General features: G+C 74.5%; 43 protein-coding genes and 1 riboswitch. Of the genes, 13 read left to right on the forward strand and 30 right to left on the reverse strand.

The annotated features are described in order from the left end of the window. Positions 1-62: 62 nt before the first annotated feature. The 3 genes from E4U92_RS34375 to E4U92_RS34385 all read right to left on the reverse strand — a co-directional run bounded on the left by E4U92_RS34375 (position 63) and on the right by E4U92_RS34385 (position 2103). Positions 63-470 (reverse strand): ATP-binding protein, encoded by a 408-nt coding sequence (locus E4U92_RS34375; protein ID WP_137304379.1) that lies wholly within the window; start codon positions 468-470, stop codon positions 63-65. A 111-nt stretch (positions 471-581) separates the two neighbouring features. Continuing rightward, on the reverse strand, positions 582-1838 hold the full coding sequence (locus E4U92_RS34380; protein ID WP_137304380.1) for a metallophosphoesterase: 1257 nt from the start codon (positions 1836-1838) through the stop codon (positions 582-584). A 25-nt stretch (positions 1839-1863) separates the two neighbouring features. Next, positions 1864-2103: an SCO4848 family membrane protein gene (locus E4U92_RS34385; RefSeq protein ID WP_137304381.1), complete on the reverse strand. Its 240-nt coding sequence runs from the start codon at positions 2101-2103 to the stop codon at positions 1864-1866. 91 nt (positions 2104-2194) lie between these two features. Between E4U92_RS34385 and E4U92_RS34390 the strand changes: the two genes are divergently transcribed. Then, a complete protein-coding gene (locus tag E4U92_RS34390) occupies positions 2195-3541 on the forward strand; it encodes a D-alanyl-D-alanine carboxypeptidase family protein (RefSeq protein WP_338326464.1) in 1347 nt (448 codons plus the stop codon). Here the strand turns inward: E4U92_RS34390 and E4U92_RS34395 are convergent. Genes E4U92_RS34395 through E4U92_RS34410 form a run of 4 tightly spaced genes read right to left on the reverse strand, consistent with a single transcriptional unit; the run spans position 3495 to position 6373 of the window. Continuing rightward, positions 3495-4400: a YihY/virulence factor BrkB family protein gene (locus E4U92_RS34395; protein ID WP_137304383.1), complete on the reverse strand. Its 906-nt coding sequence runs from the start codon at positions 4398-4400 to the stop codon at positions 3495-3497. The genes E4U92_RS34390 and E4U92_RS34395 overlap by 47 nt on opposite strands. Beyond that, complete coding sequence (locus tag E4U92_RS34400) at positions 4388-4831, reverse strand: GtrA family protein (RefSeq protein ID WP_229863273.1); 444 nt, start codon at positions 4829-4831, stop codon at positions 4388-4390. Before E4U92_RS34400 ends, E4U92_RS34395 begins: the two co-directional genes overlap by 13 nt. Continuing rightward, complete coding sequence (locus tag E4U92_RS34405) at positions 4828-5811, reverse strand: decaprenyl-phosphate phosphoribosyltransferase (RefSeq protein WP_137304384.1); 984 nt, start codon at positions 5809-5811, stop codon at positions 4828-4830. The genes E4U92_RS34400 and E4U92_RS34405 overlap by 4 nt, the downstream gene beginning before the upstream one ends. Further along, positions 5804-6373, reverse strand: coding sequence for a phosphatase PAP2 family protein (locus E4U92_RS34410; protein ID WP_168725265.1), 570 nt, complete (start codon positions 6371-6373; stop codon positions 5804-5806). Before E4U92_RS34410 ends, E4U92_RS34405 begins: the two co-directional genes overlap by 8 nt. Before the next feature lie 132 nt (positions 6374-6505). Here E4U92_RS34410 and E4U92_RS34415 point away from each other — a divergent pair, with 132 nt between their 5' ends. Both E4U92_RS34415 and E4U92_RS34420 read left to right on the forward strand, forming a co-directional pair. After that, complete coding sequence (locus E4U92_RS34415; RefSeq protein ID WP_137304385.1) at positions 6506-7861, forward strand: decaprenylphosphoryl-beta-D-ribose oxidase; 1356 nt, start codon at positions 6506-6508, stop codon at positions 7859-7861. A 54-nt stretch (positions 7862-7915) separates the two neighbouring features. Further along, positions 7916-8671: a decaprenylphospho-beta-D-erythro-pentofuranosid-2-ulose 2-reductase gene (locus tag E4U92_RS34420; protein WP_137304386.1), complete on the forward strand. Its 756-nt coding sequence runs from the start codon at positions 7916-7918 to the stop codon at positions 8669-8671. A 25-nt stretch (positions 8672-8696) separates the two neighbouring features. Here E4U92_RS34420 and E4U92_RS34425 read toward each other — a convergent pair whose 3' ends face one another. The 5 genes from E4U92_RS34425 to E4U92_RS34445 all read right to left on the reverse strand — a co-directional run bounded on the left by E4U92_RS34425 (position 8697) and on the right by E4U92_RS34445 (position 13811). Further along, a complete protein-coding gene (locus E4U92_RS34425) occupies positions 8697-9281 on the reverse strand; it encodes a 2'-5' RNA ligase family protein (RefSeq protein WP_137304387.1) in 585 nt (194 codons plus the stop codon). Positions 9282-9420: 139 nt separating this feature from the next. Beyond that, positions 9421-10437, reverse strand: coding sequence for a tryptophan--tRNA ligase (gene trpS, locus E4U92_RS34430; RefSeq protein WP_137304388.1), 1017 nt, complete (start codon positions 10435-10437; stop codon positions 9421-9423). A gap of 118 nt (positions 10438-10555) precedes the next feature. Further along, positions 10556-12004, reverse strand: coding sequence for a glycine hydroxymethyltransferase (locus E4U92_RS34435; RefSeq protein WP_137304389.1), 1449 nt, complete (start codon positions 12002-12004; stop codon positions 10556-10558). Between the two features lie 33 nt (positions 12005-12037). After that, a riboswitch (ZMP/ZTP riboswitch) is annotated at positions 12038-12125 on the reverse strand. A 72-nt stretch (positions 12126-12197) separates the two neighbouring features. After that, the gene (locus E4U92_RS34440; RefSeq protein WP_137304390.1) at positions 12198-13388 is read right to left on the reverse strand and encodes a glutathionylspermidine synthase family protein; all 1191 of its coding nucleotides are present in this window, start codon (positions 13386-13388) and stop codon (positions 12198-12200) included. 81 nt (positions 13389-13469) lie between these two features. Then, positions 13470-13811, reverse strand: a complete 342-nt coding sequence (locus E4U92_RS34445) for a hypothetical protein (protein WP_137304391.1) — start codon at positions 13809-13811, stop codon at positions 13470-13472. A gap of 136 nt (positions 13812-13947) precedes the next feature. Here E4U92_RS34445 and E4U92_RS34450 point away from each other — a divergent pair, with 136 nt between their 5' ends. Further along, entirely contained in the window at positions 13948-14808 is an 861-nt protein-coding gene (locus tag E4U92_RS34450) for a DMT family transporter (protein WP_137304416.1), read from the forward strand. Positions 14809-14908: 100 nt separating this feature from the next. Here the strand turns inward: E4U92_RS34450 and pdxR are convergent, their stop codons facing one another. Further along, positions 14909-16291, reverse strand: coding sequence for a MocR-like pyridoxine biosynthesis transcription factor PdxR (gene pdxR / locus E4U92_RS34455; RefSeq protein WP_137304392.1), 1383 nt, complete (start codon positions 16289-16291; stop codon positions 14909-14911). Between the two features lie 47 nt (positions 16292-16338). Between pdxR and E4U92_RS34460 the strand changes: the two genes are divergently transcribed. The 3 genes from E4U92_RS34460 to E4U92_RS34470 are packed head-to-tail and all read left to right on the forward strand — an operon-like array spanning position 16339 to position 18106. Then, positions 16339-16896, forward strand: coding sequence for a carboxymuconolactone decarboxylase family protein (locus E4U92_RS34460; protein ID WP_229863271.1), 558 nt, complete (start codon positions 16339-16341; stop codon positions 16894-16896). After that, complete coding sequence (locus E4U92_RS34465) at positions 16893-17339, forward strand: carboxymuconolactone decarboxylase family protein (RefSeq protein ID WP_137304393.1); 447 nt, start codon at positions 16893-16895, stop codon at positions 17337-17339. The genes E4U92_RS34460 and E4U92_RS34465 overlap by 4 nt, the downstream gene beginning before the upstream one ends. Positions 17340-17344: 5 nt before the next feature. After that, positions 17345-18106 (forward strand): isocitrate lyase/PEP mutase family protein, encoded by a 762-nt coding sequence (locus E4U92_RS34470; protein WP_137304418.1) that lies wholly within the window; start codon positions 17345-17347, stop codon positions 18104-18106. A 10-nt stretch (positions 18107-18116) separates the two neighbouring features. Here E4U92_RS34470 and E4U92_RS34475 read toward each other — a convergent pair whose 3' ends face one another. Next, a complete protein-coding gene (locus E4U92_RS34475; protein WP_137304394.1) occupies positions 18117-19049 on the reverse strand; it encodes a LysR family transcriptional regulator in 933 nt (310 codons plus the stop codon). A 93-nt stretch (positions 19050-19142) separates the two neighbouring features. Here E4U92_RS34475 and E4U92_RS34480 point away from each other — a divergent pair, with 93 nt between their 5' ends. Continuing rightward, positions 19143-20546 carry an MFS transporter gene (locus E4U92_RS34480; RefSeq protein WP_137304395.1) on the forward strand — a complete coding sequence of 468 codons (1404 nt, stop codon included), beginning with the start codon at positions 19143-19145 and terminating at the stop codon, positions 20544-20546. 249 nt (positions 20547-20795) lie between these two features. On the opposite strand, the gene E4U92_RS34485 is transcribed toward E4U92_RS34480, so the two are convergent. The 3 genes from E4U92_RS34485 to E4U92_RS34495 form a co-directional block, all read right to left on the reverse strand. Further along, the gene (locus tag E4U92_RS34485; RefSeq protein WP_137304396.1) at positions 20796-21785 is read right to left on the reverse strand and encodes a malate dehydrogenase; all 990 of its coding nucleotides are present in this window, start codon (positions 21783-21785) and stop codon (positions 20796-20798) included. 507 nt (positions 21786-22292) lie between these two features. Continuing rightward, positions 22293-22763, reverse strand: coding sequence for a DUF3017 domain-containing protein (locus tag E4U92_RS34490; RefSeq protein ID WP_137304419.1), 471 nt, complete (start codon positions 22761-22763; stop codon positions 22293-22295). A 250-nt stretch (positions 22764-23013) separates the two neighbouring features. Next, the gene (locus tag E4U92_RS34495; RefSeq protein WP_137304397.1) at positions 23014-23868 is read right to left on the reverse strand and encodes a bifunctional methylenetetrahydrofolate dehydrogenase/methenyltetrahydrofolate cyclohydrolase; all 855 of its coding nucleotides are present in this window, start codon (positions 23866-23868) and stop codon (positions 23014-23016) included. Positions 23869-24121: 253 nt separating this feature from the next. Here E4U92_RS34495 and E4U92_RS34500 point away from each other — a divergent pair, with 253 nt between their 5' ends. Beyond that, on the forward strand, positions 24122-24724 hold the full coding sequence (locus E4U92_RS34500) for an RDD family protein (protein ID WP_137304398.1): 603 nt from the start codon (positions 24122-24124) through the stop codon (positions 24722-24724). A 112-nt stretch (positions 24725-24836) separates the two neighbouring features. Here E4U92_RS34500 and purH read toward each other — a convergent pair whose 3' ends face one another. Continuing rightward, on the reverse strand, positions 24837-26399 hold the full coding sequence (purH, locus tag E4U92_RS34505; protein ID WP_137304399.1) for a bifunctional phosphoribosylaminoimidazolecarboxamide formyltransferase/IMP cyclohydrolase: 1563 nt from the start codon (positions 26397-26399) through the stop codon (positions 24837-24839). Then, a complete protein-coding gene (purN, locus tag E4U92_RS34510; RefSeq protein ID WP_137304400.1) occupies positions 26396-27025 on the reverse strand; it encodes a phosphoribosylglycinamide formyltransferase in 630 nt (209 codons plus the stop codon). Before purN ends, purH begins: the two co-directional genes overlap by 4 nt. A 297-nt stretch (positions 27026-27322) precedes the next feature. Here purN and E4U92_RS34515 point away from each other — a divergent pair, with 297 nt between their 5' ends. After that, positions 27323-28132, forward strand: coding sequence for a hypothetical protein (locus tag E4U92_RS34515; RefSeq protein ID WP_137304401.1), 810 nt, complete (start codon positions 27323-27325; stop codon positions 28130-28132). 20 nt (positions 28133-28152) lie between these two features. On the opposite strand, the gene E4U92_RS34520 is transcribed toward E4U92_RS34515, so the two are convergent. The 4 genes from E4U92_RS34520 to E4U92_RS36945 form a co-directional block, all read right to left on the reverse strand. Beyond that, positions 28153-28947 carry an SDR family NAD(P)-dependent oxidoreductase gene (locus E4U92_RS34520; RefSeq protein WP_137304402.1) on the reverse strand — a complete coding sequence of 265 codons (795 nt, stop codon included), beginning with the start codon at positions 28945-28947 and terminating at the stop codon, positions 28153-28155. 79 nt (positions 28948-29026) lie between these two features. Then, the gene (gene tkt, locus E4U92_RS34525; RefSeq protein WP_137304403.1) at positions 29027-31264 is read right to left on the reverse strand and encodes a transketolase; all 2238 of its coding nucleotides are present in this window, start codon (positions 31262-31264) and stop codon (positions 29027-29029) included. Between the two features lie 96 nt (positions 31265-31360). Continuing rightward, positions 31361-32026, reverse strand: coding sequence for an HAD family hydrolase (locus E4U92_RS34530; protein ID WP_137304404.1), 666 nt, complete (start codon positions 32024-32026; stop codon positions 31361-31363). Between the two features lie 94 nt (positions 32027-32120). After that, positions 32121-34055, reverse strand: coding sequence for a cell division protein PerM (locus tag E4U92_RS36945; RefSeq protein WP_229863262.1), 1935 nt, complete (start codon positions 34053-34055; stop codon positions 32121-32123). Between the two features lie 96 nt (positions 34056-34151). On the opposite strand from E4U92_RS36945, the gene E4U92_RS34540 reads away from it, so the two are divergent. Further along, on the forward strand, positions 34152-35015 hold the full coding sequence (locus tag E4U92_RS34540) for an RNA polymerase sigma factor (protein ID WP_229863249.1): 864 nt from the start codon (positions 34152-34154) through the stop codon (positions 35013-35015). A 106-nt stretch (positions 35016-35121) separates the two neighbouring features. Here the strand turns inward: E4U92_RS34540 and sucD are convergent, their stop codons facing one another. The 7 genes from sucD to E4U92_RS34575 all read right to left on the reverse strand — a co-directional run bounded on the left by sucD (position 35122) and on the right by E4U92_RS34575 (position 44247). After that, positions 35122-36006 (reverse strand): succinate--CoA ligase subunit alpha, encoded by an 885-nt coding sequence (sucD, locus tag E4U92_RS34545; RefSeq protein WP_137304406.1) that lies wholly within the window; start codon positions 36004-36006, stop codon positions 35122-35124. Between the two features lie 26 nt (positions 36007-36032). Continuing rightward, a complete protein-coding gene (sucC, locus tag E4U92_RS34550; protein ID WP_137304407.1) occupies positions 36033-37211 on the reverse strand; it encodes an ADP-forming succinate--CoA ligase subunit beta in 1179 nt (392 codons plus the stop codon). A 594-nt stretch (positions 37212-37805) separates the two neighbouring features. Beyond that, on the reverse strand, positions 37806-38111 hold the full coding sequence (locus E4U92_RS34555; RefSeq protein WP_168725266.1) for a hypothetical protein: 306 nt from the start codon (positions 38109-38111) through the stop codon (positions 37806-37808). 108 nt (positions 38112-38219) lie between these two features. After that, on the reverse strand, positions 38220-39161 hold the full coding sequence (locus E4U92_RS34560; RefSeq protein ID WP_137304409.1) for a hypothetical protein: 942 nt from the start codon (positions 39159-39161) through the stop codon (positions 38220-38222). Positions 39162-39476: 315 nt separating this feature from the next. Continuing rightward, complete coding sequence (locus E4U92_RS34565) at positions 39477-40673, reverse strand: VWA domain-containing protein (RefSeq protein ID WP_137304410.1); 1197 nt, start codon at positions 40671-40673, stop codon at positions 39477-39479. Then, entirely contained in the window at positions 40670-43096 is a 2427-nt protein-coding gene (locus tag E4U92_RS34570) for a DUF5682 family protein (RefSeq protein ID WP_168725267.1), read from the reverse strand. The genes E4U92_RS34565 and E4U92_RS34570 overlap by 4 nt, the downstream gene beginning before the upstream one ends. Further along, positions 43093-44247: an ATP-binding protein gene (locus tag E4U92_RS34575; RefSeq protein WP_137304412.1), complete on the reverse strand. Its 1155-nt coding sequence runs from the start codon at positions 44245-44247 to the stop codon at positions 43093-43095. The genes E4U92_RS34570 and E4U92_RS34575 overlap by 4 nt, the downstream gene beginning before the upstream one ends. Positions 44248-44406: 159 nt before the next feature. Here E4U92_RS34575 and E4U92_RS34580 point away from each other — a divergent pair, with 159 nt between their 5' ends. Further along, entirely contained in the window at positions 44407-45765 is a 1359-nt protein-coding gene (locus E4U92_RS34580; RefSeq protein ID WP_137304413.1) for an SWIM zinc finger family protein, read from the forward strand. A gap of 124 nt (positions 45766-45889) precedes the next feature. Continuing rightward, positions 45890-46159, forward strand: a 270-nt coding sequence (locus E4U92_RS34585) for a DUF5691 domain-containing protein (protein ID WP_479681752.1), incomplete at its 3' end; no start/stop codon positions are given.

Consider the following 46159-nt stretch of genomic DNA (forward strand, 5'->3'; position numbering starts at 1 on the left):
ACCAACCTCTCCGAACAGCACAGCTAGGCCGTGTCGTCCGGGGGCTTGCGGGGTCTTCCGGGTCAGCGGGGCGGGTCGGCGTGGACCAGGGCCCAGACCGTCTTGCCGTCGTGGCCGCGGCTCCACACGCCCCACGCGGCGGCGAGGTGCTCCACCAGGTGCAGGCCGCGGCCGTGCTCGGCGGACTCGCCGACCCGTCGCGGGCGGGGTGCGCGCAGGCCCCCGTCGGACACCTCGACGAGGCAGGAGCCGTCGGCGAGCGCGGTGACCGCCACCTCGAAGTCCCGCTCGGCGCGCGGCCCGTGCCGTACGACGTTGGTGGCCAGCTCGGACACGAGCAGGACCGCGTCGGCGAGCGCCCGGTCGTCGGCGCCGTGGCCCCAGGCCGCCAGGTGGTCGCGCACCCGGCGCCGGGCGAGCGCGACGGACTCCGGGTGCCGGGGCAGCCGGAAGGAGTGGCGTCTCAGCACATCGGCTCCTCACCCCGTACCCGCCCCCGTCACAACGCGCCCGTGGGGTGACTGCCCGTCAGCGGGCGAACGCATGCACGAACCGCCCGCGGGACGCGGCCCGGTGGCCGGTCAGGCGCGGGTCGAGGCCAGTTCGATCACCGTGATGTCCGAGGGCGCCCCGACCCGGGTCGGCGGGCCCCAGGCGCCCGCTCCGCGGGAGACGTAGAGCTGGGTGTCGCCGTAGCGGTCCAGGCCGGCCAGCGTCGGGTTCGCCGCGGCGGCGACGAAGTTGCCGGGCCAGAGCTGGCCGCCGTGGGTGTGGCCGGAGAGCTGGAGGTCGACGCCGTGCCGTACGGCCTCGTGGATCTGGACGGGCTGGTGGGCGAGCAGCACGCACACGCGGGCGGTGTCGCGGTCGCCGAGGGCCTCGGCGTAGTCGGGGCCGTGGCCCTCGCGCTCGCCGGTCACGTCGTTGACGCCGGCCAGGTCGAACCAGGGCAGTTCCGCGCGGGCATTCTCCAGCGGGCGCAGCCCGAGCCGCCGTACCTCCGCGACCCACTGCTCGGCGCCCGAGAAGTACTCGTGGTTGCCGGTGACGAACCAGCTCCCGTGCCGTGCCTCCAGCTGCGCGAGGGGGGCCGCGGCCGGGCCGAGGTCCTTCACGCTGCCGTCGACCAGGTCGCCGACCACCGCGATCAGGTCGGGCCGGGTGGAGTTGACCGTGTCGACGACCGTCTGCGCGAACCCGCGGCCCAGGACCGGGCCCAGGTGGATGTCGCTGACCACCGCGATGCGGTACCCGTGGGCCGCGCGCGGCAGCTTGGCCAGCGGCACGGTGACCCGCTTCACCCGCGGGCCGCGCAGGACGCCGTACGTGCCGTAGCCGACGGTCCCCACGGCCGCGGCGGCCGCGGCACCGGCGACGACCCGGGAGACGAGGAGCCGGCGGGAGGGGGTGGGCGGCGCGGGCGCGGCCGGTTCGGCCGGGGGCGCGGGCTCGGGCTCGGGCTCGGCCGACGGTGCGGGTTCGGCCGGGGACGGCGGCACGGTGTCCGGCCGCGGGGCCCGGCGTTCCAGGACGCGCCGCAGCAGCGGGCGCACCGCCTCGCCGGCCAGGACCGCGAGCAGCAGGTAGACCGACAGGGCCAGCCACAGGAACCCCGGCCAGGCGAGGACCCGCTGGAGCCAGAACGGGGCGCCGGCGCGCTCGGCCACCAGGGCGCCGACCGCCAGGATCCAGCCACCCGCGATCACGACGACGCCGGTGCGGCGCGCCCGGCCGGGGCCGGCGGTCGTGTCCCGGAACAGGCGCCGCCACAGGTACCAGTTGGCCGCGACCAGCACGACCAGGACCGCCAGGGCGAGCAGCACGTAGACGATCACCATGCGTCGTGTCCCCCGTCCCCGTGCCCTATGACGTCCGACGCAGTGCGCGCAGGCCGCGCAACCCGATGCCCCCGATGACCGTCCCCAGTACGAAGGAGACGACGGCCAGCGTCAGGTGCACCCAGAAGAACGCGGTCGGCTGCCCGTCGTCGAACGCCTGCCCGCTGCTGTCCTTGATCAAATTCTTGACGAAAGTTACCCAAATGACCCAACTCCACACCCCGAAGGCGAGCAGGAACCAGGAGAGGGGGCGGCTGAGCTTCATGGGTTCAGTATCGCCGTCCCGTGGCCGGTTCCGGGACCGGGGTGGGGAGGGCGGCGGGACTTCCCGTCGCGCGCCCGGTACGTTCTGCCTCGTGCCCGCACCGAAGATGCCGGCCGGCAGGCGGTCCCTGCTGGTCACCTCCGCCACCCTCGTGTCCCTCGCCTCGTCCCTGGCCCTCGCCGCGCCGGCCGCCGTCGCCGCGCCGACGCCGACACCCGGCCCCTCCGCCCGTGCCTCGGCCCGTCCGTCGGCGACTCCCCCGGCGGTCATGTCGACCGTCGGCGGGACGCGCCTCGGGCAGCCCGGCACGCAGGTGCAGCTCGCCAACGGCGCCCCCGTGCTGCCGAAGGACCTCACCGCCCGCTCGTGGATCGTCGCGGACGCCGAGTCGGGCCAGGTGCTGGCCGCGCACAACGCGCACTGGCGGCTGCCCCCGGCGAGCACGCTGAAGATGCTGTTCGCGGACACCGTGCTGCCCCGCTTCCCCCGGACGCAGACGCACCAGGTGACCGTGCAGGACCTGGCCGGCGTCGGCTCGGGCTCCAGCATGGTCGGCATAAAGGAGGGCGAGACGTACACCGTCCACGACCTGTGGCTCGGGGTGTTCCTGCGCTCCGGCAACGACGCGGTGCACGTGCTGTCGGCCATGAACGGCGGTGTCCCCGCCACCGTGCAGGAGATGAACGCGCACGCCGGGGAGCTGCAGGCCCTCGACACGCACGTCGTCACCCCCGACGGCTACGACGCGCCCGGCCAGGTCTCGTCGGCGTACGACCTGACGCTGTTCGCCCGCTCGGGGCTGCAGAAGAAGGACTTCCGGGAGTACTGCTCGACGGTACGGGCGAAGTTCCCGGGGGAGACCACGACGAAGAAGGGCAGGTCGACCCGCTCGTCGTTCGAGATCCAGAACACCAACCGGTTGCTTGCGGGCGACTACGACATCTCCCAGTACCCGGGCATCGCGGGCGTGAAGAACGGCAACACCACCAACGCGGGCGCCACCTTCACCGGTGTCGCCGAGCGGGGCGGGCGGGTGCTGCTGGTCACCGTGATGAACCCGGAGAAGCCGGACCACAACGAGGTCTACAAGGAGTCGGCGGCGCTGCTCGACTGGGGCTTCCAGGCGGCCGGCAAGGTGACCCCGGTGGGCGAGCTGGTCCCGCCCCGGGGCGGCGCGCGGGCCAGTGCGCAGCCCGGCGCCGGCGACTCGGCGGGCGAGTCCGGCCAGGCGGGCGGCGGATCGGGCGCCTCCGGCGGGGCGGGTGCCTCGGCGAACCCCTCCGGCAGCCCGGTCGCGGCCGCCACGGGTTCCGGCCACTCGACCGGGGTGGGCACGGCGATGGCGATCGCCGCGGGCCTGATGCTGCTGCTGGGCGGCGGGGCGTTCCTCGTCAACCGTCGCTGGCCGTTGCCGGACCTGGTGCGCCGCCGACGGTGACGCCCTCCTCCGCCTTGCTGCCGGTCGCCGTCCACGCGGCGCAGTACAGGACCAGCTTCGCCGTGAAGTTGATCCACAGCAGCAGGGCGACCGGCACGCCGAACGCGCCGTACATGCTCTTCGTGGCGACGCCCTGCATGTAGCCGCTGAGCAGCAGCTTCAGCAGTTCGAAGCCGACCGCGCCGACGAGCGCGGCGACGAAGAGCCGGTGGCGCGAGGGTTCGACGCCGGGCAGCAGGGTGAGGGCGTACAGCAGGACCAGGAAGTCGGCGAGCACGGCGACGGCGAAGGCCAGCACCCGCAGCAGGACGGTGCCCCAGCCGTGCTCGTCGAGGCCGAGCTGGCGTGACGTCCAGCCGATGGCGGCCGAGGCGACCGCGGACGCGGCGAAGGTCAGCAGGACGGCGCCGCCGAGGCCCAGCAGGACGCCCGCGTCCTTGGCCTTGAGCAGCAGGGGGTTCTGCTCGCTGTCGGGCAGCTCCCACACGGCGCGCAGGCAGTCGCGCACCTGGCCGACCCAGTTGATGCCGGTGAACAGCAGCACGGCACCGGCGATGAGTCCGACGGTGCCCGCGTTCTGCACGAGCGAGCCGATGTTCAACTGCTCGGAGATGCCCGGGACCTGGTCGGCGATCTTGCCCTCCAGGGTCTTCTGCCGGTCCTCGCCGAGGGTGGCCGCGGCGATCGCGGCGACCACCGTGAGCAGCGGGAACAGCGAGACGAAGCTGATGAAGGTCATCGCGGCGGCGAGCCGCGTCCACTTCACCCGGTCCAGCCGCTCGTACGACCGCCACGCGTGCGTGGTCATCAGCCGGGCGATGTACGGCCCGACGCCGGGGAGCTTCTTCAGCCAGTCCATGGTCCGACTCTGCCCTCGTCCCCGCGGAACACCCATGTGCGGGTGCCCCAGAAGCGCAGGGCCGTGGCCAGGACCATGCCGACCCCGGCCCAGGAGAGCGTGTCCGCCCGCTGGGAGGTGAGGCCGAGGGCGTAGTGGCTGACGAGGAGGCAGAGGAACTGCACCAGGGCGCCCCCCGCGTTCACCGCGAGGAACACGGCGCCCGAGCGCAGGGTGCGGGCGGCCCGGTGGCGGTAGGTGCCGAGCGCGTTGCCCGCGTAGGCCACCGCGCAGCCGGCCAGGAACGACAGGGCCTTCGCGGTGAGCGGGTCGGCGCCGCCCGGTCCGCGCAGGCCGGTGAAGACGGCGAGGTCGGCGGCGTAGGCGAGCAGGCCCACGGCGGCGAACCCGGCCAGTTCCCGGCCGCGCACCGGCCCGGCGTGCGAGGTCACCAGTCGGCCACCGCCAGCCCGTACATGGCGAGCCAGGCCAGGCCGATCAGCGCGAGGGCCCGGTCGCCGAGGACGACCTCCTCGGGTTCGCCGGCGGTGCCGCGGTCGGCGAAGACGGCGTAGCGCAGCACGGCCAGGATGAAGGGCACCATGGAGAGCTGGCGCCAGGGCAGCACGCCGGTGTGCGGGACGCCGCCCTCCTCCAGCGCCCACAGGCAGTAGGCGAGGACGGCGACGCCGGCGGCGAGCTGCCAGACGAAGCGGAGGTAGCCGGTGGTGTACTCGGACAGCAGGGCGCGGGTGGCGCCGGCCGCGCCGGCCATCTGCACGGCCTCGGAGTAGCGCTTGGCGGACACCATGAACAGCGCGCCGAAGCCGGTGGTGATCAGGAACCAGCGGGACAGCGGGATGCCGAGGGCGAGTCCGCCGATCATCGCCCGCATCAGGAACCCGGTGGTGACCACCGCGAGGTCGACGACCAGCACGTGCTTGAGGCTGACGCAGTACGCGAGCTGCATCCCGAGGTAGGCGGCCAGCAGCGCGGCGACGGCGGGGGCGGTGAAGCGGACGGCGAGCGCCGGGGCGAGGACGGCGAGGGCGCAGCCGACGCCGTAGGCGACGGGGACGGGCACCTGTCCCGCGGCGACCGGGCGGTGGCGCTTGGTGGGGTGGGCCCGGTCGGCGTCGGCGTCGCGGGCGTCGTTGATCAGGTAGACGGCGGCGGCGCAGGCGGTGAACAGGGCGAAGACCAGGGCCAGTCGGCCGGCCGCGGCCCAGGAGAACAGCCGTCCGGCGGCGGCCGGGGCGGCGACCACCAGCACGTTCTTGATCCACTGCTTGGGGCGGGTGGTCCGCAGGAGGCCGCCGAGGAGGGTGCCGGGGCGGCGGCTCGGGGGCGGGGGGCTCGGGCGCCGGGTGCGCTGTTCGAGGAGGGCGCCCGCCGGGAGCGCGGTGTCGGCGAGGGGGGCGGCCTCAGTCATGTGCTCCCCCTCGCACGCCGTGGGTGCCGGCCGGCGAGCCGGGCAGGCCCGCGCGCATCCAGCGGGCCCCGAGGCGCGCGGTGAGGGCGCCGAGGGCGGCGCCGGCGGCCACGTCGGACGGGTAGTGGACGCCGACGACCAGGCGGGACAGGCACACCGCCGCGGCGAGGGGCGTGACGGCGTGGGCGGCGCGGACGCCGAGCGCGGTGAAGGCGACCGCGGCGGCCGCCGAGGAGGTGGCGTGGGAGCTGGGGAAGGAGTGCCGGCCGGCGGTGCGCACCAGGGGATCGACGTGGGCGGGGCGGGGGCGGCGCACCAGGCGCTTCACCCCCATGCTGGCGGCGTGCGCCCCCGCGGTGAGCGCGGTCGCGCGCAGCCAGGCGCCGCGCCGGCCGCCGTCCACGGCGGCCGCGGTGAGGCCCGCCGCGAGCCACAGCGCCCCGTGTTCCCCGGCCCAGGACAGGGCGCGCGCGGCCCGCGCGACGCGCGGGTCGGCGCCGTGGGCGCGCAGCGCGGAAAGGAGCCGGTGGTCGATTCCGTGTCTCTTCTCCATCTGGTCCATGTGGACTCACTGTTCACGCCCGCGGCGCCGGACCTCTGGCAATATCGGGCGACATACCATTAATCACCCATTTCGGGTAGGCCGGTATGTTTCCCGGCTGATCGCCCGGACGTCGGCGATACGGTCACCGACATGCCTGCCGAGACCGCTTCCGTCACCGGGTGGGGCCGCACCGCCCCCTCCGTCGCCCGCCTGATCCGTCCGAGGACGTACGAGGAGGCCGTGGCCGCCGTCCGCGAGTGCGGCGCGCGCGGCGGCATCCCGCGGGGGCTGGGACGGGCGTACGGGGACGCCGCGCAGAACGCGGGCGGTGCCGTGTTCGACATGACCGGCCTGGACCGCGTCCACGCGATCGACGCCGACGGCGGCACCGTGCTGTGCGGCGCCGGGGTCTCCCTGCACCGGCTGATGGAGGTCCTGCTGCCGCTCGGCTGGTTCGTGCCGGTGACCCCCGGCACCCGCTACGTCACGGTCGGCGGTGCGATCGGCGCGGACATCCACGGCAAGAACCACCACGGCTCCGGTTCCTTCTCCCGCCACGTGCTGGCGCTGGAGCTGCTCACCGCCGACGGCACCGTGCAGACCGTGCGCCCCGGCACCGACCTGTTCGACGCCACGGCCGGCGGCATGGGCCTGACCGGCGTCATCCTCACCGCGACCCTGCAACTGCAGCCGGTGCAGACGTCGCTGATGAGCGTGGACACCGAACGCGCCGCTGACCTCGACGACCTGATGGCCCGGCTGACCGCCGGCGACGACCGCTACCGCTACTCGGTCGCCTGGATCGACCTGCTCGCGCGCGGCGCCGCCACCGGCCGGGCGGTCCTCACCCGCGGCGACCACGCCCCCCTGGACGCGCTGCCCGCCGGCTCGCGCGCCCGGCGCGACCCGCTCGCCTTCCGCCCCGGCCGCCTCCCCGCGGCCCCCCGCCACCTGCCCGGGGGCCTGCTCACCCGCCGCAGCGTCGGCGCCTTCAACGAGCTGTGGTACCGCAGGGCCCCCCGGCTGCGCCGCGACGAGCTGCAGAGCATCGCCGCGTTCTTCCACCCCCTCGACGGCGTCCCGCACTGGAACCGGATCTACGGCCGCGGCGGCTTCGTGCAGTACCAGTTCGTCGTCGAGTACGGCCAGGAGGACGCCCTGCGCCGGATCGTGGACCGCATCGCCGCCCGGCGATGCCCGTCCTTCCTCGCCGTCCTCAAGCGGTTCGGTGACGCCGACCCCGGCTGGCTGTCCTTCCCGCGCCCCGGCTGGACCCTCGCCCTGGACGTCCCCGCCGCGCTGCCGGGCCTCGGCGCTTTCCTCGACGAGCTGGACGAGCGGGTCGCCGCGGCCGGCGGGCGCGTCTACCTCGCCAAGGACTCCCGGCTGCGCCCGGAGCTGCTCGCCGCCATGTACCCCCGGCTGGACGACTTCCGCGCGCTGCGCGCCGAGCTGGACCCGCGCGGCGTGTTCGTCTCCGACCTCGCCCGCCGGCTGTCGCTCTAGACACCCCCGGGACCCGCTCACGTAGTCCCCCCACGTTCCCTAGGAGCTGCTGTCGTGAAGGACGCCTTCGGTCTTCCCCAGTCCCTGCTGGTCCTCGGCGGCACGTCCGAGATCGCGCTGGCCACGGCCCGCCGGCTGGTCGCCCGCCGCACCCGCACCGTGTGGCTCGCCGGCCGCCCCTCCCCCGCCCTGGACGAGGCCGCCCGGGAGCTGCGGGCGCACGGCGCGGACGTGCGCACCGTCGCGTTCGACGCGCTGGACCCCGACACCCACGAGGAGGTCCTCGGCAAGGTGTTCGCCGAGGGCGACATCGACCTGGTGCTGCTGGCCTTCGGCGTCCTCGGCGACCAGGCCCACGACGAGCGCGAGCCGTCCGCCGCGGTGCGCGTCGCCCGCACCAACTACATCGGCGCCGTCTCCGCCGGCTTGGTCGCCGCCCGCGCCCTGCAGACCCAGGGCCACGGCTCGCTGGTGGTGCTGTCCTCGGTCGCCGGGGAACGCGCCCGGCGCGCCAACTTCATCTACGGCTCCAGCAAGGCCGGCCTCGACGCGTTCGCGCAGGGCCTCGGCGACGCCCTCCAGGGCACCGGCGTGCACGTGATGGTCGTGCGCCCGGGCTTCGTGCGCACCCGGATGACGGCCGGGCTGCCCGAGGCGCCGCTGGCCACCACCCCCGAGGCGGTCGCCACGGCGATCGAGCTGGGCCTGCGGCGGCGGTCGGAGACGGTGTGGGTGCCCGGCGTGCTCCGGCTGGTGATGTCGGCCCTGCGGCACGTGCCGCGCGGGGTGTTCCGCCGGCTGCCCGTGTAGGCGGCGGGGGCGGGCGGCCCGGGGCTCAGTGGGCCGGCAGGGTGCCCTGTTCCAGCGGGGCGGACGCCTGCGTCGGGACGACCGGGCCGCCGCCGAAGGCGTAGTCGCGCAGCTTGCGCCACACCCCGTCGGGGCCCTGCTCGTACAGGGCGAAGCCGGTGCAGGACCACAGGGCCTCGTAGTCGGCGAGTTCCGCGAAGGCGCGGTCCATCGCCGCGTCCTCGATGCCGTGCGCCACCGTGACGTGCGGGTGGTAGGGGAACTGCAGCTCGCGGGCCACCGGCCCGGAGGCGTCGCGGACCTGCTGCTGGAGCCGCGTGCAGGCGTCCGCGCCCTCGGCGACGCGCACGTACACGACCGGGGACAGCGGCCGGAAGGTGCCGGTGCCCGACAGCCGCATCCGGAACGGCCGCCCGGCCGCGGCCACCCCGCTCAGGTGCGCCTCGACGGCCGGCAGCGCCGCCGCCTCGACCTCGGTCGGCGGCAGCAGGGTGACGTGGGTGGGGATGCCGTGAGCCGCGGCGTCGCCGAAGCCCGCGCGCCGCTCCTGGAGCAGGCTGCCGTGGGGCTCCGGGACCGCGATCGACACGCCGATCGTTACGGTCCCCACGAGGTCTCCTGTCATCGTGTGGTCCCGGGCGGCGGGTGCCCGCCCGGGCAGCTCTCAGCTATCGACTGTACGACCGCCGCCGCCGTGTTGGACGGCCGCGGCGGTGTGCTCTACGGCTCAGTGCCCGCGAAGGCCGGCTTCAGTGCTTCGCCGGGAGGAAGCCGATCCGGTCGTACGCCTGGGACAGCGTCTCGGCGGCGACGGTCCGGGCCTTCTCGGCGCCCTTGGCGAGGACCGAGTCGAGCGTCTCCGGGTCGTCGAGGTACTGGTGGGTCCGCTCGCGGAACGGCGTGACGAACTCCACCATGGCCTCGGCGAGGTCGGTCTTGAGCGCGCCGTACATCTTGCCCTCGTACGCCTGCTCCAGCTCGGCGATGGTGCGGCCGGTGAGCGTGGAGTAGATGGTGAGCAGGTTGGACACGCCCGGCTTGTGCTCCGCGTCGTAGCGGATCACGGTGTCGGTGTCGGTGACGGCGCTCTTGACCTTCTTCGCGGTGGTCTTCGGGTCGTCGAGCAGGTTGACCAGGCCCTTCGGCGTGGACGCCGACTTGCTCATCTTGATCGACGGGTCCTGCAGGTCGTAGATCTTCGCCGTCTCCTTCAGGATGTACGGCGACGGGATCGTGAACGTCTCGCCGAAGCGGCCGTTGAAGCGCTCGGCGAGGTCGCGGGTCAGCTCGATGTGCTGGCGCTGGTCCTCGCCGACCGGGACCTGGTGGGCCTGGTACAGCAGGATGTCGGCGACCTGGAGGATCGGGTACGTGAACAGGCCGACGCTCGCGCGGTCGGCGCCCTGCTTGGCGGACTTGTCCTTGAACTGGGTCATGCGGCTGGCCTCGCCGAAGCCGGTGAGGCAGTTCATCACCCAGGCGAGCTGCGCGTGTTCCGGGACGTGGCTCTGCACGAACAGGGTGCAGCGGTCCGGGTCCAGGCCGGCGGCGAGGAGCTGCGCGGCGGCGAGGCGGGTGTTGGCGCGCAGGTCCGCGGGGTCCTGCGGGACCGTGATCGCGTGCAGGTCGACGACCATGTAGAACGCGTCGTGGCTCTCCTGCAGGGCCACCCACTGGCGGACGGCGCCGAGGTAGTTGCCGAGGTGGAACGAACCGGCGGTGGGCTGGATGCCGGAGAGCACGCGGGGGCGATCTGCAGTGGCCATGGGGCCCATTCTCGCAGAGGCTCAGGGGTGGGACGGGCCCGAGAGGGGGGTGGGCCGGTGCGTGGGGGCCGCGGGCCGGTCCTGGCCGGTCCGCGGCCCCCACGCACCGTCGTACGGCTCAGCCCAGGTCGACTTCCGGGTACAGCGGGAAGCCCGCGACCAGGTCCGTGGCCCGCTGGGAGATCTCGTCGGCCACCTTCGGGTCCAGGACGTGCGCCGCCTTGGACGGCGCGCCCGACTTGGTGGTGCCCGCCTCGGTGGTGGTCAGGACGCGGTCGATCAGGCCCGCCACCTCGTCCATCTCGGCCGTGCCGAGGCCCCGGGTGGTGAGCGCGGGGGTGCCGACGCGGATGCCGGAGGTGTACCAGGCGCCGTTGGGGTCGGCCGGGATGGCGTTGCGGTTGGTGACGATGCCGGACTCCAGCAGCGCCGCCTCGGCCTGGCGGCCGGTGAGGCCGTAGGAGGAGGCCACGTCGATGAGGTTGAGGTGGTTGTCCGTGCCGCCGGTGACCAGGGTCGCGCCGCGGCGCGTGAGGCCCTCGGCCAGGGCGCGGGAGTTGTCCACGATCCGCCGGGCGTAGTCCTGGAACGACGGCTGGCGGGCCTCGGCGAGGGCGACCGCCTTGGCCGCCATGACGTGCGGGAGCGGGCCGCCGAGGACCATCGGGCAGCCGCGGTCCACCTGGTCCTTGAGGGAGTCGTCGCACAGCACCATGCCGCCGCGCGGGCCGCGCAGGGACTTGTGGGTGGTGGTCGTCACGATCTGGGCGTGCGGCACCGGGTCGAAGTCGCCGGTGAGGACCTTGCCCGCGACCAGGCCGGCGAAGTGCGCCATGTCGACCATGAGCGTCGCGCCGACCTCGTCGGCGATCTCCCGCATGATCCGGAAGTTCACCAGCCGGGGGTAGGCGGAGTAGCCGGCGACGATGATCAGCGGCTTGAACTCGCGGGCCTGCGCGCGCAGGGCGTCGTAGTCGATGAGGCCGGTCGCCGGGTCGGTGCCGTAGGAGCGCTGGTCGAACATCTTGCCGGAGATGTTCGGGCGGAAGCCGTGGGTGAGGTGGCCGCCCGCGTCCAGGGACATGCCCAGCATGCGCTGGTTGCCGAACGCCTGGCGCAGCTCGGCCCAGTCGGCCTCGGTCAGGTCGTTGATCTGCCGGACGCCGGTCCTCTCCAGGAAGGGCGCCTCGACGCGGTCGGCGAGCACCGCCCAGAAGGCCACCAGGTTGGCGTCGATGCCGGAGTGCGGCTGGACGTAGGCGTGGCGGGCGCCGAACAGCTCGCGGGCGTGCTCGGCGGCCAGCGACTCCACGGTGTCGACGTTGCGGCAGCCGGCGTAGAAGCGGCGGCCGATGGTGCCCTCGGCGTACTTGTCGCTGAACCAGTTGCCCATCGCGAGCAGGGTCGCCGGGGAGGCGTAGTTCTCGGAGGCGATCAGCTTGAGCATCTCGCGCTGGTCGTGCACCTCCTGGCCGATGGCGTCGGCGACGCGGGGCTCGACGGCGCGGATCACGTCGAGGGCGGCACGGAAGGCGGTGGACTCGGTGGACAGCGGCTCGGCTGGCATGGGGACCTCCGGACGTCGGCGTTCAGCGTTCACGGGTACGGCCCAGGCGCACGGCACTGTGTCGAACGGGCCGCTCCCCGATGGTCGGTCCCATCCCAGCGCGCCAGTCACGGCCCACCGCCAGCCTACCGGGCCGGACGGCGGGTGCCGCGGGGCCGTCCACCATCCGGGCCGGCCGGGGCGGCGGACACCGTCAGAGGATCACGTGCGGCAGGAAGCGGGCGTACCCGTCGGTGACCAGGCCGGACGACTCGCGGATGCCGAGGCCGGCCGCCTCGCCCTCGACGACCCAGGTGCCCAGCACGACGTGGTTGCCGTCGAAGGCGGGCAGCGGGGCGAGCTGCTGGTAGCAGCAGGGTTCGTCGCGCGGGGCGGGCGCGCTGCCCGCCTCGTGGATCGTGACGCCGTCGCCCTCGCGGCCCAGGAGCGGCTTGGCGACCCAGCCGGGGCCGTCGGCGTCGGCCAGCTCGCGGGGGCCGTCGAGGTAGGCCGGGAGCAGGTTGGGGTGGCCGGGGTACAGCTCCCACAGGACCGCCAGCAGGGCCTTGTTGCTGAGCAGCATCTTCCAGGCGGGCTCGATCCACAGGGTGGAGCCGGTGCCGCCGCCGTTGTCGAGGGTGTCGAGGACGTGGCCGGCGAACCGGTCGGTGGTCAGCCACTCCCAGGGGTAGAGCTTGAAGCAGCTCCGGATGAAGCGGAGCCGGTTGTCGACGAACCGGCCGGACAGCGGGTCCCAGCCGATCTCCTCCACGGAGATCCAGTCGGTGTCCAGGCCGGCCTGCTCGGCGGTCTCCTTGAGGTAGGCGACCGTCATCAGGTCCTCGCCGAGCTCGTCGTCGGAGGAGTGCGCGAAATACAGCGGGCCGCCCGGCGGCAGCAGCTTCCCCTGGGTGCGCCAGGCGGCGACGAGCCGTTCGTGCAGGGAGTTCCACTGGTCGGCGCCGGGGAAGCGCTCCTCCATCCAGAACCACTGCGGGGAGGCGGCCTCCACCAGCGAGGTCGGGGTGTCGGCGTTGTACTCCAGCAGCTTCGCCGGGCCGGTGCCGTCGTAGCGCAGGTCGAACCGGCCGTAGACGGAGGGCAGTTCGGCGCGGCGGTGCCAGGCCTCGGTGACGGCCGCGGCCACGCGCGGGTCGGTGATGCCGAGGTCGGCGAGACGGCCGGTGCCGACGATGTGCGCGGCGGCCTCCAGGCACATGCGGTGCAGTTCCCCGACGGTCTCCTCCAGCGCCTCGACCTCCTCCAGGGAGAAGACGTAGTGGGCGCTCTCGTCCCAGTAGGGCCGCAGGGAGCCGTCGGGGTAGCGGGTGAGCGGGTAGATCAGCCCCTGCGCCTCGACGGTCTGCTGCCAGCCGGGGCGGGGTGCGACGGTACGGCGTTCCATGGGTGGTCGGGTCCTCGCGTCCTGGGCCGGTCGGCTCGTCGGGGCGTCGGGGTGCTCGGGGCGTCGGCTCGTCGGGGCGGCTCAGCCGCCGCCGCTGCCCTTGCCGCCGCCGAAGCCGCCGCGGTCGACGCCGCCGCCGTGACCGCCGCCCGAACCGCCGCCGCCCTTGCGGGGCTTGCTGAGGGAGCCGCCGTCCACCCAGCCGTTGTGCTTCTTGCCGCCGTAGTACCAGACGCCGGTGCCCGAGCCCGACTTGCAGTTCTTGTCCGAGACGACCTTGTAGCCCTTGGCCTGCTGGTAACTGCCGCGGTCCACGCAGCGCTTGTCCGGGTCCGAGGAGCAGGCGGTCAGGGCGGCGGCGAGCAGTCCCATGCCGCCGAGGACCACCGTGCCCGAGCGCAGTCGTCGTCGTGTGTCGGCCATCGTTTACCCCCGTGGTACGTCGGCTTCGTCGAAAAGGTGTCCGGTTGCCGTCGGCCAGCCTAGAGATCGGTGTGAGCGGCCCTGCAAGGACCCCTGCCCGGCAACCCTCGCCTACAGTCGCCTCGTGCTGTTCGGAATGGTGTGTGCCCTGGCCGCGGCCCTCTGCTTCGGTACCGCGACGGTGTTGCAGGCGATGGCCGCGCGGGCCGCCGGGACCGGGGGCGGCGAGGCGGCGCTGCTGCTGCGCGCGCTGCGGCAGTGGCGGTACCTGGCCGGACTCGCCCTGGACGGGCTGGGGTTCGTCTTCCAGATCGCCGCCCTGCGGTCCCTGCCGATCTACGTCGTGGGCGCCGCCCTGGCCTCCAGCCTCGCCGTGACCGCGGTGGTCGCGGCCCGGCTGCTGCGGGTGCGGCTGAGCCGGGGCGAGTGGGCCGCGGTGGGCGTGGTGTGCGCCGGGCTGGCGATGCTGGCGCTGGCGTCCGGGCCGGAGGGCGAGGACAGCGGGCCGGGGGCGCTGCCGTGGGCGATGCTGGGCGCGGCCGGGGCGGTCCTGGTACTGGGCCTGGCGGGGACCCGGCTGGGCGGGCCGTCACGGGCGCTGGTGCTGGGCCTGGGCGCCGGGTGCGGGTTCGGGGTGGTGGAGGTGGCGGTCCGCCTGATCGACTCCCTGCGGCCGGCCGACCTGCTGACCGACCCGGCGCTCTACGCCCTGCTGCTCGGCGGCGGCGCCGCGTTCCTGCTGCTCACCTCGGCCCTCCAGCGCGGTTCGGTGACCACCGCCACGGCCGGCCTGGTCATCGGCGAGACGATCGGCCCGGCAGCGGTCGGCATCGTCTGGCTCGGCGACCGCACCCGCCCGGGCCTGGCCTGGCTGGCCGCCCTCGGCTTCACGGTCGCGGTGGCGGGGGCACTGGCCCTGGCCCGCTTCGGAGAGGCACCGGCGCAGACGGGAACGGAGAGGGCCCCGGAGACCGGGGCACTGCGGGAACGGAGCTGAGCTGATCAGCAGGGGCACTGCGGGAACGGAGCTGACCGGCGGGCACTCCTGACGAGCGCCCTTCCTGCGCTCACCCCGCCGCACAGCCCCCCTCCCACCCCTACGGCAGCACCCGGCACAGGGCCTCCAGGGCCGGCGGCCAGCCTCGGTCCGAGGGGCCGCCGTAGCCCACCACCAGGGCGTCCAGGGGGTCGGTCCTGGCCTCGGTGTGGCGGAAGCGGGACAGGCCCATCAGGGCCAGGCCCTGCCACGCGGCGGCGCGCACGACGGAGTCCTCGGTGCCGGGCGGGAGCTGGAGCACGGCGTGCAGTCCGGCGGCGATCCCGGTGACCCGCACGTCCGGCGCCTGCGCGGCGACCGCCTCGACCAGGGCGTCCCGGCGGCGCCGGTAGCGCAGCCGGGAGGCGCGGACGTGACGGTCGTAGGCCCCGGAGGCCAGGAACTCGGCGAGGGTCAGCTGGTCCAGCACGCCCGTCGTGGGGCTGCCGGCGAGCCGTGTCACCTCGGGGGTGAGGGACGGCGGCAGGACCAGCCAGGCGAGCCGCAGCCCCGGGGCGAGGGACTTGCTGGCGGTGCCGAGGTAGGCGACGTGGTCGGGGCCGAGGTCCTGGAGCGCGCCGACGGGCTGCCGGTCGTAGCGGAACTCCCCGTCGTAGTCGTCCTCCAGGACCAGCCCGCCGGTGCGCCGCGCCCAGTCGACGGCGGCGGCCCGCCGCTCCGGCCGCAGCGCGACGCCCATCGGGAACTGGTGGGCGGGGGTGAGGAGCACGGCGCCCTCGTCGCCGAGGTCTCCGGTGCGGGTGCCGTGCGCGTCGAAGGGCAGCGGCGCGGTGCGCAGCCCGGCCCGCTCCAGCAGGGCCCAGTGCGGCGGCAGGCCGTAGGACTCGACGGCGACGCGGCGCGCCCCGCGCGCGTGCAGGACCTCGCCGAGCAGCCGCAGCCCGTGGGCGAACCCGGAGCACACGACGATGTGCTCGGGGTCGGCGCGCACGCCCCGGGCCCGGGAGAGGTAGGCGGCGAGCGCGGTGCGCAGTTCGGCGCGGCCGCGGGGGTCGCCGTAGCCGAGGGCGTCGTTCGGGGCGGCGTTCAGGGCGCGGCGGGCGGCCCTGAGCCACTCGGCGCGCGGGAACGCGGCGAGGTCGGGGGTACCGGCGTCGAGGCTGTGGGCGGGGCGGCCGGGTGCGCGCGGGTGCGGGGCCGGCTGCGGCGGCGCGGGCACCGCACGGTCGGCGACCCGCGTGCCGGAGCCCTGGCGGGCGGTCAGCCAGCCCTCGGCCACCAGGTCGGCGTACGCGTCGGCGACGGTGTTGCGGGCGATGCCGAGGTCGGCGGCGAGCGAGCGGGAGGACGGCAGGCGGGTGCCGGGCGCGAGGCGGCCGCTGCGCACGGCCTCGCGCAGCGCGTCGGTCAGTCCGCGCCGCAGTCGCGGCCCGGTCGGCTTCAGGTGCAGGTCGACGCCCAGAGTGGCCCAGGATTCCGGCATGGGAATGGACCATACTCCTGGGCTGCTTCGCTCCTAGGGTCGAGCACATGAGCGCACAGACCACCACCACGACCACCGGCACCGGCACCGACACCGACACCGCAGACACCGCCGCCGCGGACGGCTCCGCCCGCGCCCCCGAGCACGCCCCGCGCCTGTCCTGGACCGAGCGCGCCCCGGAGGTCTACAAGGCCATGATCCGGCTGGACGCGGCCGCCCGGCGGGGCCTGGACCCGGCACTGTACGAGCTGGTGAAGATCCGCGCCTCGCAGCTCAACCACTGCGCGTTCTGCCTGGACATGCACACCAAGGACGCCCTGGCGGCCGGCGAGAGCGTCGAGCGGATCGTCCAGCTCGGCGCGTGGGAGGAGTCGCGGCACTTCTACACCGAGAAGGAGCTGGCCGCGATCGAGCTGACCGAGGCGATCACCGTGCTGACCGACGGCTTCGTGCCGGACGAGGTGTACGAGCGGGCGGCCCGGCACTTCGAGGAGACCGAGCTCGCGCAGCTCATCGCCGCGATCACGGTGATCAACGCCTGGAACCGGTTCGGCGTGTCCACCCGCATGGTGCCGGGCCACTACCAGCCGGGGCAGCACGCGTGACGACGCGCACGGGACACCTGGACCCGGCCGTCGCGCGGGCGCTGTCCGCGCTGAGCGCCGCCGCGAAGCAGGGCCTCGGCGACCCGGCGCTGGCCGAGCTGGTCGTCATCCGGGCCTCGCAGCTCAACCACTGCGCCTTCTGCCTGGACCTGCACCTCGGGATCGCGCGGCAGCACGGCGTGCCGGAGCGGCAGCTCGACCTGCTCGCCGCCTGGGAGGAGGCCGGGGACGTCTTCGACGCGCGGGAGCGGGCCGCGCTCGCGCTGACCGAGGCGATCACCGTGCTGACCGACGGCTTCGTGCCGGACGAGGTGTACGAGCGGGCGGCCCGGCACTTCGACGACACCGGACTGGCCCACCTCGTCGGGCTGGTCGTGGCCATCAACAACTGGAACCGGGTGATGGTCAGCCGCCGCGTCCCGCCCGGGGGGTACACCCCGTGAGCGCCGTGGAGACACCCGGGACGTCGTCGGGCACGGGCAAGGCGGCGAGGTTCCGCGCCCTGCACCGGCGCCCCTCCCCCGACGACCCGCTGGTCCTCGCCGGTCCCTGGGACGCGGCGTCGGCACGGGTGTGCGCCGAGGCGGGGTTCCCCGCGCTCGCCACGCCCAGCGCGGGCGTGGCCGCCTCGCTCGGGTACGCGGACGGCCGGACCCCGGCGGACGAGATGTTCGCGGCCGTGGCGCGCATCGCCCGGGCCGTGGACGTGCCGGTCTCGGCGGACGTCGAGGACGGGTACGGGCTGGCGCCGAAGGAGCTGGTGGAGCGGCTGCTGGAGGCGGGCGCGGTCGGCTGCAACCTGGAGGACTCGACGGGGGGCGTCCTGAAGGACGCGCGGGCGCACGCCGACCGCCTGGCCGAGGTGTGCGCCGCGGCCGGCGGGGAGCTGTTCGTCAACGCCCGCGTCGACACCTTCCTCCGCGGGGTCACGGACCCCGAACGGACCATCGAGCGGGCCGCGTTGTACGTCGCCGCGGGCGCCGACTGCGTGTACCCGATCGGCGCCCCGGTGGACGTGCTGCCGCTGCTGCGGTCCGGCATCCAGGGCCCGATCAACGTGCTCGGCCGGCCCACCGAGGGGCCCACCCCGTCCGCACTCGGCGCACGGGGCGCCACCCGCGTCACGTTCGGGCCGGGCCTGCAGCGCCTGGCGACGGCGGCCCTGAGGGAGATCGCGACCGACCTGGCGCCCCGCGGCACCGGGGGCTGACCCGGGCGGCTCAGCGGGGCCCCGGCCGGGCGGCCGACCAGGCCCGCACCAGGTCGCGTACGGTCGCGCGCAGCCAGGCGTGGGCCGGGTCGGCCTCGTGGCGGGGGTGCCAGGCCAGGCCGAGGCGCAACGGGGGCAGCGGCAGCGGGATCTCGAAGGGGACGAGGCCGAGCGTGTCGGCGAGCGGCAGGCCCCAGGAGTGGATCAGGCCGACGAGGTCGGTCTCCCGGATGACGAACAGCGAGGCCGGGAGGGTGCCGACGGTGCCCGTCACCCGGCGGCGCAGCCCCCGCTCGGCGAGCGCGGCGTCGACGGGGCCGTGCAGCCGGCCGCGCCGGGAGACGATCAGGTGGTCGGCCGCCGCGAACCGCTCGGCCGTCATCTCCCCCTCCAGCAGCGGGTGTCCGGCCCGCGCGACTCCGAGCATCCGGTCCTCGTGCAGGATCTCCACGTGCACCTCGGGCGCGGTGGAGTCGATCACGCCGACCTCCAGATCGGCGGTGCCGTCGCGCAGGAACGGCGCGTCCACGTGGCTCTCGCTCAGGAAGCGCAGCCGGATGCCGGGCGCCTCCTCGGCCGCGCGGGCGAAGAGCACCGCCCCGTGCGCGGCGGGCACGGCGTCGTGGCACAGGACCGTGAACGTCCGGCTGACGGTGCGCAGATCGGCGTCCGCGGCCGGCGCGAACAGCGCCCGCGCCCGCTCCACGACCGCGTTCACCTCGGCCCGCACCGCGAGGGCGCGGGGGGTCGGCACCATGCGCCGCCCGGCCCGCACCAGCACCGGGTCGCCGAGCGCGCGGCGGATCCGGCCGAGCGTGCGGCTCATGGCCGGCTCGGACAGGTGCAGCCGGGCGGCGGCGCCCTGCACGCTCTGCTCCTCCAGCAGCACGTCCAGGGCGAGCAGCAGGTTGAGGTCGATCCCGGTGGATTGCGTCATGTGCATGTGCCCCTTGCAAAGGTTGCACTGGAGTGCAGGCCAGCGTCGCGCCTACGGTGACAGGGCATCCCACCCCTCGTCCAGCTCCCGGGAGGAGCCGTGCCCGCGCACGCCCTGAAACGCTCGACCCTGCTCACCCTGTGCGCCTGCGTGCTCGTCGCGCAGAGCATGGTGGCCGCCATCAACCTCCTCATCCCGCAACTGGGTTCGTCGTCCCTGCACCCCTCGCACACCGAGGTCCTGTGGACCGTCGACGCCTACGTCATCGTCTTCGCGGGCCTGCTCGTCCCGGCGGGCGCGCTCGGCGACCGGCACGGCCGCAAGGGCGCCCTGCTCGCCGGGCTGGCCCTGTTCGCCGCGGGTGCCGCGACCAGCGCGCTCGCCCCCGTCCCGGCCCTGCTGATCGCGGGCCGGGGCCTGTCCGGCGCGGGGGCGGCCCTGATCACCCCGGCGACGATGTCGATCCTGGTCCGGCTCGCCGGTCCCGAGCGCCGCGCGCAGGCGCTGGCGTCCTGGACGCTGGCGCTGGGACTGGGCGGCCTCGCGGGCAACGTGGGCGGCGGTCTGGTCGGCCAGTTCCTGTCCTGGCGGGCCCTGTTCTGGGCGATGGTGCCGTTGGCGGCCGCGCTCGCGCTCGCCGTCGCGGTGACGACCCCGCGCACGGCCCGCTCCGCGCAGGGCAGCCCGGACCCGGTCGGCACCCTGCTGCTGACGGCCGGTCTGGTCGCCGTGCTGTTCGGCATCATCGAGGGCCCCGGCCACGGCTGGACCTCGGCGCACATCCTGTCGGCGTTCACCGCGGGCGCCCTGCTGCTGGGGGCCTTCACGCTGCACGCCCTGCGCTCGCCCGCCCCCCTCTTCGACCCGCGGGTGTTCCGCTCCCGCGGCCTGTGCACGGCGACGCTGGGCCTCGCCACGGGATTCTTCGGCCTGTTCGCGCTGTTCTTCGTCAACTCCCAGTACCTGCAAGAGGTGAAGGGCTTCTCGCCGGCCGTGACGGGCCTGGCGATCGTGCCGCTGATCGTCGGCATGGCGCTGGTGCCCCGGTTCGCGGCCCGCTGGGCGGCGCACCCGCGTCCGGTGGTCGGCACCGGGCTCACCCTGATCGGCCTGGGCCTGCTGGCCGCCTCCACGGCCGACGCGCACACGCCGTACCCGCTGTACGCGTGCTGGCTGCTGGTCCTGTCGGCCGGCACCGGGCTGGCCATGCCCGCGCTCACCCTGGGCGTGGTGGTGTCGCTGCCGGAGCACCGGGCGGGGCTCGGCTCCGGTCTCGGTACCTCGGCCCGGGAGGTCGGCGCCGCCCTCGGGGTCGCGGTCGCCGGCACCGCGCTCGCGGGCCACGCCGACTTCGCGTCCGGGATGGGCCCGGCGCTGCGGGTGGTGGGCACGGTGGTGCTGGTGGCGACGGCGGTGGTGGTGGTGGTGGCCGGCTACCGCGGCACGGGCCGCGCGGCGCCGGTGGCGCCCGGTACGGCGCCCGCGAAGGAACCGGTGGCCTGAGACGCGACGAGTCCCGCCCCGCGCGATGCGGGACGGGACTCGTTTCACGGAGCGCCGGGCAGGCCTTGCACCTGCATCTCCCCGCAGGAAGCGGGGCGTCTTTCCTTGGACCACCAACGCACAGTCGGCTTCCGGGACTTCCCGGCGGCCGGTGTGTGATCAACTATAGCGCATCTCCGGGCTGACGATCACACACCGGCCGGGTACGGGCTGTCGGCCGTACCGGGGGCCCCGGCGGGCCGGCGTGGCTCAGATGAGGCCGAGGGAGCGGACCGCCTCGCGCTCCTCTACGAGCTCCTGGACCGAGGCGTCGATCCGGGCGCGGGAGAACTCGTTGATCTCCAGGCCCTGGACGATCTCGAACCGGCCGTCCTTGGTGGTGACCGGGAAGGACGAGATGAGGCCCTCGGGGACGCCGTAGGAGCCGTCCGACGGGATGCCCATGGAGGTCCAGTCGCCGTCGGCGGTGCCGTTGACCCAGGTGTGGACGTGGTCGACGGCCGCGTTGGCGGCGGAGGCCGCGGAGGAGGCGCCGCGGGCCTCGATGATGGCGGCGCCGCGCTTGGCGACGGTCGGGATGAAGTCCTCGGCCAGCCACTTCTCGTCGTTGACGACCTCGGCGGCGTTCTTGCCGGCGACCGTGGCGTGGAAGATGTCCGGGTACTGGGTCGCGGAGTGGTTGCCCCAGATCGTCAGGCGCTTGATCTCGGAGACCGGCGTGTTCGTCTTCTTCGCGAGCTGGGTCAGCGCGCGGTTGTGGTCCAGGCGGGTCATCGCGGTGAAGCGGTCGGCCGGTACGTCCGGGGCGGCGGCCTGGGCGATCAGGGCGTTGGTGTTGGCCGGGTTGCCGACGACGAGGACCTTGATGTCGTCCGCGGCGTGGTCGTTGATGGCCTTGCCCTGGGGCTTGAAGATGCCGCCGTTGGCCTCCAGGAGGTCACCGCGCTCCATGCCCTTGGTGCGGGGGCGGGCGCCGACCAGGAGGGCGACGTTGGCACCGTCGAAGGCGACGTTCGGGTCGTCGGTGATGTCGATGCCCTGGAGCAGCGGAAACGCGCAGTCGTCCAGCTCCATCGCGGTGCCCTCGGCGGCGCCGAGCGCCGGGGTGATCTCCAGCAGGCGCAGCTTGACCGGCACGTCCGCGCCGAGCAGCTGGCCGGAGGCGATGCGGAAGAGCAGGGCGTAACCGATCTGGCCGGCCGCGCCGGTGACGGTGACGTTCACGGGAGTGCGGGTCATGGCGTTCTCCGTATGACAGCTGGCGGTGGGGCGTCCCTGCCCCGGGGCGGGAACGGATGATCGATCTCTTGGCGTCAAGAGATCCACCGGTCAGGCTATCGCGCATCCGCTGTCCCCGACCGCCGGGGCCGTGTGGCCCGTCCCACAGAGTGGACACCGCGCGAGGCGGCGGCCGCCGGTCCGGGAGAGGGGTGGACGTGACGGCCGCCGTAGGGGGGACCGGGCATCCGGACTCCCGTGGGGGTACGGATCGCGTGCCCCGTCCCCGGGGGCCGCATGCGGGCCGCACACGGCTTCGCGGACCGGGCCGGGAGCGCGAAGGAGTGCGTGGGGGGCGCGGGGGGCGCCGGTGGTGCCGGGGGTCGGTGGGGGGTTCCGTAGCGGAACGGTCACTTCCGTGCCACAGCGGGCTGACAGGTGTTGAACGGCCCGTTCACCGTGCGGGAGCGTGGAACGCGTCGGCGGCCCGCCCTCGCTCGGGGGAGGGGACGGGCCGCCGACGTGCCGTCAGCTGCTGACCGTGAAGTGCAGGGTGTCCTTCAGGAACGGGATCTGCAGCCACGGACTGGGCTGTGCCATCAGCGCCAGCAGGACGATCGCGGCGCCCAGCACGCCGTACGTCACGATGTCGGTGAACCGCGAGCGCACCGCCAGCATGCCGACGCCCGGCAGCAGCCAGCGCAGCGCCGCACCGACCAGCAGGGCGACGCCGATGAGGATGCAGCCGACGCGGAACACGTCCAGCGCGGTCAGCAGCAGGCCGAGCGCCACCAGGCCGAGGACGGCGAGCATCGGCCACTGCCGGGCGGGCGCGGGCGCGTCCCCGGGAGCGGCCCGGCCGCCGCCCTCGGGGCGGGCGGTGTCCCGGGTGAACAGCGGGAAGCGGCGCGTGACGCGCCGGGGCCGGCCCTCGGCGTCGGGCGCGCTGACCGGACCGCTGACCAGCGGCTTCTCGAACGCCTCCGCCCCCTCGGGCACGGGACCGAGGGACCCCCCGGCATCGCCGGAGTCGTCGGCGTCGTCGGAGTCGTGGGCGCCGTCGGGGCCTTCGGCGTCGGCCGGGTCGGGGGCGCCGGGCGAGTCGGGGGCGGGCCGCGTCGGCTCCGTCCCCTGCGCGCTCCCGGCGGCCACCGTGTCCTTCACATCGGCGTCCTGCGCGGTGACCGTGCCCTCCGTACCGCCGCCGGCGCCCTGCGCCGGGTCCTGGGCGCGGAGTCGGCGTCGCGGCTCAGCCGACACTGCGCTCCGCCGCCTCGACCACGTTGACGAGCAGCTGTGCGCGGGTCATCGGGCCGACCCCGCCGGGGTTCGGGGAGATCCAGGCGGCGACCTCGCGGACGTCGGGGTGGACGTCGCCCACGATCCGGCCCTCGGCGTTGCGCGAGACGCCGACGTCGAGGACGGCCGCACCCGGCTTGACGTCCTCGGCGCGGATCAGGTGCGCGGAGCCGGCCGCGGCCACGATGATGTCGGCGCGCTTGAGGTGCGCGGACAGGTCACGGGTGCCGGTGTGGCACTGGGTCACCGTGGCGTTCTCGCTGCGCCGGGTCAGCAGCAGCGGCATCGGCCGGCCGATCGTCACCCCGCGGCCGACGACCACCACCTCGGCGCCCTTGGTCTCCACGCCGTAGCGGCGCAGCAGCGTGAGCACGCCGTTGGGGGTGCAGGGCAGCGGGGCCGGCTCGTTGAGGACGAGGCGGCCGAGGTTCATCGGGTGCAGGCCGTCGGCGTCCTTGTCCGGGTCCATCAGTTCCAGGATGCGGTTCTCGTCGATGCCCCTGGGCAGCGGGAGCTGGACGATGTAACCGGTGCAGGACGGGTCCTCGTTCAGCTCGCGGACGACCGCCTCGATCTCCTCCTGCGTGGCCGTGGCGGGCAGTTCGCGCTGGATGGAGGCGATGCCGACCTCGGCGCAGTCGCGGTGCTTGCCGGCGACGTACTTCTGGCTGCCGGGGTCGTCCCCGACCAGGATCGTGCCGAGGCCGGGCGTCACGCCCTTCTCCTTCAGCGCCGCCACACGGGCGGTCAGCTCGGACTTGATCTCGGCTGCGGTGGCCTTGCCATCGAGAATCTGGGCGGTCATACCTCCATCCTCCCGGATGACCGGCCCGCGGTTCCAATCAGGGTGGTCCGGGGGCGGCCGGCTCCTCGCCGCCGTGGTGAGCGCCGATGTTGCACTTGCACAACAGCCGTATATCCGACTGGACAATCACTCGTCCGGCACATGACGATGAGCCGCGCATCACTGCGGTCCGGCAGGGGGACGAACCGCTCACGCCCACCCGTTCCTCCGCGGCATCCGCGACGTCCCCAGAGGCAACGGAGGAAACACAGTCATGAGCTTCGGCCAGCCCGGCGGCAACCCCTACGGGGAGCAGCCGCAGAACCCCCAGCAGCCCGGCTACCCGGCCTACCCGCAGGCCCCGCAGGGCGTCCCGCCGCAGCAGGGCTACGGCTACCCCCAGCAGCAGCCCGGTCATCCGCAGCAGGGCTACGGCTACCCGCAGCAGCCGGGCTACGGTGCCCGTCCCGAACTCGCCCACTGGGGCCTGCGGGTCGGCTCGTTCCTGCTCGACGGCCTGATCATCGCCGGTCCGATGTACGCGCTGATCGGCGTCGCGGCCGCCATGGGCAGCGACTCGGCCGCCGGGGCCATCGTCACCCTGGTCGGCGTGCTGTACGCCATCGGCATGGGCTTCTACCAGCTCTACCTGGAGGGCACGACCGGCCAGTCCACCGGCAAGAAGGTCGTCGGCACGCGCGTGCTGCGCGAGGCCGACGGCAGCACGCTGGGCTTCGGCATGGCCTTCGTGCGCCGGCTGGCGCACATCGTCGACGGCCTGCCCTGCTACCTCGGCTACCTGTGGCCGCTGTGGGACGACAAGAAGCAGACCTTCGCCGACAAGATGTGCTCGACCCTGGTGGTCCGCGCCCAGTAACGCGCCGGGCACCACCGCACCACAGGAGAGGGCCCGCCGACCGTTCCTCCGGTCGGCGGGCCCTCTCATGCGCTCACAGGCGCGGCCAGGCGCGGCTCAACGGCTCGGCGGCTCAGTGGAAGAAGTGCCGCGTCCCGGTGAAGTACATCGTCACGCCCGCCTTCTTGGCGGCCTCCACGACCTGCTCGTCGCGGATCGAGCCGCCCGGCTGGACGATGGCCCGCACGCCGGCGCCGATCAGGATCTCGGGGCCGTCGGGGAAGGGGAAGAACGCGTCGGAGGCCGCGAAGGCGCCCCGGGCACGCTCCTCGCCCGCCCGCTCGACCGCCAGCTTGCAGGAGTCGACGCGGTTGACCTGGCCCATGCCGACGCCGACCGAGGCGCCGTCCTTGGCGAGCAGGATCGCGTTGGACTTCACCGCGCGGCAGGCCTTCCAGGCGAAGGCCAACTGCTGGAGTTCCCCGGGTGACAGGGCCTCGCCGGACGCCAGGGTCCAGTGCGCCGGGTCGTCGCCCTCGGCCTGGAGCCGGTCGGCGACCTGGAGCAGCGCGCCGCCGTCGATCGGCTTGACCTCGACCGCGCCGGCCGGGCCGTCGGGACAGCGCAGCACCCGGATGTTCTTCTTCTTCGTGAGGACCTCCAGGGCCCCCTCCTCGTAGTCCGGGGCGACGATGACCTCGGTGAAGATCTCCGCGACCTGCTCCGCCATCTCCTTGCTGACCGGCCGGTTGACGGCGATGACCCCGCCGAACGCGGACAGCGGGTCGCACGCGTGCGCCTTGCGGTGCGCCTCGGCGACGTCCGAACCGATCGCGATTCCACAGGGGTTGGCGTGCTTGATGATCGCCACGCAGGGCTCGGCGTGGTCGTACGCGGCACGGCGGGCGGCGTCCGTGTCCGTGTAGTTGTTGTACGACATCTCCTTGCCGTGGAGCTGCTCGGCGGCCGCGAGCCCGCCCTCGCCGGAGGTGTAGAGGGCGGCGGGCTGGTGCGGGTTCTCGCCGTAGCGCAGGGTGTGCGCGCGCTGCAGCGAGGAGGCGACGAACTCGGGGAACTGCGAGTCGTCGGCGGGGGCGTAGGAGGACGCGAACCAGGAGGAGACGGCGATGTCGTACTCCGCCGTGTGCCGGAACGCCTCGGCGGCCAGGCGCTTGCGGGCGGCGAGGTCGAAGCCGCCGTCCTTGACGGCCGCGAGGACGTCGGCGTACCGCCCGGGGCTGGTGACCACGGCGACGGAGGGGTGGTTCTTGGCGGCGGCGCGGACCATCGACGGGCCGCCGATGTCGATCTGTTCCACGCACTCGTCGGGGGTGGCGCCGGAGGCGACGGTCTCGCGGAACGGGTAGAGGTTGACCACGACGAGGTCGAACGGCTGCACGCCCAGCTCGGCGAGCTGCTCGCGGTGGCTGTCCAGGCGCAGGTCGGCGAGGATGCCGGCGTGCACCTTCGGGTGCAGGGTCTTCACCCGGCCGTCCAGGCACTCGGGGAAGCCGGTCAGCTCCTCGACCTTGGTGACGGGGACACCGGCGGCGGCGATACGGCCGGCCGTCGACCCGGTGGAGACCAGCTCCACGCCGGCCTCGTGCAGCCCGCGGGCCAGCTCCTCCAGGCCGGTCTTGTCGTAGACGCTGACGAGCGCGCGACGAATGGCCCGCTTGTTGCTCTCGGCGGTCACTGGATAACTACCTTTCGTCCCTCAATGCGATAGCCGTTGCGGGCGAGCCGCCCCACGACCTCGACGAGCAGCCTTCGCTCGACGTCCTTGATGCGCTCGTGCAGAGCGCTCTCGTCGTCCTCGTCCCGGACCTCCACCACGCCCTGCGCGATGATCGGCCCGGTGTCGACGCCGTCGTCGACGAAGTGGACGGTGCAGCCGGTGACCTTGGCGCCGTACGCGAGCGCGTCACGGACGCCGTGGGCGCCGGGAAAACTGGGCAGCAGCGCGGGGTGCGTGTTCACGAACCGTCCCCCGAACCGCGCGAGGAACTCCTTGCCCACGATCTTCATGAACCCGGCGGACACCACCAGGTCCGGCTCGTGCGCGCCGACGGCCTCCGCGAGCGCGGCGTCCCACGCCTCGCGGCTCCCGTGGTCCTTGACCCGGCACACGAAGGTGGGCAGCCCGGCGCGCTCGGCGCGGGCCAGCCCCTCGATGCCGTCGCGGTCCGCCCCGACGGCGACGACCCGCGCTCCGTACGACTCGGCTCCGGTGCGCTCGATCTCGTCGAGGAGCGCCTGCAGGTTGGTGCCTGATCCGGAGACCAGGACGACGAGGCGCTTGGCCACGGGCTTGGCGGCCACGGTGGGGCCCTTTCTCGGGGAAGCGGTTGCGCGGTCGGCCTGCGTACGGCCGCTCTTGTACGGTCGTACGAATGCTTCGCGCCCCCGGATACGGGGAAGTCTACGAAGCGGCCGACCGTCAGCAACGATACCGGCACTCCGCACGGCCCCCGTGGGACGGGGGCGTGGCCGGAAGGTAGCGTCTGCGGGAGCGGTCCCGGGAACGCCGTGGAGGCACGGCACGTTTCCCGGGTGAACGCTCACGAAGACAGCAATTCTTCGGTCACCTATTGGTCACCTAGGGGAAGACGCCTTTTGATGCCGGACCGCAGCCTGCGACCCCTCACGTTCCCCCCGCACCCCGCCCAGGGAGGGGAGCGCGTCCCGGCGCTGCTGCGGGAGCGTCCGACGTCACCCCCCGACGCTCCCGGCACGTCCGAGGAGCACCGCGGCAGGGGCGGGGACCGGCCCGGCAGGGACGGCACGGCCGACGAGGACAACCCCTTCGCGCCGCCGCCCGAGGGCACCCCCGACCGCCCCTGGCAGCCCCGGCGCCCCGCCCAGGGCGCGGACGGCGACCCCGGCGACCAGGACCAGCCCCCGGCGGGTGGCCCCTGGGGCAGCCAGTGGAGCGACCGCCAGCCCGGCCGCTCCCCCGGCGGCTTCGGCGAGCGTCCCGGCAGCGACCCCGAGGGCCGGCCCGGCCCCGGCGCCCCCGGCCCGCGCTGGGACCCCATGGACCCCGCCCAGCGCCGGGCGCGCTACGCCCTGCTCGGCGGCATGTGGGCGTTCTTCTTCGCCCTGTTCGGCTGGCCCTACGTCGCCCTGCTGCTGGGCGCGCTCGCCCTCTACTGGGGCATCAGCGCCCTGCGCGCCAAGCCCCGCACCCCGGACCCGCAGGCCCCGGCCGCGCCCGAGCCGCCCGGCCGCCCGAAGACGACGGCGGCGATCACCGGCCTGGTCACGGCGTCCCTCGCGCTGGCCCTGGTCGCGGTGGGCTTCACCGCCCAGTTGGTGTACCAGGACTACTACACGTGCCAGAAGGACGCCCTGACCCACGAGGCGAGGCAGTCCTGCAGCGACCTGCTGCCGAAGGAACTGCGGGGCGTACTGGGGACGAACGGCTAGCACGCAGGACCGGGGATCGGTCAGGGCAGGATCGCGTCGACGTACCCGCCGTCGACGCGCAGCGCTCCCCCGGTGGTGGCCGAGGCCTGCTCGGAGCTCAGGTAGACGACCATGTTTGCGATCTCCTCCGGCTCGATCAGGCGTTGCAGCAGGGACTGCGGGCGGTGCTCGCGCATGAAGGCGCGCTGGGCCTCGTCCCAGGGCAGGGACCGGTCGACGAGTTCGTACACGAAGTCCTCGACCCCGCCGGTGTGGGTGGGTCCGGCGATGACGGAGTTCACCGTCACGCCGGTGCCCGCCGCCTTCTTGGCGAATCCGCGGCTCACCGCGAGCAGCGCGGTCTTGGACATCCCGTAGTGGATCATCTCGGCGGGGATGACGACGGCGGAGTCGCTGGCGACGTACTGGATCCGGCCCCAGCCGCGCTCGGTCATCCCGGGCAGGTAGGTCCGGGTCAGCCGCACGGCGGCCAGGACGTTGACCTCGAAGTACCGCCGCCACTCGGCGTCCGTGATCTCCAGCGGGTCGGCGGAGCCGAAGATGCCGAGGTTGTTGACGAGGATGTCGACCCGCGGCAGCAACTCGGCGACCCGGCCGGCTCCCTCCTCGCTCGCCACGTCGGCGGCGACCGGCACCGGTTCGGCGCCGGGGACCTCCCGGGCCAGGGCGGCGACCGCGGCCGACACGCTCTCCTCGCTGCGTCCGTTGACCGCCACCCGGGCGCCGGCGTGGGCGAGGCCGGCGGCGATGGCGGCACCGATGCCCTGCGTCGAACCGGTGACGAGGGCGGTGCGTCCACTCAGATCGATGTGCATGCGAAGACGGGTTCCCCGCGCGCGGGCCGCCCTGTCGGCTCGTCCGAGAGGCGGCCCGCGCGGGTGTCAGCGCTCGGTGTCAGCGATCGCCGGTGGGGGCGTGCAGCACGCCGGCGCTCTCCGGGCCGGTGGGAGCGACCGGTGCCGTCCTGACGGCGGCCAGGCTTTCCCGGGCCGCGGCGACGACCGCGTCGGCGGTCAGGCCGAACTGCTCGTACAGCACGGTGTAGGCGGCGCTGGCGCCGTAGTGGTCCAGGTGGACGGTCCGGCCGGCGTCGCCGACGAAGTCCCGCCAGCCCATGGGGACGCCCGCCTCCACGCTCACCCGGGCGCGCACGGTGGGCGGCAGCACCTCTTCGCGGTAGGCCCGGTCCTGGGCGGCGAACCACTCCCAGCACGGCAGTGACACGACCCTGGTCGGGATGCCGTCGGCCTCCAGCGCCTCCCGGGCGGCGACGGCGATCTGCACCTCCGAACCGGTGCCCATCAGGATGACCTCGGGGGTGCCGCCGGAGGCTTCGGCCAGGACGTAGCCGCCCTTGGCGACGCCCTCGGCCGACGCGAACCGGGTGCGGTCGAAGACGGGCAGGTTCTGCCGTGACAGCGCCAGCCCGGCGGGGCGGTCGTTGTGCTCGAGGATGGTGCGCCACGCCACCGCGGTCTCGTTGGCGTCGGCCGGGCGGACGAAGTCCAGGCCGGGGATGGCCCGCAGCGCCGCGTAGTGCTCGACCGGCTGGTGGGTGGGACCGTCCTCGCCCAGGCCGATGGAGTCGTGCGTCCAGACGTAGGTGACGGGGAGCTGCATGAGCGCGGCCAGCCGGACCGCTCCGCGCATGTAGTCGGAGAAGGTGAGGAAGGTGCCGCCGTACACGCGGGTCCCGCCGTGCAGGGCGATGCCGTTCATGATCGCGCCCATGGCGTGCTCGCGGACGCCGAAGTGCAGCGTGCGCCCGTAGGGGCCGCCCGACCACATCTTGGTCTGCCGGTCCGCGGGCAGGAACGAGGCTTCTCCCTTGACCGCGGTGTTGTTGCTCTCGGCCAGGTCGGCCGAGCCACCCCACAGCTCCGGCAGGACCGGGTACAGGGCGGTGAGAACCTCACCGGAGGCCTTCCGGGTCGCCACGCCCTTCGGATCGGCGTCCCAGACCGGCAGGGCGTCCGCCCAGCCCTGCGGCAGCCGGCGGGCGGACATCCGCTCCAGCAGCGCGGCGCCGTCGGGGTTGCCGGCCTGCCAGGCGTCGAAGCGCTGCTGCCAGGTCGCGTGGGCCCGTGCGCCGCGCTCGGCGACCCGGCGGGCGTGGGCGAGGACCTCGGGGGCGACCTCGAACGTCTTGTCGGGGTCGAAGCCGAGGATCTCCTTGGTCGCCCGGACCTCGTCCTCGCCCAGCGCCGACCCGTGGGCCGCGCCGGTGTTCTGCTTGTTCGGCGCAGGCCAGCCGATGATCGTGTGCAGCACGATCAGCGACGGGCGGCCGGTCTCCTCGCGGGCGGCGGCCAGCGCGCGGTCGACCGCGGCGAGGTCCTCGCCGTCGTCCACGTGCTGCACGTGCCAGCCGTAGGCCTCGTACCGCTTGCCGACGTCCTCGGTGAACGCGACGTCGGTGTCGTCCTCGATCGAGATGCGGTTGGCGTCGTAGACCAGGACCAGGTTGCCCAGTTCCTGGGTGCCGGCCAGTGACGACGCCTCGCCGCTGACGCCTTCCTCCAGGTCGCCGTCGGAGGCGAAGGCCCAGATGGTGTGGTCGAACACGCTGTCGCCCTCGGGGGCGGCGGGGTCCAGCAGGCCGCGCTCGCGGCGGGCCGCCATCGCCATGCCGACGGCGTTGCCGACGCCCTGGCCCAGCGGGCCGGTCGTCGTCTCCACGCCCGGTGTGTGGTTGACCTCGGGGTGGCCCGGCGTCAGGGAGCCCCAGGTGCGCAGCGCCTCCAGATCGGACAGCTCCAGGCCGTAGCCGGAGAGGAAGAGCTGGATGTACAGGGTGAGACTCGAGTGCCCCATCGACAGCACGAAGCGGTCGCGGCCGATCCAGTTCGGATCGGCCGGGTCGTGCCGGAGCCACTTCTGGAACAGCAGGTAGGCCGTGGGAGCCATGCTCATCGCGGTACCGGGGTGGCCGTTGCCGGTCTTCTGCACGGCGTCCATCGCGAGCACCCGCACGGTGTCGATCGCGCGCCGGTCGAGCTCACCCATCCCCTCGGGCAGGGTGGGGCGCGGCTGGAACGGACTGCCGGTGGGCGCGTCGCTCGCGGCTTCGGCGGGCGCCTCGGGCCGGGTGCTCTTCGTCCCCGTGGCGGAGTCTTTCTCGTTGGCGGTCATCGGTCGCGGTGCTCCCTCGTGGATGGGACGGTGAACGTTCGGGCTGCCCGGCCGGACCGGCGCGCGCCGCATCCGGCCGCCGGTCGGGGCGGGGCGTCAGGCGAGTGGGGTGTCGTCCAGCGCCTTCGCGAGGTCGCCGGGGGTGTCGTAGAGGGCGATCGCGCCGGCTTCGCGCAGTTCGTCGTCCCCGAAGCCGCCGGAACGGACGACGATCGCCGGCATCCCGGCTCTCTTCGCCGCCTCCACGTCCCACACCGAGTCACCGACCATGACACTCGACGCGTCGCGCGGCGCGCCCAGCTTCTCGAGCGCCACCTGCAGCAGGTCCGGCGCCGGCTTGGAGGATTCGACGTCGGCGCTGGTGGTCCAGTCGTCGACGAGGTCGCGGGCGTCCAGCACGTCCAGGAAGACGTCCACGTGGCGCTGCTGGGCAGAGCTGGCCAGGACGAGCCGGTGACCACGTTCCTTGACGGCCACGAGCAGATCGCGCGCGCCGGGCAACGGCGCCATCTCCTCCAGGAGCGCGTCGACCTCCTTGCCCTGCTGCTCCCGGGCCCGGTCGCCGACCCGGCGCTCCAGTTCCTCCCCGCCGATGGCGGTGACCACCTGGTCCCCGCCCATCCCGATCAGCCGGTGCAGCCGCCACACCGGGACGATCTCGCCCACCGAGCGCAGGGCCCGGTACCAGGCGAGCGCGTGATGGTAGTTGGAATCGATGAGTGTGCCGTCGATGTCCAGGACGGCGATGGCAGAGTCGGTCACGCCCACCGGCTACCCGCCAGCCCGATACCCACACGAATTCCGCGAGACCGACAAGGCGGTCGCCGGCACGGTCCTGGCTTCCCGGATCCCACGGTCAAGGAGTTCCGCGGTCCGGGGCAGCCGGGGGCGTGGGGGGCTCGGGTCCGGGTCCGCCGCCGGCTTCGGCCGCGGGGGGTTCCTGCCCGGCGCCCGCCGGGGCGTCGGAGTCCGGGGTGCGCTTCCTCAGCTCGTCGCGCAACGCGTCCCACCGCGCCCGCAGCGCCTCGTCCCGCCAGACGTCCTTCACCGGCTCGTCCGCCGGGAGCAGGTCGTAGGCGTCGGACTCCGGCGGTTTCTGCGGGGCCCGCGGGCTCGGGGACGCGGCCCCTTCGGGGGCCACCGTCTGTTTCCGAAGGGCCGAGCCGTCCCTGGGGGCCCCTAGGGGTGTCGTGGGGGACTTGGCGGGGGCCGGGGACTTGACCGAGGCGGCGGATGCGGCCGGGGCTGAGGGCCTGGCCGGGGAGGCGGACTTCGCGGACTTCGCCCTGGACGACTCGGTCGCCTTCTGAGCCGTGGCCTTCTGAGCCGGCGCCTTCCCAGCAGCGGACTTCGCAGCCGTCGGCTTGGCAGACTCCGCCGCTCGGGAAGCCGCCGCCTTGGTCGCTCCCTCGGTGACCGCCTTGACCTCGGCCTCGGAGGCGGCCTTCGCCCCCGCCTCGGCCGTCGCCTTGGAGGCCGCCGCCGTCCGCCACCGCGTGACCCACCCGCCGCACACCCGCACCACCACTGCCACCGGCACCGCCACCGCCACGCCCCAGGCCAGCGCCGCGCCCCCGACCTGCCACCACACGGGTCCGAACCGCGCCAGCGCCCCGATCCCCAACGGGCCGCCCGCCATCCCCGCGGCCAGCGCCAGCGCCGCCGCGCACACCGTCGCGGCCACCCCGGCGATCACCGCGGTCCGCCGCACCGACCACCGTGCGCCGCCCCGCCCCACGAACCAGCCCATGGTCACACCGGCCGCCAGCGGCACCACCCCGGCCGCCCAGTTCCAGGGGGTCCCGGCCCCGGCGTCCGGGACGGCCGCCAGCAGCGGGAACGGCGGCAGCACCGGCGCCGGATCGGACATCCACGGCCCCACACCGTGCCCGGTGCCCAGCGCGAACCCCGGCCCGAGCGCGTACGCCGCTCCCCACACCGCCGCGTTCGGCACCAGCGTCACGCACAGCAGCAGCACCGCGCACCGCCCGGACCACCCCTCGGTCAGCCGCAGGAACGCCTCCCGGGCCACGTCCCCGTGCCACACCGACGACACCGCGACCAGCCCGGCCCCGCCCCCGACGCACACCGCGGCCCCGGCCCCGGCCGCTCGCACGGCCACCAGGAACTTCTCCCGCCCCCGCGGGCCGAGGACCACCCGCCGGGTCCCGCGCGGCAGCAGCCCCAACAGCCGGTCCACGGGTCCGCGGGGACGGCCGTACGCCGTCCACACCCCCGTGCCGGCCGACAGCGCGACGACCATGGGCAGGGCGAGCACGGTCCACACCCAGGAGGGCCGCAGCGATCCGCCGGCCGCGTACAGCGCGGTGCCGGCGCCGACGGTCAGGTAGCCGAGGACGACTCCCGCCCACGCCGTCCGGGCGCTCACCGGTGGGGCCAGGCCCTCCTCGTCGGCGTCCACCGCGTCGCGCGCCGCCCGGTGGACCAGCCACACCGGCAGGGCGAGGAGGAGCAGCGGGGTGACGCCGACCGGGGCGGGGACACCGGAGAGGGTGTCGGCGCGGACCAGTTCGACCCCGTGGGCGAGAAGCCACAGCGCGGCGGCGACGTGCAGGGCGCCGCCCGGTCCGCTGTCGGGGTAGGGCGAGCTGATCCACAGCACCATCACCAGCACGGTGAGCGAGCCGAGCCCCAGCCCGGCCGCGACCGCACCGCCCGCCAGACCGGCGGCCAGGCCGGGCGAACGGTCGCGCACCCGGGTGAGCAGTTGTGCGGAGGACGGTCGGCGCGGGGCGGGCCGGCGCGTAATCATCGGGATCACGCCCGTCATGCTCCCAACGACACGCGCTTTTCCCGCGTACCCGGCGAAGCCCCGTTGTGTCGCTCAATATACGTTTATGTACTTTTTCGTACGAGAGGGTGCCCGGTGACCCAGCGTTCCGCCACCCCGCTCCCCGCCGCCGAGGAGCGCCGAGGCCAGCACGAGGCGGCCTCCCTGACGCCGGCTCAGGCCTTCGACGCCCTCTACGCGTTCTGCGCCCCCGCCCTCGTACGGCAGACCTTCCTGCTGTCCGGCCGCCGGGAACTCGCCCGGGAATCCGTGGAGCGGGCCTTCCAGTACGCCTGGGAGCACTGGCCCGAGGTGGCCCGCGACCCCGATCCGCCGGGCTGGGTGCGGGCCGTGGCCCACGAGTACGCCCTCTCCCCCTGGCACCGACTGCGCCCCCGCCACCGGCGCCCGGAACCCCCGCCCGCCGCACCGCCCGACCGCGCGCTGCTGGAGGCGTTCCTGGCGCTGCCCCCCTCGTACCGCCGCACGGTGCTCCTCTACGACGGCGTCGGCCTGGACCTGCCGGAGACGGCGGCGGAGACCCAGGCGAGCACCCCGGCCGCCGCGCGCCGCCTGCTGCACGCGCGCGAGGAGATCGCCGCGCTGCTGCCCGACCTGGCCGACCCCGCCGTACTGCACCGGCGGCTGACGGAGGTGGCCTCGGCGGAGCGGCTGCGGGCCGCGAAACCACCGGCCGTGCGGCTGGGCAGTGAGCGCCGCGCCCGGTTCTGGACCCGCGCGGCGATCGCCTTCACCCTCGCCGTCATCGGCGCGACGGCGCTGACCCTGCGGACGGCTCCCACGAAGTACGAGCCCCCGGTGCCGGCCGGGGAGACGGTCCGCGGGGTGCCGCCCAAGCCGGCCCCGGGCACGCTCTCGGACACGGAGCTGGAGCTGCGGGCGAAGCTGCGCGCGCAGACGGCGCACGGACCGGAGAGGCTGCTGCCGGAGACGCGGTGAGCGGTCGCCGGGACGGACGGCACCGGCGCATGCGGAAGGGCCCGCGTCCCGGGGGACGCGGGCCCTTCTGCTGCCGTTCTTCCGGCGCCTTCCGTCGGGGGTGACGTCAGGCGCTCAGGATCTCCCGGGCCAGCTTCGCCGTCTCGGTCGGCGTCTTGCCGACCTTGACGCCGGCGGCCTCGAGGGCCTCCTTCTTGGCCTGGGCGGTGCCGGAGGAGCCGGAGACGATGGCGCCGGCGTGGCCCATGGTCTTGCCCTCGGGCGCGGTGAAGCCCGCGACGTAGCCGACGACCGGCTTGGTCACGTTCTCCTTGATGAAGGCCGCGGCCCGCTCCTCGGCGTCGCCGCCGATCTCACCGATCATCACGATCAGGTCGGTGTCGGGGTCGTCCTGGAAGGCGGCCAGGGCGTCGATGTGCGTGGTGCCGATGATCGGGTCGCCACCGATGCCGACGGCGGTGGTGAAGCCGATGTCCCGCAGCTCGTACATCATCTGGTACGTCAGCGTGCCGGACTTCGACACCAGGCCGATGCGGCCCGGCTTGGTGATGTCGCCCGGGATGATGCCGACGTTCGACTGGCCCGGGGTGATGATGCCGGGGCAGTTCGGGCCGATGATCCGGGTCTTGTTGCCCTTCTTGCCGGCGTACGCCCAGAAGGCCGCCGAGTCGTGCACGGCGATGCCCTCGGTGATCACGACGGCCAGCGGGATCTCGGCGTCGATGGCCTCGACGACCGCGTCCTTGGTGAACTTCTCCGGCACGAAGATGACGGTGACGTCGGCGCCGGTCTTCTCGATGGCCTCCTTGACGGTCCCGAAGACGGGTACCTCGGTGCCGTCGAAGTCCACGGTCTGACCCGCCTTGCGCGGGTTGACGCCGCCCACGACGTTGGTGCCGTCACCGAGCATGAGCTTGGTGTGCTTCATGCCGGTGGCGCCGGTCATGCCCTGGACGATGACCTTGCTGTCCTTGTTGAGCCAGATAGCCATGGTGGTGTGAGTCCTCGTCCTCGTGCTTACTTGGCGGCGGCCAGCTCGGCGGCCTTGTCGGCCGCGCCGTCCATGGTGTCGACGCGCTGCACCAGCGGGTGGTCGGCGTCCGTGAGGATCTTCCGGCCCAGCTCGGCGTTGTTGCCGTCCAGGCGGACGACGAGCGGCTTCTCGACCTTCTCGCCGCGGTCCTCCAGCAGCTTCAGTGCCTGCACGATGCCGTTCGCGACCTCGTCGCAGGCGGTGATGCCACCGAAGACGTTCACGAAGACGGACTTCACGTCCGGGTCGCCCAGGATGATCTCCAGGCCGTTCGCCATCACCTGGGCGGAGGCGCCGCCGCCGATGTCCAGGAAGTTGGCGGGCTTGACGCCGCCGTGCTTCTCACCGGCGTACGCGACGACGTCCAGGGTGCTCATGACGAGACCGGCGCCGTTGCCGATGATGCCGACCTCGCCGTCGAGCTTGACGTAGTTGAGGTTCTTCTCCTTGGCGGCGGCCTCGAGCGGATTGGCCGCGGCCTTGTCGTGGAGCTCCTCGTACTCGGGGTGACGGAACTCGGCGTTGTCGTCGAGCGACACCTTGCCGTCCAGGGCGATGACGTCGCCGGAGGCGACCTTCGCCAGCGGGTTGACCTCGACGAGGAGGGCGTCCGACTTGATGAAGGTGTCCCACAGCTTGACGAGGACGTTCGCGACCTTGTCCGCGACCTCGGCCGGGAACTTGGCGGCCGCGACGATCTCGCGGGCCTTGGCCTCGTCCACACCGTCGATCGGGTCGATCGGCGTCTTGGCGACGGCGTCCGGACGGGTGGCCGCCACCTCCTCGATCTCCATGCCGCCCTCGACGGAGGCGATGGAGAGGAAGGTGCGGTTCGCACGGTCGAGGAGGAAGGAGACGTAGTACTCCTCGACGATCTCCGGAGCGGTCTCGGCGATCATCACCTTGTGGACCGTGTGGCCCTTGATGTCCATGCCGAGGATGTCCGTCGCGCGGGCGACGGCCTCGTCCGCGGAGGCGGCCAGCTTGACGCCACCGGCCTTGCCGCGACCACCGACCTTCACCTGCGCCTTGACGACGGACTTGCCGCCCAGACGCTCGGTGATCTCGCGCGCCGCCTCAGGCGTGTCGATGACTTCACCGGCCAGCACCGGTACATCGTGCTTGGCGAAGAGGTCCCTCGCCTGGTACTCGAACAGGTCCACGCGCTTCCGTCCCTATCAGTGATCTCGCGGTTCGTTGGATGCGTGGGCGTGCCGCGAAGGGCAACGTGACGACGTCCGCATGTGTCACAAGGGATGCGCACACGGTGTCCGAGCGCGCGGCATGTCCGTCTCGCAGGTTATCGCTGCTTCCGGGGGCCCCCTAAATCGCGAGTCACACCTGAGCGGTGATACCTGTCACATGATGCCGCCCTCTCTGGCACGGGGTGCCGGACGTGAGGCGGCGGGGGCGGGGCGGAGGCGGCCGGGGCCCGGGGGCGGCAGGGGGTGGGCGCGGGGTGGGCGTCGTTCCGAGGGGCCCGGGGAAGCGGGGCGCGGGGGTCGGCGTCGTTCAGCCGGGGGTGGGTCGGGTCCCACCGGGCTGGGGTCGGCCCGGTGGGACCCGGGGCAGCCCCGGAGGGCTGCGGTCGGCGGGTCGTCGTCCTCACCCCATGAGGGCGACCCGCCTCCTCCGCGGCGCCACCGCCCGGACGTGTCCGACGGCTTTCGGCCGTCCGGGCGGCGCATCCGGCGGAGCCGGGGGGGAGGTGGGGGTGCGGAGGTGGGGGTGCGGCAGTGGGGGCTGCGGGGTGGGGGTCAGCCGCCGTACGGCGTGGTGGGCGCGACGGGCGCCCAGCCGGTCGCGTCCTCACCGAAGAGGTGGCCGGCCTCGCGCCAGCTCTGGGCGGGGGTCGTGTCGGCGAGCAGGGCGGCCGCCCGCTCCTGCAGGGCCCGGGCGTGGGCCAGGGCGGTGGCGCGGGCCTTCTCCGTGGCCCGGGCGGCCCGTGCGGCACGGGCGCCCTGGATGGCCTGGGCAGCCCGCACCCTGGTGGCCCCCGGGGCGGGGGTCCGGGCGGTGGCTCCGGTGGTGGTCACGAGGGAACGGCGGGGGTTCGTGGTCATGCGCGCGTCGCATCCTTAGGGGGTTCCGAGACATCGGAAGGCTGGGGGACATTCCGGGAGCGACCCGTCCGGTCACGAGGGGGACCGGGACGGGCGGGAAGGTCTGCCCTAAGCAGGGAAGACGGGAATGTCCCGGTACCTGTCCCGGGTCTCGGTCGCCTCCGCGCCCACGGCACCGCCGGCCACGAGCAGCAGCGGCACCTGGTGGTGCGGGGTCACGGCGTGCGCGTCACCGTGCCGCGGCGCGCCGTTGTCCATCGCGGGCGCGCTGCCCAGGGCGCCGTCGGGGTGGCCGCCGCCCGGGGCGTGCTGCGCGGGACTCCGGGGGCCGGGCCGGGCACCGGCGTGGTGGGCGACGCCGTGCGCCGACGTGCCGTCGGTGCCGCGACGCGGTGCGTCCCAGGGACCGTAGGAGGTCGGGCGGGGAGGAGCGACGGGCGTGGTCGCAGCGACCCGCTCTCGTTCCGGCGCGTGCTCCTGCGGTGCCGGCGTGACCGGGGTGGCGCCCTGCTGCGGCAGTGCGTCGACCGGCGCGGGCAGGGTGGTCACCGGCGGCCCGGACCCGCCGGACCCGTCGGACGGCCCCGGTTCACCGGGCAGGCCGGGCACCTCGGGCAGCCCCGGCACGGTCGGCGCCGACGGCACGGACGGGAGCCAGGGAAGCGAGGGAAGCGAGGGCAGCTCGGGCAGGGACGGGAGCGAGGGCAACGACGACACCGGCGGCAGTTGCGCCTGCACCCGTCCCAGTTCCTCGGTCACCGACCGCACCACGGCGCCGACGGGCCGGACGACGCCCTCCCCCACGATCCGCACGACCTGCCCGGCGGGAGGGGCGGTCGCCGCGCCGGCCGAGTCACTCGCCGGGGCGGTCTTCCCTGCGGGGAGGGCCCCGCCCGGGGCGGAGTCAGCGAAGGCCTGCGGTCCAGCGTCCTCCGTGACCGTCTGCGACCCGGTGCCCGCCGTGCCCGCCGTGCCCTCCGCGGCCTGCGCCTGCCCGCCGAAGAGCAGGCCCAGCGCGAACAGTCCGCCCAGCAGCAACACCACTCGCACCGCACGCCGCCCCACCGCGGTGCGCGCGACGCGCAGAGCGGCGGCTCGGGGCGAAGCCGTGGGCCGGAGCAAGACGGACGGGCCTCCGTTGCGGCGGTACGGGGTTGCGGCCGTACGGGTCGGGTCCTGGCGGACGGGTCAGGGCACGGGCCGCGTCCTGGGCGGAGCACAGGCCGGTGTCCTGAGGGGCGTCGAGAGGCACCGATCCTCGCACGCACGTCCCACGCTCGCGCAAGCCCCCTGTTACCGATGGGTAGGCATGTCCCGTTTTGCTGGCGGAAACAGGTCGACAAATCGTCAGCAGCCGGACCCGCCTCAGGCGCCGTCCGGTAGCGGCAGCGGCCGCTTCTCGATCGCCGCCGCCATCACCTCCGGGAACAGCTCGGGCGTACAGGCGAACGCCGGCGCCCCGAGCGCCGCCAGGGCCGCCGCGTGCTCCCGGTCGTAGGCCGGAGCGCCCTCGTCCGACAGCGCGAGCAGCGCCACGAACTGCACCCCCGACGCCTTCATCGCCGCCACCCGCTTGAGCATCTCCTGCCGTATGCCGCCCTCGTACAGGTCGCTGATCAGCACGACCACCGTGTCCGCGGGCCGGGTGATGCGGGCCTGGCAGTACGCGAGCGCCCGGTTGATGTCGGTGCCGCCGCCGAGCTGGGTGCCGAACAGGACGTCCACGGGATCGTCGAGCTGGTCCGTGAGGTCGACGACGGAGGTGTCGAACGCGACCAGCCGCGTGCTGAGCGACCGCATCGAGGCGAGGACCGCGCCGAACACCGACGCGTACACCACCGACGCCGCCATCGACCCCGACTGGTCGATGCACAGGACGACGTCCTTGCGCACCGACCGCGACGCCCTCCCGTACCCGACGAGCCGCTCCGGCACCACCGTGCCGTGTTCGGGCAGGTAGTGCTTGAGGTTGGCGGCGATCGTGCGGTTCCAGTCGATGTCGTGGTGGCGCGGTCTGCTGACCCGCGCACTGCGGTCGAGGGCACCGGTGAGGGTCGCGCGCGTGCGGCTCGCGAGCCGCTTCTCCAGGTCGTCGACCACCTTGCGGACGACCGCCCGCGCCGTCTCCCTGGTGGTCTCCGGCATCGCCTTGTTCAGCGAGAGGAGGGTGCCGACGAGGTGCACGTCGGCCTCCACCGCCTCCAGCATCTCCGGCTCCAGCAGCAACGTCGACAGCCCGAGCCGGTCGATGGCGTCGCGCTGCATGACCTGGACGACGGAGGCGGGGAAGTACGTCCGGATGTCCCCCAGCCAGCGCGCCACCGACGGCGCGGACGCCCCGAGCCCCGCCGTCCGCTCCCGCCCCGCCTGCCCCTTGTCGTCCCTGCCGTACAGCGCGGAGAGCGTCTGGTCCATCGCCGCGTCCTGCCCGGACAGCCCGTACCCGGTGCCGTCCGCCGTGTCCCCCCCGAGCACCAGCCGCCATCGCCGCAGCCGCTCGGACGCCTCCGCGTCCCTCACCTCGGCCGCCTCTCCGCTCTCGCTCCCCGTCGCGTCCGTCATCCCCCCACCCCCGTCAGGCTGTCCGGCTGCCGCTCCGGTCGCCTCTCCTCCGTGTCCGCGCCCAGCAGCAGCCGCACCACCGGGAGCACGGCGTCCGCCCTGGCGGTGTCCGGCTCGGGCGCGAACCCCGGGATCCCCGCCCCGGTGCCGGTGACGCCCGCCCGCTCCCCCGGCCCCCGGCGCACCAGTTCGCCCAGCGTCCGGCGGACACCCGGCTCGTACGCGGAGAACGTCCGCCGCAGCAGCGGCAGGACGTCCGTGAACGCCTCCGCCGGCACCCCTGTCAGCCAGCCGTCGACCAGCGCCAGCAGCCGTTCGTCGTGGACGAGCAGCATCCCGCCCCCGGCGCCGCCCCCGACGAACCCCTCGATCCACGCGGCCGCGTCCGTCGGCGGTGTCCCGACCGACAGGGCGAGCCCCATGAGCCGGGCCGCCTCGTCCGCGTCCACCTCGCCCCCGTCGAGCAGCAGGCGCACGGCCCGCCCCCGGATCTCCCCGGGCACGCTGTCCCGCCCGGACAGCACCCGCAGCACCGCCCGCCAGCGGCCCCGCAGGTCCGTGCCGTGCGGCGCGGGGCCGTCCTCCAGCAGCCCGACCGCCCCGTGCACCGCGTCCACGTGCCGCCGCATCTCCTCGGCCGCGTCGGCGTCGAGTCCCGCGCACGCCGGGGGCAGTCCGACGAAGACCCGCTCGGCCAGGCCCGCCGCGACCTCCGCCAGCGCCGCGGTGTCGGTGCCGCGCACGTCGCCGTAGCGCAGCGACCGGACGAGCGCGGGCAGGGCCTGGGCGAGGTGCCCGACGTCCGTGTCGAGGGCCGCCCGGTCGGCGAGGACCCGCATGACCGCCGGGAGCGCGTCCGACAGGCCCGCGAGGAGGCAGCGCTCGGCGAGCCCGGTGACCTCGGCGAGGCCCGGCGCGGCGACCGCGTCGGCCTCGGCCCGGGCGGTGGCCGCCGCGAGCACCGTCGTGCCCCACACGCCCGCCTCGGCGACCCGCACCGACAGCTCCGGCTCCCACCGCAGCCGCCAGGTCTCCCGGAACGTGCCCGTGCTCCCCCGCGACACGATCCGCTCGCCCCACGCCACGCCGAGCAGCCCCAGCCGGTGCAGCAGCCTGCTGCGCTCGGCGTCGGTCTCCTTGCGCAGGTCCAGCTCCACCTCCCGCTCCCGTGCCTCCGGCTTGAAGCGCAGCCGCCGCTGCTGCCGGTCGAGGTCCCGCTGCAGCGGCACCGCGGGCGCACTCGCCGGCACCTCCCCGAGGACGTCCCCGACGACCAGCCGGTCCCGCACCAGCGCCAGCGGCACGTCCGAGCCGTCGCACATCACCGCCCGCACCGCGTCGGTCGTCTCGCCCAGCCCGGGCAGCGGACGGCCGCGCAGCACGGCGAGCGTCTCCGCGAGCCGGACCGCCTCGATGACGTGGGCCGACGAGACGAGGCGGTCCTCCTCCCGCAGCAGCCCGGCCACCTTCGTCATCCACCGCTCGACGGGCCGGTCCGGCGCACCGAACAGGTGCCCGTACCAGCCGGGTGAGTCGATCCCCGCCCCGTACCCGCTCGCCCGCGCCAGCCGCCGGTGCGTCCACGGCACCCAGGTCATGTCCGCCCTGACCTTGGGCAGTCCCTTGAGCAGGGCCCGGTCGGCGGTGACGGACGCCCGCTGCCGCAGCGCCGGCACGTGCCACGCCCCGCACACCACGGCGACCCCGTCGTCCCCCGCCTCCCGGCCGGCCGCCCGCACCTGGAGCCGCATGTACGCCTCGCGCACGGCGTCCCGCTCGTGGCCCCCGTCGCCGTACGTCTCGCGGAGCGCCCCCATCGCCTCCTCCAGCGCGGCGAACGGCGCGAACGGGTCGCCCGCCCCCACCCCCCGGTGCTCGACGACGTCCTCCCACCACCGCTCCGGATCGTCGTACCCGGCGGTCCGGGCCAGCGTCCCGAGCGGATCGACCCGCACGCCCGCGCGCGGCGCCCCGTCGCCGGCGGTGTCCTCCCCGTCCTCCTGCTTCTCGTCCTCCTGCTCCTCGTCGTCCTCCTCCCCCTCTCCGCGCTCGTCCCCACGCTCCCAGGCCAGCGTGTGGGCGGCGGGCAGGTCGATGAAGCGGGCCGGGACGCCGTGGTCCAGGGCCCAGCGGATCGCGACCCACTCGGGGGAGAACTCGGCCATCGGCCAGAACGCCGAGCGGCCGGGATCGTCGACGGCATGGGCGAGGAGGGCGACCGGCGGGCGCATCCCCTCGTCGGCGGCGAGCGGCACCAGCGCGTCGGCCTCCGGCGGCCCCTCGATCAGCACCACCCGCGGGCGGGCCGCCTCCAGCGCCGCCCGCACGGCCCGGGCCGACCCCGGCCCGTGGTGCCGTACGCCCAGCAGCAGGGGACCCCCGTCGGCCGCTCCCCCGCCGCCCCCGGGCGCGGTCCCGTTCACACGCTCACGTCCCGGCAGGCGCGGTAGAAGTCGGTCCAGCCCTCGCGCTCGCGGACCACCGCTTCCAGGTACTCCTGCCAGACGACGCGGTCGGCCGCCGGGTCGCGGACGACCGCGCCGAGGATGCCGGCCGCGACGTCGCCGGGCCGCAGGACCCCGTCACCGAAGTGGGCCGCCAGGGCCAGCCCGCCCGTCACCACGGAGATCGCCTCGGCCGTCGAGAGCGTGCCGCTGGGCGACTTGACCTTGGTGCGCCCGTCGGCGGTGATGCCGTCGCGCAGCTCCCGGAAGACGGTGACCACCCGGCGGATCTCGTCGATGCCGTCGGGCACGGCGGGCAGGTCCAGGGAGCGTCCGATCTGGTCGACGCGGCGGGCGACGATGTCGACCTCGGCCTCGACGCTCGCCGGGAGCGGCAGCACGACCGTGTTGAACCGCCGGCGCAGGGCGCTCGACAGCTCGTTGACGCCCCGGTCGCGGTCGTTGGCGGTGGCGATCAGGTTGAAGCCGCGGACCGCCTGAACCTCCTGCCCGAGTTCCGGTATCGGCAGCGTCTTCTCCGACAGGATGGTGATGAGGGTGTCCTGCACGTCGGCGGGGATGCGGGTCAGCTCCTCGACGCGGGCCGTCATCCCCTCCGCCATGGCCCGCATCACGGGGCTGGGCACGAGGGCGTCCCGGCTGGGTCCGTTGGCCAGCAGCTGGGCGTAGTTCCAGCCGTAGCGGATGGCCTCCTCCGGGGTGCCGGCCGTGCCCTGCACGAGGAGGGTGGAGTCGCCGCTGACCGCGGCGGCCAGGTGCTCGGACACCCAGGTCTTGGCCGTGCCGGGGACGCCGAGCAGGAGCAGGGCGCGGTCGGTGGCGAGCGTGGTGACGGCGACCTCGACGATGCGGCGGGGGCCCACGTACTTCGGGGTGATCACCGTGCCGTCCGACAGGGTGCCGCCGAGGAGGTAGGTGGCGACCGCCCACGGCGACAGCTTCCAGCGGGGCGGGCGCGGGCGGTCGTCGTGGGCGGCGAGCGCGGCGAGTTCGTCGGCGAAGGCGTCCTCGGCGTGCGGTCGCAGGGGCTCTCCCGTACCTGCCGGGTTCGCGGGCGCGGAGTGGTTCCCGCCCGGTGCGGCGGACGTGTTGTCGGCGGTGACGGACATGGCTGCGAGTCCCCCTCCAGCTCGGCCGGTTCGGATCTGGCACCCACCTTGCACCATCCCACTGACAATCGGCCCCGACCTGCGCAAACGCCGTCCCGGCAGCGATCGGGGCACCGGTCGGGGCGCCGATTGTCAGTGGGTGGATCTACCGTCGTCGGCATGAGTGAGCAGGGGGTGCGCTGGACCGCGGACCAGGTGCTGGCACTGGCGCCTGACGATGTGTCACGCAAAGCGGGGAGCAAACTCGGCTCGGCCGGTCCGTGGTCGCGGACGGGCAGTTCCGGGGAGGGGGCGGTGTGGGGTCTGTGCAAGGGCAGCGGCACGACGCCGTACCGGACGGTCGTCGACCTCGCGGACCCCTCCGGCCCGGCGTACCGGTGCAGCTGCCCCAGCCGCAAGTTCCCGTGCAAGCACGCCCTCGGGCTGCTGCTGCTCTGGTCGGGCGGGGAACCGCTGCCGCGGGCGGAGCCACCGGAGTGGGCCGGGCAGTGGCTCACGGAGCGGCGCGAGCGCCTGGGGAGGGAGAAGAAGGAGGAGCCGGTCGCGGACGGACCGGCGGGCGGTGCGGCGGATCCCGAGGCGGCGCGGCGTCGTGCGGAGCGCCGGGCCGAGCGGATCGGCGCCGGGGCGACCGAGCTGGAGCAGCGGCTGGCGGACCTGCTGCGGACCGGTCTGGCCTCGGCCGAGCAGGCGGGGTACGAGCTGTGGGAGGAGATGGCCGCCCGCATGGTCGACGCGCAGGCGCCCGGCCTGGCGGCGCGGGTCCGTGAGCTGGGCGCGGTACCGGGGTCGGGTCCCGGCTGGCCGGCGCGGCTGCTGGAGGAGTGCGCGCTGCTCCACCTGCTGGACCGCGGCTGGCTGCGCCGCGCCGAGCTGCCCGACGGCCTGGCGGCGACGGTGCGCAGCCGGGTCGGTCTGACCGGCACGGCGGACGGCCCGCCGGTGCGCGACAACTGGCTGGTCCTCGCCCAGTACGACACGGCGGACGCGAAGCTGACCACCCGCCGCATCTGGCTCCACGGCACCGGGTGCGGCCGCACGGCCCTGCTCCTGTCCTACGGGGCCGCGGGCCGCGCCCCGGAGCTGGCCCTGCCGGTGGGTCTCGCGCTGGACGCGGAGCTGTCCGCGTACCCGGACGCGGGCCGGCAGCGGGCCGCGCTGGTCGAGCGGCACGCCCCGCCGGAGCCGACCCCTGTGCGGCCGCCCGGCGTGACGACCGTCGAGGCCGCCGCCCGGTACGGCGACGCCCTGCGCGACGACCCGTGGCTGGAGTCGGTCCCGGTGACGCTGGACGACGTCGTGCCCACGCCGGACGGTGACTCCTGGCAGCTCGCGGACGCCGACGGAGCCGCCGCGCTGCCGCTGACGCGCTCCGCCGCGTCCCGTCCGGGCCTGTGGCGCCTGGTCGCGCTGTCGGGCGGGGCCCCGGTGAAGGTGTTCGGCGAGTGCGGCCACCGCGGTTTCACCCCGCTGACCGCCTGGCCGACCGGCGCGGGAGAGGCGGTCGCGCTGTGCTGACCTGTCACCCCTGCCCGGCGTTCCCTCGCGTCACCGCCGTATACAGGCATATCTCCGGTCACATCGGACACCCGGTTCCGTACGACGGTTCCACCACTCGGGTCTTGCGCCGGAAAGGAACGTCATGAACGGCACGGCAGCCGCGCTCCCGCCCAGCGGCGGCACCGACACCTGGGAGGAGCTGGTCACGGCCGCCCTCCTGGGCACCGACCGGCGCACGCCGCCGGGCGTGGCCCCGGGACCGTCGGCGCCCCTGGCCCTGCTGGACCGCGCGGCCGCCGAGACCGTACGGCGCAGGGCCGGGCTGCGGCCGGGCCCGGCCGCGGCCCGGCCCGCGGCGGCGCCCGTGGACCCGCGTCCGCCGCTGCCCGCCGCCGCGGCCCGCCGGCTGGGG

It is taken from the genome of Streptomyces galbus, assembly GCF_005280195.1.
Classification (GTDB): Bacteria; Actinomycetota; Actinomycetes; order Streptomycetales; family Streptomycetaceae; genus Streptomyces; species Streptomyces galbus.

Excerpts from the sequence above, each read along its gene's own strand:
- E4U92_RS34460 (WP_229863271.1), top strand. The coding sequence starts at position 16,339 with ATGAGCGCACAGACCACCACCACGACCACCGGCACCGGCACCGACACC.
- E4U92_RS34500 (WP_137304398.1), top strand. The coding sequence starts at position 24,122 with ATGAGCTTCGGCCAGCCCGGCGGCAACCCCTACGGGGAGCAGCCGCAG.
- E4U92_RS34450 (WP_137304416.1), top strand. The coding sequence starts at position 13,948 with ATGGTGTGTGCCCTGGCCGCGGCCCTCTGCTTCGGTACCGCGACGGTG.
- E4U92_RS34515 (WP_137304401.1), top strand. The coding sequence starts at position 27,323 with ATGCCGGACCGCAGCCTGCGACCCCTCACGTTCCCCCCGCACCCCGCC.
- E4U92_RS34415 (WP_137304385.1), top strand. The coding sequence starts at position 6,506 with ATGCCTGCCGAGACCGCTTCCGTCACCGGGTGGGGCCGCACCGCCCCC.
- tkt (WP_137304403.1), bottom strand. The coding sequence starts at position 31,264 with ATGACCGCCAACGAGAAAGACTCCGCCACGGGGACGAAGAGCACCCGG.
- E4U92_RS34435 (WP_137304389.1), bottom strand. The coding sequence starts at position 12,004 with ATGCCAGCCGAGCCGCTGTCCACCGAGTCCACCGCCTTCCGTGCCGCC.
- E4U92_RS34410 (WP_168725265.1), bottom strand. The coding sequence starts at position 6,373 with ATGGACCAGATGGAGAAGAGACACGGAATCGACCACCGGCTCCTTTCC.
- E4U92_RS34445 (WP_137304391.1), bottom strand. The coding sequence starts at position 13,811 with ATGGCCGACACACGACGACGACTGCGCTCGGGCACGGTGGTCCTCGGC.
- E4U92_RS34405 (WP_137304384.1), bottom strand. The coding sequence starts at position 5,811 with ATGACTGAGGCCGCCCCCCTCGCCGACACCGCGCTCCCGGCGGGCGCC.
- E4U92_RS34395 (WP_137304383.1), bottom strand. The coding sequence starts at position 4,400 with ATGGACTGGCTGAAGAAGCTCCCCGGCGTCGGGCCGTACATCGCCCGG.
- trpS (WP_137304388.1), bottom strand. The coding sequence starts at position 10,437 with ATGGCCACTGCAGATCGCCCCCGCGTGCTCTCCGGCATCCAGCCCACC.
- E4U92_RS34380 (WP_137304380.1), bottom strand. The coding sequence starts at position 1,838 with ATGGTGATCGTCTACGTGCTGCTCGCCCTGGCGGTCCTGGTCGTGCTG.
- E4U92_RS34385 (WP_137304381.1), bottom strand. The coding sequence starts at position 2,103 with ATGAAGCTCAGCCGCCCCCTCTCCTGGTTCCTGCTCGCCTTCGGGGTG.
- E4U92_RS34485 (WP_137304396.1), bottom strand. The coding sequence starts at position 21,785 with ATGACCCGCACTCCCGTGAACGTCACCGTCACCGGCGCGGCCGGCCAG.
- E4U92_RS34565 (WP_137304410.1), bottom strand. The coding sequence starts at position 40,673 with ATGACGGACGCGACGGGGAGCGAGAGCGGAGAGGCGGCCGAGGTGAGG.
- E4U92_RS34580 (WP_137304413.1), top strand. The coding sequence starts at position 44,407 with ATGAGTGAGCAGGGGGTGCGCTGGACCGCGGACCAGGTGCTGGCACTG.
- E4U92_RS36945 (WP_229863262.1), bottom strand. The coding sequence starts at position 34,055 with ATGACGGGCGTGATCCCGATGATTACGCGCCGGCCCGCCCCGCGCCGA.
- E4U92_RS34575 (WP_137304412.1), bottom strand. The coding sequence starts at position 44,247 with ATGTCCGTCACCGCCGACAACACGTCCGCCGCACCGGGCGGGAACCAC.
- E4U92_RS34520 (WP_137304402.1), bottom strand. The coding sequence starts at position 28,947 with ATGCACATCGATCTGAGTGGACGCACCGCCCTCGTCACCGGTTCGACG.
- pdxR (WP_137304392.1), bottom strand. The coding sequence starts at position 16,291 with ATGCCGGAATCCTGGGCCACTCTGGGCGTCGACCTGCACCTGAAGCCG.
- E4U92_RS34440 (WP_137304390.1), bottom strand. The coding sequence starts at position 13,388 with ATGGAACGCCGTACCGTCGCACCCCGCCCCGGCTGGCAGCAGACCGTC.
- E4U92_RS34555 (WP_168725266.1), bottom strand. The coding sequence starts at position 38,111 with ATGACCACGAACCCCCGCCGTTCCCTCGTGACCACCACCGGAGCCACC.
- sucD (WP_137304406.1), bottom strand. The coding sequence starts at position 36,006 with ATGGCTATCTGGCTCAACAAGGACAGCAAGGTCATCGTCCAGGGCATG.
- E4U92_RS34475 (WP_137304394.1), bottom strand. The coding sequence starts at position 19,049 with ATGCACATGACGCAATCCACCGGGATCGACCTCAACCTGCTGCTCGCC.
- E4U92_RS34495 (WP_137304397.1), bottom strand. The coding sequence starts at position 23,868 with ATGACCGCCCAGATTCTCGATGGCAAGGCCACCGCAGCCGAGATCAAG.